Here is a 52,332-nt window from a genome sequence, read left to right on the forward strand (position 1 = left end):
TCGCCGCCGTGCTGTCCGACCGCGCCGTGCTGACCTCCGACAACCCGCGCTTCGAAGACCCCAACGATATTCTCGCCCAGATGCAGACCGGCGTACCGGCCGCCGCGCTGGGTAAAGTCCTCACCATCAGGGTTCCAGGCAACGGATTGGAGCATATTGTGGGCTTAGGGACTTAGGGGCGGAAGAACGTAGGAACAAGGGAACGGGACAAAAGATGTGACGTGCGCTTTTTCGCTTCTCGCTTCCAAACACTCACTTCTCCACATCAATCACAGCCATGGTAATGCGGCTGATGCAGACCAGGGCGCCGGTTTGCTCGTGGGTGATGCGGATTTCCCAGACTTGCGTGCGGCGGCCGACATGCAGCGCCGTGGCCCGGCCGATGACGTGGCCGTCGCGCACGCCTTTTATGTGGTTGGCGTTGATTTCGAGGCCCACGCAGGCTTGCTTGGTGGGGTCGGGTAGGCGGGTGTGGGCGGCAATACTGCCCAGCGTTTCGGCCAGCGCCACCGAGGCCCCGCCGTGCAGCAGGCCCATGGGCTGGTGGGTGCGGCCATCCACGGGCATGCGGCCTTCGAGGTAATCGGCCGTGAAGGCCGTCAGCTCGATACCCAGCGCGTCGGCCAGGGTGGGGCGGGTGCTTACCCAGTTCTTTAGTTGGTCAAGAGTCATGAGCGGAGCAAGGGAAAGACGCTAATTGAGCGGAGCTGGGCGGCTGCCGGCCGGCAACAAAAAACGCCCGAAAACTTGCAGCTTGCGGCCTGAAGCTTGTAGCTTTAGAAGTGTTTCAAGCGTAAACCGCAAAACTAGGGGGAAAGTGAGCGTCAAAAAAATATACCTGATTCGCCACGGCCAAACCGACTTCAATGTGCGCGGCATCGTGCAGGGCAGCGGCATCGATTCGTCGCTCAACGAGGCCGGGCGGCGGCAGGCGGCGCGCTTTTTCGCCGCCTACAGTCAGGTGCCCTTCGACAAGGTGTACACCTCGCTGCTGCGCCGCACCCGCGAGTCGGTGGCCGGTTTCCTGGATTTGGGCCTGCCGCACGAACCCCACGGTGGCCTGAACGAAATCGGCTGGGGTACCCGCGAGGGCACCCGCATTACGCCCGAGGAAGACGAGGAGTACCACAGCATGCTCCAGGACTGGCGGGCCGGCCGCACCGGCTCGGCCCTCGAAGGCGGCGAAAGCCCCGAGCAGGTAGCCGCCCGCCAGCGGCCGTTTATCGAGCTGCTCACAAGCCGGCCCCGCGAGCAGACGGTGCTGGTGTGCATGCACGGCCGGGCCATGCGGGTGCTGCTGTGCCAGCTGCTGCATTACCCGCTTAGCCAGATGGAAAACTTCGAGCACCACAATCTGGGCCTCTACGAGCTGGAATACACCGGCTCGCTGTTCACGGTGCGCAACTTCCTCGACATACGCCACCTGACCACAGATTAGCGCGTAGTTTTTCGGGTTGCACGGCCTTCGTGAACAGATGTGGCGATGCCTATTTGCATCTCATCGTTGAACAGCATCAGCCGCGCCAACCTCATCGGTTAAACCCAGTAACACAGGGCCGCGCCGGTTCTGGTCTGTTCGAAAGCCGGGACCTTAACTGCCGGGCCGAACCCCCGCTTCGTAAGGCTGCTCGCCACCTTATGCCGCCCGGCGAAAATTCGCCCCGGCTTCGGCTGGCTGCGGCAGACGGGTTTCGTTTGCTCCCCCGAATTTTCGGGCTAATTTTGACCCTATTCAATCCAACGACGACGACGCAGATGGCCGAACTCATAAAAATGCCCAAGATGAGCGACACGATGACCGAAGGGGTTATTGCGGCGTGGCTCAAAAAAGTAGGCGATAAAGTAAAATCCGGCGACGTGCTGGCCGAGGTGGAAACCGACAAGGCTACCATGGAGCTCGAAAACTACGAGGACGGCACGCTGCTTTACGTCGGACCCAAGGAAGGAGAGGCCGTGGTGGTAAATGGCCTGCTGGCCATTGTAGGGAAGGAGGGCGAGGATATTGCATCCCTGCTGAAAGAGGCGCAGGCCGAAACCGCCCAGCTCGCCACCGGCGAAACGGAAGCTGCGCCGGCCGCCGAAGCGCCGGCCCCGGCCGCTGCGCCGGAGGCCCCCAAAGCTGCCGCGCCGGCTCCGGCTGCGCCTGCGGCTCCCAAGGCTGAGGCTCCCAAGCCCGTTGCGGCTGCGACTGCGGCCGGCAACGGCAAGAAGGCAACCGTCATCCGGATGCCCAAGATGAGCGACACCATGACCGAGGGCACCATTGCCGCTTGGCTGAAAAAAGTGGGTGACAAGGTAAAATCGGGTGATATTCTGGCGGAAGTGGAAACCGACAAGGCAACCATGGAGCTGGACAACTACGAAGACGGAACCCTGCTCTACATCGGCCCCAAGGAAGGCGAGGCCGTGCCCGTAGATGGCGTACTGGCCATTATTGGCGAAGAAGGTGCCGACGTGCAGGCCCTGCTCGGCGGCCAGTCGGGTGGTGCTGCCGAACCGGCCGCCGCTCCGGCTGCCGCCGCGGAAGCCGTTGCTCCCGCCTCGGCTTCTAGCTCGGCTCCTGCGCCCGCTGCCGAAGCCGCGCCAACTGCCACTGGTGGCCGCATCTTCGCCTCGCCGCTGGCTAAAAGCATTGCCAAGGATAAAGGCATCGACCTGCATACCATTAAGGGCTCAGGCGAAAACGGCCGCATCGTGTCGCGCGACCTGGAGGATGTAGCTGCTTCGGCCGCGCCGGCCCCAGCCGCTGCTCCAGCTGCCACTACTTCGGCGCCGGCCGCGGCTACTCCACAATCGGAGTACATCAAGGCAGCCCTGCCCGAGCAGGCGGCTCCGGCCGCCGCGCCGGCTGCACCGGCCGCGCCGGCCGCCCAGCCCGCCGACGGCACCTACACCGATACGCCGGTGTCGCAGATGCGCAAGGTGATTGCCCGCCGCCTCTCCGAAAGTCTGTTCACGGCCCCGCATTTCTATCTGACGATGGAAATCCTGATGGACCGGGCCATGGAGGTACGGACCCAGCTCAACGAGCTTTCGCCCGTTAAGCTCAGCTTCAACGACCTCGTAATTAAGGCTGCGGCTGTGGCCCTGCGCCAGCATCCGGCCGTGAACTCCTCGTGGCTCGGCGACCGAATCCGCCAGAACCACGTCATCAATATCGGGGTAGCCGTGGCCGTGGATGAGGGCCTGCTGGTGCCGGTGGTGCGCAACGCCGACGGTAAGGGCATGTCGCAGATTGCTACCGAGGTGAAAGAGCTGGCCGGCAAGGCCAAAAGCAAGAAGCTGCAGCCCGCCGAGTGGGAGGGCAGCACCTTCACCATCTCCAACCTGGGCATGTTCGGCATCGACGAATTCACGGCCATCATCAACCCGCCGGATGCCTGCATCCTGGCCGTGGGCGGCATCAAGCAGACGGCCGTGGTGAAGAACGGCGAGCTGGCCGTGGGCAATATCATGAAGGTAACGCTGAGTTGCGACCACCGCGTGGTGGACGGCGCTACCGGCGCGGCCTTCCTGCAAACGCTCAAAAGCCTGCTCGAAGACCCATTGCGCATGCTGATTTAAGTCGGCCAAACATTTAGATTAAGGAAAGCCAGTCCCGCCAGGGACTGGCTTTTTTGCTGGCCTCCGCTGAGCCGCTTCGGGGCGGAATGGCCTATGATTGACTTGTGCCGGACTGCTGCTCCGGCCGCTTCCTGTGGCCAGGGGCGGGGTTTAAGCTATAGATATGGAGCCTGTTTGTCGCTGCCAGGTACACAGTGGAAATTTGCTATAGAAATATATAAATTTCATAGCAAAATCACTATACTTACTGCCAGTGGGCGTTGTTTCCGCGGCACCCGATTGTACATCGCTCAATCCAGCATACCTATGAAAAAGACTCTACTGACAATTGCGCTGGGCGTAGCCAGCGCCGCCGCTTATGGGCAGGGCCAGTCCATTTCCGGCCAGGTGCTGGATGGCGCCGGCAAACCCGTTATCGGGGCTACGGTGGTAGAAAGGGGCACCAACAACGGCACTGCCACCGACAACGACGGTCGCTTCGTGCTGAAGGCCCGCACGGCCTCGCCTCGCCTGCAAATCAGCTCCATCGGCTACGGCGCGCAGGAGGTGGCCGGCAGCGGGGAGGTGAGCGTGCGTCTCGCCGACGCCACCAACAACCTCGGCGACGTGCAGGTGGTGGGCTCGCGCAGCCAGAACCGCTCCATCACCGACTCGCCCTCGCCCGTCGATATCATCGACCTGCGCGAGGTAACCACCAAAACCGGCCAGCTCGATGTGAACCAGCTGCTGCAGTTTGTGGCGCCCTCGTTCAACTCGAACCGCCAAACCGGCTCCGACGGCGCCGACCACGTGGACCCGGCCTCGCTGCGCGGCCTCGGGCCCGACCAGACGCTGGTGCTCGTGAACGGCAAGCGCCAGCATCAGTCGGCGCTGGTGAACCTGTTCGGCTCGCGCGGGCGCGGCAACACGGGCACCGACCTGAACGTGATTCCGGCCGCCAGCATCGAGCGGATTGAGATTCTGCGCGACGGCGCGGCGGCCCAGTACGGCTCCGATGCCATTGCGGGCGTTATCAATATTGTGCTCAAAAGCTCGGTGAAGGAGCTGACGGTTAACGTGAACTACGGCGCCTACGACGCCAAATACCGCCGCGACGACCAGAAGTACGACGGCGGCAACTTCAACGCCAACCTGAACTACGGCCTCGGGCTGGGCGAAAAGGGCAGCTTCATCAACGCCACCGTCGACTACAACGCGCGGCAGCACACCCAGCGTGCCGCCGTGCCGGCTCCCGATGGCCTGGCCCGCCGCGAGTACGGCGACCCCAAGGTGTCGAACCTCTCGGGCTACCTCAACTCCAAGTTCGCCCTCACCGACCAGACCCATATTTACGTGTTTGGTGGGGCCAACAAGCGCCGGGGCGACGCCTACGCCTGGACCCGCTTCCCCGACGATGACCGGAACGTGCCCGCCATTTACCCCAACGGCTTCGACCCCATCATCACCAGCGACATTATTGATGTTTCGGCCGTGGCGGGCGTGCGCACCAAGCTCGGCGGCTGGGACCTGGACCTGAGCAATAACTTCGGCTCCAACCGCTTCGACTACGGCGTGGAAAACTCGCTCAACGCCTCGCTGGGAGCCAGTTCGCCCACTACCTTCGATGCCGGCGGCTTCCAGCTGCAGCAGAACGTGGTGAATCTGGGCCTGACGCGTAACTACGGCACCGTGCTGAGCGGCCTGAACCTGGCCGCCGGCGCTGAGTTCCGGCGCGAGTGGTACTCGCTGTTTGCGGGTGAGGAGGCATCGTACCGCAACTACGACCCGGCCGGCACGCCCGATGATGAGCGCGAGGCCAGCGGCTCGCAGGGCTTTCCGGGGTTCCAGCCCACTGATGCCATTAAGGCCGACCGCGACAACGTGGGGGTGTACGCTGATGCCGAGCTGAACGTGACGCTGCGCTGGCTGCTGGCCGGCGCCCTGCGCTACGAGCACTACACCGACTTCGGCAGCACGCTCAACTACAAGGCCTCAACCCGCTATAAACTGACCGAGTTTCTGACCCTGCGCGGCACGTACAGCACTGGCTTCCGGGCCCCGTCGCTGGCCCAAATCAACTTCAACTCCACCTTCACCAACTTCATCCAGGGCCAGGCGGTGGAAGTGCTGCTGGCACGCAACAACAGCGCCCTAACCCAGAAGCTGGGTATCCCGGCCCTCAAGCAGGAAACCTCCAACAGCGCCAACGTGGGCCTCACCAGCCGCATCGGCTCGGCGCTGAGCCTGACGCTGGACGGCTACTACATCAAGGTGAAGGACCGCGTGGTGCTCACCAGCCAGTTCGGCAACGACGACCCAGTTATCGGGCCCGACCTAGTGGCGCTGAACGTGGGGCAGGCCCAGTTCTTCGCCAACGCCGCCGACACCCGCTCGCTGGGCCTCGATGTGGTGCTCAACCACACCGCCCAGCTGGGCACTGCCGGGCGCCTCAACTCCACGCTGGCCGCCAACTTCAACCAGCTTAAAATCGACCGGGTGCAGACCTCGGGCCGCTTGGCGGGCCGCGAGGACGATTTCTTCGGGCCCCGCGAGCAGGCCTTCGTGAAGGCATCGGCCCCGCCGTCGAAAATCAACCTCACCTTCGACTACCAGGTGGCCCGGTTTGGGACGCTGGTGCGGTTCGTGCGCTTTGCCGGTGTGGATTTGATTGACTGGGACGGCAACCCGATGAACTACGACGCGCGCATCACCACCGACCTGACGCTGAGCTACGCCCTGACCAACAATCTGCAGCTGATTGCGGGCAGCACCAACCTGTTCAACCGCTACCCCACGCTGTTCAATCCGCAGCTCACCGAAACCGGCGGCGCCTGGGACCCGGTGCAGATGGGCGCGAACGGGCGGTTTTACTTTGCTAAATTGCAGGCCCGATTCTAATACGAGTGCCACTCGTCGGCTGCGAATTGTTAGCTGATGGCTGTTTAATAGGGTAGGAATTGGGAGTCAGCTGTTGGTACTGACGTGCTGGCAGCTGGCTCCTTTTTTCTGCCAGCCACTCATCTGATAACGGGTAACTGCAAAACTCTCAACTGATATGAAAATCCGCTCCACTACTGTCCTGGGCATCCGCCACAACGGCCAGGTGGCCCTCGGCGCCGACGGCCAGGCCACCATGGACAAGCACGTGGCCAAAAGCAACGTGCGCAAAGTCCGCAAGCTGCACGACGGCAAAGTGGTAACCGGCTTTGCCGGCTCCACGGCCGATGCGTTCATGCTGCTTGATAAGTTCGAGGAGAAGCTTTCGGGCTACAACGGCCAGCTGCGCCGCGCCGCCATCGAGCTGGCCAAAGAGTGGCGCAAAGACCAGTACCTGCGCAAGCTCGAAGCCATGATGGTGGTGTGCGACAAGGACGAACTGCTCATCATTGCCGGCACCGGCGACGTGCTGGAGCCCGACAACGACGTGGCCGCCATCGGCTCGGGCTCGATGTACGCCCAGGCCGCCGCGCTGGCCCTGAAAAAGCACGCCCCCCACCTCACGGCCCGCCAGATGGTGGAGGACGCCCTGCACATTGCCGCCGACATCTGCATCTATACCAACCACAACCTCATGATTGAGGAGCCGGTATAGGTGTTGGAAACACAAGCTTAGGCTAAAGACAAAAAGAACGTCATGCTGAGCGAAGGCGCAGCCGCAGTCGAAGCATCTCTACTGCTTCGTTGCAGTCGACAGGATTACTACTACGGTAGAGATGCTTCGACTGCGCCTCCGGCTACGCTCAGCATGACCGTTATATAAGAACAATACAAATCACCCCAACCCATGCAAATCACCAACTTCCTCAAGCACCACTACCGCCACTTCAATGCCGCTGCGCTTATTGATGCGGCTGAAGGCTACAACAAGCACCTGGCCGACGGCGGCAAGATGATGATTACCCTGGCCGGCGCCATGAGCACCGCCGAAATGGGCATTCAGCTGGCCGAACTCATTCGGCAAGATAAAGTGCAGGTTATCAGCTGCACCGGCGCCAATCTCGAAGAAGACATCTTCAACCTCGTGGCCCACGATTTCTACGAGCGGGTGCCCAACTACCGCGACCTGACGCCCGCCGACGAGCAGGCCCTGCTGGAGCGCCATATGAACCGCGTAACCGACACCTGCATCCCCGAAGAGGAGGCCATGCGCCGCCTGGAGCACTCGGTGCTCAAGTTCTGGGAGAAGGCCGACAAGGCCGGCGAGCAGTACTTCCCCCACGAATTCTTCTACCAGATTCTGCTGAGCGGCGAGCTGGAGCAGTACTACCAGATTGACCCCAAGGACTCCTGGATGCTGGCTGCCGCCGAGAAAAACCTGCCCATCATCTGCCCCGGTTGGGAAGACAGCACGCTGGGTAACATTTTCGCCGGCCACGTTATTTCGGGCGACATCAAGAACGTGCACACCGTGCGCACCGGCATCGAGTACATGATTTATCTGGCCGGCTGGTACACCGAGCAAGCCACCGAAGCCAGCCCGGTCGGCTTCTTCCAGATTGGCGGCGGCATTGCCGGCGACTTCCCCATCTGTGTGGTGCCCATGCTGCACCAGGACCTGGGCCGCACCACGGTACCGCTGTGGGGCTACTTCTGCCAGATTTCGGACTCGACGACCAGCTACGGCAGCTACTCGGGCGCCGTGCCGAACGAGAAAATCACCTGGGGCAAGCTGGGCCAGGACACGCCCAAGTTCATCATCGAGTCGGACGCTACTATTGTAGCTCCGTTGATTTTTGCTATTGTACTGGGGCAGTAAATCATAATCGAATTGCAGCAGAAACGCCCGTCGCTACTCAGTAGCGACGGGCGTTTGGGTTTTGTGAGATGAGCGGCTTGTTACATTGGTTTGGCCGCCTTCGCCGCCTTCGCCGCCTGGGCCTGCTGTTCCATTTGCGCCTTCATGGACGCTTTAAACATCGACCAATTCAGGGCGTAGGTTGTCAGGGTAATAACCAGCACGCAGGTCAGGTAGCCTAGAAAGAAGGTCATGAAGCCGCGCCAGAGGCGGCCGGGCAGCTTTATGGCCGTGTGCTTGAGCAGGGTGCTGTAGGCCCAGGATACGTAGGCGAAAGTAAAGCCTGCATAAATAAAGGTCACCGTCTTGATCTGGGGCGTACCGTTGTAGTAGTACAGAATGGGCAGCAGGAAAATGGCGAAGAAGTTTGAAATAGCCGTAATAAACGCCGCGATAATCAGGCATTCGGCATAGTTGTACCCTCCTTTCTTCAGAAACAACCGGGCAAACAGCGCCCACACCGGCACCATGGCCACGTAGCACCAACTCATGTACTTGGCAAAAAAGGTCGTCGACTTTACCTGCATCTGCCACACGGCCTCGGGCACGGACGGGTCTCGGGCCCCCATCAAATCAATGTGCAGCAGCGCCGAAAGCAGTGCGTAGAAGCCGGTAATCATGAACAGCAGTGAGAGCGGCCGGAAATGGTCGACGCGCTTGCCGGCCAGGTAGGCCCGGATGGTGGCCCCCGGCCGGACTATCATTGTTTTCAGCGTGTACAGAATGCCCTTATCCACGTGCCAGATGGAATGTAGAATGTCGTGGGGCATATCGGCCATCGTGAGCCGGTGGGTGTGGTGCGCGTCCTGTCCGCAACGCCCGCAGTAGCGGTCGGGCACGGGGTGGCCGCAGTTCAGGCAGTGGGCTGGTCCATGTGCTGCTTCTGCTGAAGCTTTCGGTGGGACTTGTGCCGCGGGAGGCAACACAAGCGCAGGGGTATCAGTTGCGGTAGAAGTTAGCTGCATAAGTAGGGATTGTTGTGCCTGACCCTAAAGCTACCTGATTTTGCCACTCACGCAAACAGGCCCGCCGCTGACGTTCAGTGACGGGCCTGTCTACTGTAGATAAACCAGATAATCATCTACAAAGCTTTGGATTAGCTTTCGATCAAAATCAAGTTGGCTTATGTGTTTTTCATCAATACTATTGAGAATATTCCAGTTATCCCGAATTACATTCCAGTCCTTTGCCACCTTTTGTACTTCTTCTCTGGTAAACTCAAAAATCTGTTCTTCAAGAACACGTAAAGTGTGGTTTTGGACCTCCCAGTTTCCAGTGGCTCCAAACAAAACGCTGAATAGATCACCTAGATGATGATGGCATTTTAGCTTCTCAAGCGCATAGACCAGAGTGCCTCTGTTTTTAGAGTTTTCTGGTTTAGTAATAGCATGAAGCAAGGGAATTACTGCCGCACTGTACCGATTTAATCTGAATGTAAGCGCAGCCGCATTTCTGGCCCTGGGTTTTTCCTGGTCAAGCAGTTGAATGAGAAATTGGCGGTGTTTCTTTCGCTTAGTCTTATTAAATCGTCCACCGAAATGGAACAGTTTACCGCAAGCATCTTGTGCCACATTCCAATCTTCAGAAAAAACGGCGGCTTTGAGATACTCTACTCGCTGCTTCTTATTCATGGGGGGTATTGGTCATCACGATTCAAAGAATCTACGCCATTTCCGCTACCCGCACCTCCTTTGGCATCCCTACAGCTTCAAAGGCCTGACCCAAATCCAGCATCAAATCCTGGGGGTCTTCTACGCCGATGCTCAGGCGAATCATTTGGGGAGTGATGCCCATTTCCTTCTGGTCTTCGAGGGTAATGTCGGAGTGGGTCATGGTGCCGGGGTGCTCGGCCAGGCTTTCGGTGCCGCCCAGGCTTACGGCCAGCTTGATAAGCTTCAGGGCATTGAGGAAGCGGAAGGCTTCGGCCTCGCCGCCCTTGATGTCGAACGAAATCATGGAGCCCGGCGAGAGGCAGTGACGCTGGTAGATGTCTTGCTGAACGGGGTTGCCTTCGAGGTGGGTGAGGTAATGGGTGCGCTCGACCAGCGGGTGTTCGCGCAGCCAGTCGGCAATAACCTGGGCCGACTGGGCGGCGCGCTCCATGCGCAGCTTCAGCGTTTCGAGGCTGCGCATCAGCATCCAGCCGGTGTTGGGGTCGCACATGGTGCCCATAAACGTGCGCATGCCCTTTATTTCCTTCATCAGGGCGTGGCTGCTGAGCGCGGCCCCGGCAATCAGGTCGGAGTGGCCGCCCAGGAACTTTGTGGCCGAGTACAGCACCACGTCGGCGCCGTGCTTGAGCGGGTGTTGGAACACGGGGCCCAGGAAGGTATTGTCGACCACGAAGCGCACGGGCTTGTCGGGCGTGGCGTACTGGCGGGCCAGAGCGGCGCAGGCGTCGAGGTCGATGAGGTGGTTGGTGGGGTTGGCGGGCGTTTCCACGTAAATCATGGCCAGGCGGCCGGGGGCAATAGCGGCGGCCTGGGCCTGCATTTCATCGGGCGTGGCGGAAGGGCGGAAGCCCACGGCCTCGATGCCGAACTTGCGCAGCACGTTTTTCAGGAAGAAGTCGGAACCGCCGTACACGGGCTCGGAGTGCAGCACTACGTCGCCGGGCTGCAGCAGGGCCAGCAGCGTGGTGCTGATGGCGGCCATGCCCGAGGCAAAAGTCGCAGCTTCCTCGGCTTCGTCCCAGAGCGTCAGGCGGTTTTCGAGGATTTCGAGGCTGGGGTTATTGAGGCGGGAGTAAATGAGGCCCATTTCCTCATCGGGCTCCTGCTGACGCAGCCCGTAGGCCAGCTCGAAGAAGGCCTTGCCCTCCTCGGCGTTCTTGAACACGAACGTGGACGTCTGGAAAATGGGCGGCTTGATGGCGCCCTCGCTCCAGGCCGGCGTGTAGCCGTAGCTCATCATCAGGCTCTCGGGGCGCAGGCGCTGGCCGCTGATACAGGAGTGGTCGGTGGGGTTCGTCATGGGGGTGGGAAATGAAGGGTGGATGGGAAAGTTGGGTACTGCGAAGTTACCCTTTCTGCCAACCTTCCCCGGAAACCCATCATTTCCGGGCCCAACCGCGTACCTTGGCCTACTACCGACCTTCCACTGCCGCGCTATGTCCCTCGACACCTACACCTTCCTCCAGCACACCACCGAAGCCGAAAAAACGACCGTTTACACCCGCGGTGAGGACGAGGACGGCGACGAGGTGCTGATTCCGTGTCCGGCCCTACTCATCGCCCAAACCGAGCACCAGAAGCTCTTCATCACCATCGAACCCCGCCGCCGCTACCTCACCCACACCCTAATCCCGGGCGAGGAAGAGCCAGAAACCGATTTCTTGCGCGATTACGAAGAAGTCGAAGCCCTACTCGAAGACGCCGGCCTCGACGGCATCCACGACGGCGAGCAGGGCATTCTCTACCACAACCTGCTCTTCCTGCTGATGAACCCGTAATTCACAAAGGACGGTGTAGGGTGCGGGGCTTGTCCCCGCCCGCCGTTGAACGACATGTACGCTACTGTTTAACGGCGGGCGGGGGCAAGCCCCGCACCCTACACCGTTCTACCGTCCCTTAAAGTCCGCGCGCAGGCCTTCATAAATCCAGTTAGCCAGGGCCTGGCGGTTGTCGGGGAGCAGGAAGCGGGGCTGGTCGCGGGCGTTGTGGATGTTGCCCAGCTCCATAAAAACGGCCGGGGCGTGGCTGTTGCGCACTTCATAGAGGGAGCTGCGGGGCCCCACATTGCCGGAGTAAGGGCGGTTGGGCTGCGAGCGGCCGTAGCGGTTGGTGAACACCCCGTGGATGTTGCGGGCCGTGCGCAGACCAGCCTGGCTGTTGGCGTGGTGGTAGAAAAACACGTCTATTTTCTGGCCCTGACTGCGGCTGTCTACGTGCAGCGACAAAAGCCGCTGGTATGCGCCCTTGTGGCGGGCGTGCAGCTGGTTGGCCTGCACAATGCGCTGGCGCAGGCGGGCCAGCTGATTGAGCGGAATGCGCTGGCGCGGGTAGGTTACCTCGTCGCGGTCAACTTCAAGAAACTGCTCGTCGCGGATACCGTCGTTGGGGTCCTGCACCAGCACGTACACGGTGGCGCCGTGCTCCATCAGCCGCCGGGCCAGGCGCAGCGTTACGTCGTAGGCATATTCGTCTTCGGCCAGCAGCTGCTTTCCGTACTTGCCCACCGCCCCCGGATCGGGGCCGCCGTGGCCGGGCGAGAGGTAGTACACGGCCCCGCGCATCGTGCGGTCGAGCACCTGCACCCGGCTGTGCCTGGGGCCGAAAAGGGGCTCGTGCAACACGGAAGCGGAGCTGCCGGCGGGTGCTTGGGCCGGAGCGGCCACCTTTGCAGGAGCCGCTTTGCCCCGGGCCGGCAGGCGGTAGGTGCGGCCCGCTACCAGGCCGTTGTTGGTCGTCAGGCGGCCCTGGTTCAGGGTCAGGAACTGCTGGAAGTGCCGGGTATCGGGCAGCCCGTTGCGGCGGAGCAGGGAATGGGCCCCTTCGCCGGACCGGGCGACGGCCGTAGGGCCGCGCTGGCTGAAAACGGGGGCCGCAAAAAGACAGAACAGGCAGAAAAAAACAACGAAACGCAAAAGCAGTAGCCTAACAGACGAAACCAAAGTTGGCCCGGCCGCAAAAACCGGGCAGTAAACGGGGAGCGGGTAAAATGGGCGCTCCGCGCCGGACCACCCGCGGGCAGTCCGGCGCGGAGCGCCTCAGAAGCAAAAACGGGACAGAACCGGCTCTAGCGGAACATCGGCCGGGCCGGATTCCAGATGCCCCACGGAATCATCAGCACCACGATAATCAGCGCCACCGTAAACCATATAAAGGCCTTTTTGTGCTTCAGCACCGGGTCAGTAGCTTTCTTCGAGATAATGCGGCCCACCTGCGCGATAATCACCGCCAGGATCATGCCTACCATATGCTCGACGGCAAAGAAGCGGCCCGCCGCGTCCTTCATGACGGCGGCGGCGGCGCCGTTTTCGAGGGCTTTGGCTCCCACCGGGCTGATGAAGTACAGAATCAGGCCCAGCAGCAGCTGCAGGTGCATCGAGCCCACAAACGAGGCGCCCATCCCATTATCGGCGCCGGTGAAGGGGCGGCGGCTCTGCCAGCCCGAAAAAGCCCGGAAAATGGCAATCAGGCCGAAGATGAGTACGAGCCAGCGCGTCCAGGAGTGGATCAGTAGCAGAGTAGGGTACATAGAACAGGGAATTGGTGAAAGGCAAAGGTCGGGGCTGGCGGGCAGTTTTGCACGCCAGAGACCAAGGCGCGGGCCGGCGTGCGAAAACCGCCGGCCGGGTAGCTAGCTGCAGCCCGGCAGCGGTTGGTTTTCGGGGCCGAACAACGACGGAGCCGGCTCATGCTTGTGGCCCTCGAAGCTGAAGATTTTCTCGGCCGTAAACTTTTCGCCCTCCTGGCGCAGAATGGCCAGGTTGGTGATGTTGAGCTTTAAATTGAAGGTTTGCCGGTTGAGGTACTGCATTACCGGGCCCAGCAGCTCGGGTGTAGTATCGTGCAGGGCCAGCGAAATGTGGGGCAGCCAGCAGTCAGGCCCGCTAAACTTATCGGTGCGCAAACACAGCGGGGCCGTGGCCTGCCGGACGCGGTGGTGCAGTTGGTTGAGCGCGTCGGAGCGCAGTACCGGAATATAAATAGTGGGGTTGGGCCCCGGGAAAATGCCCAAGCCGGTGGTATGAGCCACAAACGTCTTGGTGCTACGGGCTACGTCGCGCAGCACCTGTCGCAGGGCCGCGCCCTTGCGCACGCCCGCCAGCTGGTAGGTGATGTGCGGGTCGGGCGTGGCCTGCACATCATCAAGGCCGAACTCGGTTTCCAGGCTGCGGATAATGGAGTTGATGCGGTCGGCGTTCTGCGGGTTGAGCAGTGAGGTTATGGCAAGCATCGGCGGAGCAGGTAAGAACACGGCCAGTCGGGGGCAAAGCGGGCACCCAATACTACGGAGAACTGCCGACAGTCGGCCGGCCGCCGGGGTGGGAGTGGCCCCGCTGGCCTGGGCAGACAACAAGCGCGGCGGCTCGGGGTTAAGGAAATTTCGGCCGGCATAACCTTTCCTGACTCGACTCTCGTACGTTGGGCCGTGCCTGCCATTTCTGCCCCTGTTTCCGTTGCCGCCAAGGCCCCCGCCCCGCGCCGCCCCTGGGGCCGATGGCTACTGGCTGGGCTGCTTGGGCTGGTGCTGGCCGCCTGGCTGGGCGGCACCTTTCTGCTCGACCCCTGGCTGCGCCGCACCCTCGAAGACAAGGTGAGTACTGCCAGCCACGGCCGCTATCGGCTGCGGGTAGGCCAGCTGCATACCAGCCTCTGGCGGCGCGGGGTTGAGCTGCGGGCGATGCACCTCACCACCAATCCCACTGCCGGTCCCGCCGACTCGCTGCCGGCCGCTGAGCTGGCGTTGGGTCGGCTACGGTTGCGTGGGCTGGGCCTGTGGGCGCTGCTGCGGGGCCAGGAGGTGCCAGTGGCTAGTGTGCGGCTCGATTCGCTGGCCGTGGTGCTGGGCCCGCTACCAGCCGGGGCCGGCCCGGGCGAACCACTCTATGCCCGGCTGCCCGGCGCGGGCCTGCGGCTGGGCTACCTCACGGTGCGCCACCTGCACGGCCGCTACGGCCCCGCTACCCGTCCCCAAATCCGCGTAGCCCATGCCGACCTGACGGCCCGCGACCTGCGCCTGAGTGCTGCCGGAGCGGCCGATTCGGTCCGGGTAGGGGGGGCGGCGGCCCTGGCGGGCCGGGCCCAGGGACTGGCTGTCCGGGTGCCCGGCCATGAGATGCGCCTGCGCCGCCTGCGCTTTTCTACTAAAGCCCGCCAGCTGGTGCTCAATTCGCTGGCGGTGAACCCGGAGCAACCTATTAGCCCGCAACGCAGCGCGGCCTTGCGCCTGCGCCTGGCGCTACCCCAGCTCACGCTCACCGGCCTCGATGCGGCGGCCCTAAGCCGTAGCCGCTTCCGGGCCGATTCGCTGGGGCTGCGCCGGCCGGGGCTGGCCTGCACGCTACCCACCACCCCTCCGCCGCCCTTGCACGAACTGCTGGCCCCTTACCTGCGCGAGTGTCGGCTGAATACGCTCTGGGTAAGCGGTGGCCAACTACGGGTAGCCGGACTGCCCCAGGCACCAACCGTAACTCAGGTACAGTTGGCTGGCCACGACCTGCGGGTGCTGCCCCGCACCCGCGTACCCCGCATCTACTATGCCACCCACTGGCAGTTGCGCACCGGCCCGGCCACGCTTAGCCTCGACGCCCCCTACTACCACCTGAGTTGGGACCAGCTGCAAGCTGACACGCGCCGGCAGCAGCTTACGCTGCGCCGGGTGCTGGTGCTGCCCACCCTGTCGGTGGTGGAGTTGGCCCGGCGCAAAGGGCATCAGGCGGCTCACCTCACAGTGAAAGTGCCCGAGCTGCGTCTGGCGGGGCTCGATTTCGGTGCGGCGGCCAACCGGCACGAGGTCCGGGCAGCTAGCCTGACCGTTAGCCAGCCCCAGGTGAGCAGCCAGAGCGACGGCCGCTTCGCCCATAATCCCAACATATCGTTCGTTACGCCCGAGGCCTTCCGGGAAGTACCGTTCCGGTTTGCCGTGGGGCGGCTGCGGGTGGTGGGGGCCACCATTACGAGCCAGTACCGCGCCCCCCGCGAGGCTCGCCCGGGCATTATTCAGATCAAGGACTTCGCGGGAGCCTTGCGCAACGTCAGCAACGACCCGGCCCGGATGAGTGCCCGCCGCCCGCTTACGGGCACGGCTACCGCCCTTTTGCAGGGGCAGTGCCGCATGCGGGTGCAGCTGCGGGCCAATATGCTCGACCCAGCCGGCCGCCACACCGTCAGCGGCACGTTCGGGCCGGCTCCGCTGGATCTGCTCAATTCCATGACCATCCCCACCCGCGGCATCCGTTTCCGGCGCGGCCAGATTCAACACATCAGCTTCCAAATGCAGCTCGACCAGCAGGCCGCCCGCGGTACCATGCAGGCCCGCTACGCCGACCTTAACCTTCAGCGCCTCAACCGCCAAAACAAGCCCGGCCTGCTGCACCGCCTGGAAACCACGGTCATCAATGAGGTTTTTATTCGCGACGATAACCCCCGCAAACCGGGTCAGCCGCTGCAACCCGGCAACATGCATTCGGGGCGGGAGCGGCACTACTCGGTGTTTACGCTCTGGCGCCAGGGCCTCATAAGCGGGCTGCTCAACAGCGCCGGCGTGCCCGCGCCCCTGGCCAAAAAGCTGAGCGAGGCAGAGTGAGCTTTCAGCTTACTTTCTCAAGGTATTGCCCGCTCACCTCATTAGCACCTCTGAAATGCGGGTGCCGGTATCTGGTTTGACCTTGCCTGGGCCTTTCTGAGCAGGAGGCGCCGCAAGATGAATGGTGTAGTACAGGGGGCTTTTTCTGCTATAAAGCCCCGGTTAATCCGGCTGCCCGCCTTATCTTGACGACATAAAGCTGCTCCCCTATGAACCGTCGAATCTTCCTGCGCCAAGGCTCCCTCACCGGCCTGAGCCTGTCCGTTCTTTCGCTCGCCGCCTGCTCGGCGCCCACCGCCGATGCTCCGTCTGCCCCGGGTACCGCCGCCACTCCCGAAACCACCTCCACTGCCCCCGAAGCCGCTGATTTTGAACTGCTCGAACTCACGCTGGCCGAGCTGCAGGACAAAATGACCCGGGGCGAGATGACCTCGCGCGGCATCACCGAGCTGTACCTCAACCGCATCCAGGCCCTTAACCGGCAAGGTCCTAAACTGAACGCGGTGCTGCTCACTAATCCTGAGGCCCTCGATCTGGCCGCTGCCCTCGATCAGGAGCGGAAGGAGGGTAAAATCCGCGGGCCGCTGCACGGCATCCCTATCCTGCTCAAAGACAACATCGACACCGCCGACCAGCAGCCCACCACCGCCGGCTCGCTGGCCCTGGCCGGCCACAAGGCCCAACAGGATGCCTTTATTGTGCAGAAGCTGCGCGCCGCCGGGGCCGTGGTGCTGGGCAAAACCAACCTCAGCGAGTGGGCCAACTTCCGCTCGACGCGCAGCACCAGCGGCTGGAGCAGCGTGGGCGGCCAGACCAAAAATCCCTACATTCTCGACCGCACGCCCAGCGGCTCGTCGGCCGGCTCGGGGGCAGCCGCTTCAGCCAACTTCTGCGCCGCCGCTATCGGCACCGAAACCGATGGTTCTATTGTGTCGCCGGCCTCGTGCAGTGGGCTGGTGGGCGTGAAACCCACAGTGGGCCTCTGGAGCCGGGCCGGCATCATCCCCATCTCGGCCAGCCAGGACACGGCCGGCCCCATGACCCGCACCGTGCACGACGCGGCCCTGCTGCTCGGCCCGCTGGCCGGCCCCGACCCCCGCGACCCGGCCACCAAAGCCGGCACCGGCAAAGCCTCGACCGACTACACCACCTTTCTCAAACCCGATGCGCTAAAGGGCCAGCGCCTGGGCGTGGAAAAAGGCCACCTGACGGGCTCCTCCGATGCCGTGCCGCTATTGCTGGCCGCCCTGGAAGTGCTGAAAGCGCAGGGCGCTACCATTGTGGAGGTGGAAGTCGAGAAGCTTACCGACCCGCTCGGGCAGGCCGAGTACGACGTGCTACTCTACGAGTTCAAGGACGGCGTAAATCAGTACCTGGCCACCGCCGGCGCGCCGGTGAAAACCCTGGCCGACGTCATCAAATTCAACACCGAAAATAAGGGTAAAGCCATGCCTTTCTTCCAGCAGGAAATCCTGGAAGCCTCCGAAAAGCTCGGCGACCTGAAAACGCCCGCCTACCAGGCGGCCCTGAAAAAGTCGCAGGGCGGGGCCCGCGCCGCTCTTGATGGCGCACTGCAGAAGAACCGCTTGGCGGCCATCGTAGCCATTACCAACGCCCCCGCCCGCTGCATCGACCTGATAAATGGTGACTCGGGTGGCGGGCCGGGCTTCTCGTCGCCGGCTGCCATGGCGGGCTACCCGCACATTACGGTGCCCATGGGCCAGGCGCATGGCCTGCCGGCGGGTTTGTCTTTCGTGGGTGCGGCCTGGCAGGAAGGCCCGTTGCTGGGCTTGGCCTACGCCTATGAGCAGGCCTCGAAAAAGCGGGCTGCGCCAGAGTTTAAAGGGCCGTTTGTGGGGTAGGGGGAAACTTTGAAGATGCCCGGAGTGAAAAAAGCGTGAGAGAACTGGGGCCTTATGCTGCAAGGAGCAAGCTGAATCCCTCGCGTGAATAACTTTTAAGGCAGGTGAATCTCAATCTGTTGCGAAAGAGCATCAACAAGTGCTGATGCATCATCTGTCTTCTTGGTAAGATAAGCCGCCAGCTCTTCACCCCGCAGATAGGCAGCCAGCGAAGCAGGACCTAGTTTCACTACCAATCTGTATAGCCGTTGCGAAGACTTGCCGCCTTTGGCGAATCCCTCATCAATCCAAGCCCGCAAGATTAATTCCTTGGTTTGCCTTACGTGTTGTGGTAGATAGTCCGATTCCCATTCCGGCCCTAAAATTCCGTCGCACCATAAGGGCAAGGCAACATCTGCCAGTCTTTCGGTAAGGTTTTGCTCTAGCGTTATGAGAAATAAAGAACTTATCACGGCTGTAAAGAAAGGAAGACAATAATTGACTAAGGTACCACGCGTCCAAACCCGTACCTTTGCGGCTTAATAGCCCCCGCACAGATAGTAGATGATTTCCATTTCCGACCTCGATTTCCATTTCGGCTCCCGCGCCCTTTACGACAAGGCTAGCCTGCATATCAAGCCCAAGGACAAAATTGGCCTGATTGGGCTCAACGGCAAGGGTAAATCCACGCTGTTGCGCATTCTGGTGGGCGAGTACAAGCCCGATGGCGGCTCCATCTCGATGAGCAAGGACGTCAGCTTGGGCTTTTTGAACCAGGATTTGCTCAGCTACGACTCGCACGAGTCCATTCTGATGGTGGCCATGCAGGCCTTCGGCGAGGCGCTGAATGTTCAGAAGAAGATTGATGAAATCCTGCTGGAGTTCGAAAACAACTATTCCGACGAGCTGGTGGAGAAGCTGGCTGACGCGCAGGAGCGGTTCGAGCTGCTGGGCGGCTACACTATGCAGGCCCGCACCGAGGAGATTCTGGAAGGCCTGGGCTTTACTACCGAGGAGCTGCAGCGCCCGCTGAAGCTGTTTTCGGGCGGCTGGCGGATGCGCGTGATGCTGGCCAAAATCCTGCTGCAGCAACCTTCGCTGCTGCTGCTCGACGAACCCACCAACCACCTCGACCTCCCAAGTATCAAGTGGATTGAGAACTACCTGGCCGGCTACGAAGGCGCGGTGATTATCGTGAGCCACGACCGCGAATTCCTCGACCGCACCACCAACACTACCGTGGAGGTGGCGGGCGGCAAGCTGGTGCCCTATGCCGGTAACTACAGTTACTACCTCGAAGAAAAGGAGGAACGCAACGCCATCCAGAAGGGTGCTTTCGAGAACCAGCAGGCCCAGATAAAGCAGGCCGAGCGGTTTATTGAGCGTTTCAAGGCCAAGGCCAGCAAGGCCAAGCAGGCCCAGAGCCGCGTGAAAGCCCTCGACAAGCTGGAGCGCGTGGAGGACGTGGCCTCGGCTGATGCCCGGGTGAACATGAAGTTCAACTTCACGGTGCATCCCGGCCGCCACATTCTGCGCATGGAGCATGTGGGCAAGAAGTACGGCGAGAAAATCATCTTCCGCGACACCACCGTGCACATCGAGCGGGGCGACAAAATCGCGCTTATCGGGGCCAACGGCAAGGGGAAATCGACGCTGATGCGGTTGGTGGCGGGCCAGGAGGCGCCCACCAACGGCAACCACCAGCTGGGCCACAACGTCATCATGTCGTTCTACGCCCAGCACCAGCTCGAAAGCCTGCGCATCGAAAACGAGATTCTGCAGGAGATGATTGAGGCCGGCTCGAAGCGCAACGAAATGGAGCTGCGCTCGGTGCTGGGCTCGTTTTTGTTCTCGGGCGAAGAAGTCTACAAGAAAATCAAGGTGCTGAGCGGCGGCGAGAAAAGCCGGGTGGCGCTGGCCAAAACCCTGATTTCGGAGGCCAACTTCCTGCTGCTCGACGAACCGACCAACCACCTCGACATGCAGTCGGTCAACATCCTGATTCAGGCGCTGGAGCAGTATCAGGGTACCTACATCGTCATCAGCCACGACCGGTTCTTTGTGGAGAACGTGGCCAATAAAATCTGGTTTATCGAGGACTATCAGCTCAAGGAGTACCCCGGCACCTACGCCGAGTACGAGCAGTGGCAGGAAGACCGCGAGAAGGACGCCAAGAAGGCCGGCCTGCCCTCACCTTCGGCTAACAAGCCCCTGCCCAAAGAGGAAAAGCCAGTCGACCACATGCCCGCCAAAACTCCTTCGCCCGACCAGAAGAAAGCCCTGAAAGAGCTGGCCGAAGTAGAAAAGAAAATCGACGAGCGCGAAAAGGAAATGGCCGTTTACGAGGCCCAGCTCGCTGACCCTAAGATTTACGATAACGTTTCCCAACTCAAGGATGCCACGCTCAAATTCGAGCAGGTGAAGAAGGAGCTGGCCCAGCTCAACGACCGGTGGGAAATGCTGGCGGAGATGTAAGCTTTCCAGCCTCATGCCAAAAGCCCCATTCGAAGCAACGTGCTTCGGATGGGGCTTTTTCGTTGGGTTGTGTTCCGTTATCCAGCCGCTCCTTTGGTCTGGCTGGTTACGTTGCTGCCACCTGGAGCGAATCCTCGGGTGCTGTGCGGGTTGTAGAGACGCGGCCTTTCGCGTCGCATCGTTGCACGGTTGCTATTCAACGATGCGACGCGAAGGGCCGCGTCTCTACAACTCGTACGCCGACTCGGAAACCGTGCTATTTGGTGGTAGTCTGCACGCTGAAAGTGTCCGCTGTCAGGCCACCGCCACATTGTTTATGGTTTTCGCTACTGCCTCATCAGGGTCATTCTTTGATAGGCATTACCACCGGCTCACGCTCAATAAACAGGGTTTGTGGTTCAGTAATGGTCTTTTCGTGCCCTTTTTTGCCCAGACTAAAACCTGCGCGGATAGCCAAGCTTTTCAGGATGAGGATCAAATAATAGATATATCTATAAAAAGCTTTATCAAATATTGAAAAATGTTGTTTAACTATGGAACCACAAACGTCAAACAAATCTCACTCCTAACCCCCAACACCCATGGCAGCTCCTCTATTCCTAGCCGAAATGCTCGACATCCGGGTTGACGACCCCATTGCTTTCACCTTCTTTACTGGTTACATGGCCATGCTGGCGGCCTCCGTTTTCTTCTTTGCCGAGCGGAGCGCGGTGGAAGGCAAATGGAAACTTTCCCTGCTGGTGTCAGGCCTGATTACGGGCATCGCCGCCGTGCACTACTACTACATGCGCGACTACTACCTGGCCACGCAGCAAACCCCCACGGCCCTGCGCTACATCGACTGGACGCTGACCGTACCGCTGATGTGCGTCGAGTTCTACCTGCTCACCAAAGCGGCCGGTGCTAAAATCGGCCTGTTGTGGCGGCTGATTGCCGCCTCGGTGCTGATGCTGGTGGCCGGCTACATCGGCGAGGCTTTCACCGACGGTTCGACCTTCCACTCGGTATTGTGGGGAAGCATTTCCACGGTCGGCTACGTGTACATTCTTTACACGGCCTGGTATGGCGAAGTCGCTCAACTGGCAAAATCTACGGGCGACGAAATTGTTATCAAGGGCATTCGGGCCCTGGGCTGGTTCGTGCTGGTAGGCTGGGCCATTTACCCCATCGGCTACATGTGCATGAAGGGCGGCTGGCTGAACACGGGCCTGGGCTGGGAGGCGTCGAGCGTCGACCTGTTCTATAACATTGCCGATGTTATCAATAAAATCGGTTTTGGCCTGGTAATCTACGGTATTGCCGTGTCGGGTAAGAGCGCTGCTGCCGTGAACGAAACCATGCCTACTGCTCCCACCAAAGGCACCACGTTGCCCGCCTGATTTTGGCGCGGGGTTGATTGCAGGCCCATTTCGTAGGGTCTGGATGTCCCGACTGGTTCACCCATTCCCGCCCTCCACCAGCATGATGCAGGGGGGCGGGAATGTCTTTTTTAGACCCGGCCCGTAGCATTCCAGCCACGTACCTGGAAATACTTTCCTTACCAACATGACTCCATCAACCTCTGCTACGGCCACGTCGGGCCCCGACCGGCGCTACTCCTACGCGGTGGTGCTGGGGGCGGTAGCCGTGGGCTTACTGGCTCCCGGAGCCGCCGCCTGGCTGCTGGCTCCGGTGCTACTGGGCGGTATGGTGGTGCTGGGTGTGGCCCACGGCGCCTGCGACCAGTTTGTAGTGCCGGCCACGCACCCGGCGCTGGTACGAAGCCGGGGCCGGTACTGGGCGGGGTTTCTGGTGGCCTATCTGGGTTTGGCGGCGGCTGTGGGCCTGTTGTGGTGGTGGCAACCGGCGGCGGCGGTTGCCCTGTTTTTTGGGCTTACGGCCTGGCACTGGGGCTCGGGCGATGCCCCGGCCCAGGCCCGCCACCGTAGCCAGTGGCTGGCCCATAGCCTGCTGCGCGGCACGTTGCTATTTGCAGTGCCCCTATGGCATTGGCCTACTGAAACCATGGATATCGTGCGGGGGCTGCTGGCGCTGGTTGGCGCCGCCAACCTGCCCGCCACGCCCGGCCTCTTGGGCGTTGGCTTGCTGCCCGTGGTGCTAGTAGGGCTGGTGCTGCTGTGGCTGAGCTATTACGGGCAGCAGCAGGGGCAGTTGGCCCGCACCGACATGCTGGAAACCGGGCTGCTGGTGGTGTTGCTAATGGTGTTGCCGCCGGTGCTGGCCGCGGGCGTGTACTTCGTTTTCTGGCATAGCCTCCAGCATGTGCTGCGCATGAACCAGCTGATGGACCGCAGCCCAACCGCCCCCCGGCTCAGCCTGTGGGCCGAACTTCGCTTCTTTTTGCGCCGCTCGGCTCCGTTGCTGCTCATCAGCCTGGGCGGGCTGGCATTGGTGTTTGGCCTGGCCTGGACGCGGACGGCCAGCGGCCCGGTACTCGTGAGCTTGGCGTTGCTGGCCGCTTCCGTCGTCACGCTGCCGCACGCCCTGCTCGTCACGCTGGGCATGGATGCGGCGCAGTGGCGGCCCCGGTATTAGCCCGCGGCCGGGCGCATAGAGCAGGTGAGCACGCTTTGGCAACAGCACAGCCTTTGGATGTAGCGTTTGCGAAACTGCCCTAACGACCGGTGGCAAATGCTGGCCGAAGTATAGCTGCCAACCGCCTCTTAAAATCGAAAGCCTCTCCTAAAGCGTGGTGCTTCGGGAGAGGCTTTTCTATGATGGAGCTTTACGCGCTAACGTTCGAGTATTGCTGCAGTTGGGGAATTGACCAACTGTCCGCCCGGAACTGAAGCTAAATTTATAAACAAAAGTTGAAGTTTAGAACTAATGCCCAACAGAATTCCGTCCGCCGAAACCAAAGCTTGGATATGCACTGCTGCTGATTGTTCTTCCGTCAAGCCCCAATTGCAGCAATACTTTTGTTGGCAGTAGTTGTTATTTCTCTTCGCATTCGTAAACAATACCACCACCACAAGAAAAATAAATTCTACTATTCGCAAGAGTCACGCCTGATATGTTACCTTCTCCTTTTATTTTCTTTTCAAAGATTGGTATTCCTGATTTTTTGTCAACTGCATAAAGTTTACAATCGTCATTTAAAAGGAAAATATTTTTTCCGCTTATTGCTGGGATTGTTTGGATTTTACCACTAGTTTGTAATTTCCAATTTAATTTAAATTCTAAGGTTGAAAGGGTGTAAGAATAGAAATAACCCTTTTCATCACCAAAGTAGATATTTTCTTGGTCATTAATTATTTCTCTTATTGAACTTTGTTCACCTGTTTCTATTTTGTTTATAATTTGTCCTAATTCTAAGTCGTAAATATTTATCAAGCCGTGTCCAGAAGCAATTACAAACTGTCCAAATATTTTGGGATTGAATAAAAAAGTGCTTGGTTCATTTTGTGTCCAAAGAGTTAGCCCATTTTCTAAATTCACACAAAATATATCATTACCAATACAATTATAAATAAAGTCATTGTGAATTATTGGAATATAAGAATGTCCTTTGTTTGATTGTTTCCATAAGACATTCCCGTCAGCCGTGTCAATGCACCACGTTGATGTTGCTCTTGCCTGAATACCCGAAAAAACAATTTTACGTTTATACTCATTTGAAATGGGACCAATGTTACTTTCTTCTGTTTTAAATTTCCATACTTCTTGCCCGTTGTCAAGATTGAAACTTACAACGGAACCATTCATAAAACTCGCAATCAAAGTATTGTTATCACTTACTAAAATATTATTAATTACGTGACTAAGTTGATATTCCCAAAGCAACTCAAATTTGTCTAAGCTTAAACATTGTATCCTACTTTCTGTAAATCCTTTTTTGTCATAGACAAAAATTACATAAAGCCTATCATTCCATAATAGTGGTTGTCTAGGCTTGTTGTTTCGCTCACCTTTTAGTTTATATTCTTTTATTGTCTTGATGTCCATAGTGAAGTGTCTGTCTTACAATTACTGCCAACATCCGGGTTGCCGAAACTCGACACCTCTGTAAGTTTCGCAACCCGCGCTATGTACGCAGGTGACCTTCGGCAAGCATGCCTAAACTGGTACGCTTGCCGAAACTCTGGCTTTAAACATCCCAACTTATCAGACGAAGAATACTGTGGGGTGAGTTGGGTGAGTACTCTGGAGTAACACCAGTACTACCACACCCCAGCCGAGTCCTCAAGTATACAGCGTTTCCACCGGAAACTACGCGCTTCCGCTGGCACTCCGAAGTTCGCGGGCCCAGTTGGGTGCGGTAAGAAAGGGAGAGTCGAATTAGGCCCGAATCTTATCCAGATAAGAATCATTCTTATCTGGGAAGTGTTGCTTACCTTTGGCCCCGGCAACAAGCTCCGGCATCGGCCGCAGCTTCCCAAGGCGCTACGGCGACTGGCTGATACCGGCCACAACGCTGAACTGACCACCGGCTTCCCACTTATCAACCTCATCACTATGGCTCACGAGCAAGAGGGGCGCGCCCCCGAAAATAACACCACCGAGTACTTCATGAACGATACGTCCGTGGCCAAGTGCCCGTTCTCGGGCGGCTCGACCACGCAGGCGGCCGGCGGCGGCACCCGCAACCGCGACTGGTGGCCCAATCAGCTTCGGCTGAACGTGTTGCGCCAGCACTCGGGCCTGTCCAACCCGATGGGGCCAGACTTCAACTACGCCGAGGAGTTTAAGAAGCTCGATTTGGCGGCCGTGAAGCAGGATTTGTTCGAGCTGATGACCACCTCCCAGGACTGGTGGCCCGCCGACTATGGCCACTACGGCCCGTTCTTTATCCGCATGGCCTGGCACAGCGCCGGCACCTACCGCATTGCCGACGGCCGCGGTGGCGCCGGCTCGGGTATGCAGCGCTTCGCCCCGCTCAACAGCTGGCCCGACAACGCCAACCTCGACAAGGCCCGTCTGCTGCTCTGGCCCATCAAGCAGAAGTACGGCAACCAGCTTTCCTGGGCCGACCTCATGATTCTGGCCGGCAACTGCGCCCTCGAATCGATGGGCCTGCCAACCTTTGGCTTCGGCGGGGGCCGGGCCGATGTGTGGGAGCCGCTGGACGAAATTTACTGGGGCTCGGAGCGCGAGTGGCTGGGCGGCGACAAGCGCTACAGCGGCGACCGGCAGCTGGAAAACCCGCTGGCCGCCGTGCAGATGGGCCTTATTTACGTGAACCCCGAAGGCCCCAACGGCAACCCCGACCCGCTGGGCTCGGCCCGCGACATCCGCGAAACCTTCGGCCGCATGGCCATGAACGACGAAGAAACCGTGGCCCTGATTGCCGGCGGCCACACGTTCGGTAAAACCCACGGTGCTGCCGACCCTGCCAAGTACATTGAGCACGAGCCCGCCGCGGCCGGCATTGCCGAGCAGGGCAAGGGCTGGCTCAACTCGTTTGGCAAAGGCCACTCCGAGGACACTATCACCAGCGGCCTCGAAGGGGCCTGGACCACCACGCCCGCCAAGTGGAGCAACGACTACTTCAAGCACCTGTTCGAGTTTGAGTGGGAGCTGACCAAGAGCCCCGCCGGAGCGCAACAGTGGCAGCCCAAAAACAACGGCGGCGCCGGCACCGTGCCCGATGCGCACGACCCCAGCAAGTCGCACGCGCCGTTCATGACCACCGCCGATATTGCCCTGCGCGAAGACCCGATTTACGAGAAGATTTCGCGCCACTTCCACGAGAACCCCGAGGAGTTTGCCGACGCTTTCAGCCGCGCCTGGTTCAAGCTCACCCACCGCGACATGGGCCCCATTGAGCGGTATTTGGGCTCCGAAGTACCCACCGAGGAGCTGCTGTGGCAGGACCCGGTGCCCGCTCTCGACCACGAACTGATTGACGAAGCCGACGTAGCCAAGCTCAAGGGCATGCTGCTGGCCTCGGCGGTGTCGGTGTCGCAGCTGGTGCGCACGGCCTGGGCCTCGGCCTCCACGTTCCGCGGCTCCGACAAGCGCGGCGGAGCCAACGGCGCCCGCCTGCGGCTGGCCCCGCAGAAGTACTGGGAAGTAAACAACGCCGCCGAGCTGAGCACGGTGCTCGACACCTTCGAGGCAATCCAGAAGGAGTTCAATGAGGCCCAAACCGGTGGCAAGCGCGTGTCGCTGGCCGACCTCATCGTGTTAGGCGGCGCAGCCGGTATCGAGGAAGCGGCCCGCCAGGCCAGCCACCAGGGCGTGCAAGTGCCTTTCCGGCCCGGCCGCACCGACGCCACCCCGGCGCAGACCGACGTGCATTCGTTCGCGGCGCTGGAGCCCCAGGCCGATGGCTTCCGTAACTATGTAAAGCCTAACCATGAGGCAGCGCCCGAAGCCATGCTCATCGACCGGGCCCAGCTGCTGACGCTGACTGCCCCCGAAATGACGGTGCTCATCGGTGGCCTACGGGTGCTCGATACCAACTTCGACTCCTCCCGTAACGGCGTGTTCACCGACCGCCCCGGCCAGCTCACCAACGACTACTTCGTGAACCTGCTCGACATGGGCACCACTTGGAAAGCCACGTCCAAGGAAGACCAGCTCTTCGAAGGCCGCGACCGGAAAACCGGAGTAGTGAAGTGGACCGGCACCCGCGTCGACCTTATTTTTGGCTCGAACTCGGAGCTGCGCGCCGTGGCCGAAGTGTATGGCACCCACCAGGCCGAGCCGAAGTTCGTGCGCGACTTCGTAGCCGTCTGGAACAAGGTGATGGAAGCCGATCGGTTCGACTTGCACTGCTAGAACGGTTGTTTGCAGAGTATAAAAAGGGTGGCCCGGCAACGGGCCACCCTTTTATACTTTGGCTGTAGCGCGAAGGCTATCGGCCGGATTAGCGCAGCCGATAACCCAGCCGCAAGTGGGCACTAAGCAGTTCGCCAGGTAGCAACTGGTAAGTGCGGCTTTCGACGCCGGCTTGCACATAGAGACGGTCGATGGTAGCATCCAGCCCCAAGCCCCAATACAAGGTCGGTTTGAACAGGCGGACGGTTTCGTACTGTGGAGCAGTCAGGACAGTTACCGTACCGTCGCGGTTGAGGTACTGACCTGGATATCTCTCTATGGTTGTAACACTACCGGCTGTCAGGCCGGGGCCCACGGCGAAGCACAGGGCCGGCCGCTCGGGGTGGCGAGAGGTACGCACGGCCAAAGCAATGTCGAGCAGACCCACCGCATACTTTTCACCGGGTTTTTTGTCAGGTTCCAGCGCCTGGCTATCGGCCCGGAAAAAACCCGCCTGAGGCTGCAGGCTCAGCACCGAATGGGGCGATAAGGGCCGGTTGAAACCCACTGCGGCGAGTGTGCCAGGCCAGCCATGATTGGTGTAGAAGCCCCGCCCCAGCGTGGCAAACACCGTTGTGACTGGGGGGGCTGCTGCTGCTGGCTCGCTCGTTTGAGCTAATGCCGCAACCGGCACCAGCAGGCTGAGCGAGAGTAACAGCAACGAATGGGTAATAGGTTGTTTCATAGCCAGTGGCAGGAGTTACAGTTGGAAAGCTACCGTAATTCCTGGCACTGTGCAACTATCTGGCTAGCTACCACTAGGCTCCCGATTCGGGCAGTGCCGCCGGCTGGGGCCAGGGCACGTGCTCGCCGTAATGCGCAATGTTCTCAATCATGCCCTTGAAAATGATCGAGTGGAAGGGCACCATGGCGTACCAGTAGAGCCGGCCGGCCAGGCCGTGGGGGCGGAAGGCGGCTAGCTGTTCGAGCATGTGCGCGCCTTCGTTGTCGGGGTCGGGCAGGATGCGAAACTGCAGCCAGGCTTCGCCGGGGAGCTTCATTTCGGCGTAGAGCAGCAGGCGGCCGTTGGTGCGGTCGGCCACCAGTACGCGCCAGAAGTCGAGCGGGTCGCCGGCGCGCAGGTCGGTGGGGGAGCGGCGGCCCCGGCGCAGGCCCACGCCGCCGGCCAGCTTGTCGAGCAGGCCCCGGGTACGCCAGAGCCAATCCACCTTGTACCAGCCCCGCTCGCCGCCGATGCTCCACACGTTCTGGACCACCTGCTGGGGCGGGCGCGTGAAGCGCACCGTCTGCCGGTCGCGGAACAAGCCGAACTGGGGCATCTGGATGTGGTCCATGAACTGCTTCTCCATCACGCCGCTGCTCAGCGCGTCGCTCCAGCTGCTCACTACCTCGTTCTGCTCGATGCGCTGAAAGGCCAGCCGCACGGCCGTATCGTAGCTCATGCACTCGTGGGGCACTACCTCGTCGATGCTGCGGGCCGGGTCGGCCACGGTGTCGTTGCGCAGGCTTTCCACGAGGCTCTGGGCCAGCGAAAACGTGGTGCTCGTTACCAGATACAGCCACCACGACGAAAGCCGGGGCGTGAGCACGGGCACCGTGACGATGTAGCGTTTCAGGCCCCGCGCCTGGGCCAGCCCGAGTAGCATCTGGCGGTACGTAAGCACGTCGGGCCCGCCAATATCGAACGAGCGGCCGAAGCAGGCGGGGTTGTCGAGCACCTGCATCAGGTAGAACATCACGTCGCGGATGCCGATGGGCTGGCAGCGCGAGTTGAGCCAGCGCGGCGTCACCATCACGGGCAGCTTCTCCACCAGGTCGCGGATTATCTCGAAGGAAGCCGAGCCCGAGCCGATGATAATACTGGCCCGCATCACCGTCAGTTGCACCTTTTCGACTTTGCTGAGCACCTTTTCCACCGCTTTGCGCGAGCGGAGGTGCACGCTCAGGGCCCGGTCGTTGGCGATGCCCGACAGGTAGATGACCTGTCGGCAGCTGGTGCGGTGGAGGTAACGCCCGAAGCGCCGGGCCGACTGCTGTTCGAGCCGGAAAAAGTCCTTGTCGTGCCCGCTCATCGAGTGCACCAGGTAGTAGGCCACGTCGATGTCGAGCGGCATATTGGCCAGCGAATCGGGCCGCAGCAGGTCGCCCTCGGCCACCGTGATGCTGGCGCGCAGACGCTCCGGAAACTCGAAGCGGCGGGCGTCGCGCACCAGGCAGGTAACGTGGTGGCCCGCTTCCACGAGCAGCGGCAACAGGCGCTGGCCGATGTAGCCGGTGGCCCCGGTGAGTAGGATGTGCATGGGTTTGGAGCTGTTAGCCTTTAGCTGATAGCTGTTAGCTTTCGGGCTGACAGCCGCACCATCTGCCGGCTGGCAGACGCTTCCTTCCATTCAACTCCCAACCAAGGCTACAGGTTATCTTCGAAGAAGCCAGAACTCAATGCTTCGGGCGGCGTTTGCGCCTGCTGGCAACCCGGTCGCGCTCGGCTTTGCGTTCGGCGCGCAGCAGCAGGCGCTCTTCGTAGCGGCTCAGCAGCTGACGGCGCACAAAGTGGGCGAGGTCGGCCAACGAAACCAGGCGGGTGGTGCGCAGGAAGCTGAGAATGTCGCGGCGGCGTAAGGTGCTGACGCCCGGCAGGCCCTGAGCCAGCAGAAACTGCTTGATTTCGGACACCCGCAGCAGCCCGGCCACGGCAGGCCGCTCAACGGTGGCGTTGTACTCTGCCCGCCGGTACACCTGCAAACCGACCGGCGAAGCGACCAGTACGCCTACCCATTCGGGCAGCAGCGGCAGCAGCTTGGTCAGGTGCTTTTCGGTAACGACAAACGTGACGAAATCGTAGGCCCGGCCGTAGCAGGGCAGCTGCCGGGGCACGCGCTGCAGCGTATCGGCGTCGCCCTTCAGCTCGTAGCCGTGCATAAATTGCTCGGTGATGTGCACGACGTCGGCGCGGGTGGTGCCGGTGGGCAGCTCGTCAATAAAAACGCCGCCCAGCAGCAGCGGGTACAGTAAGGGGCGGATATCCGCGTCGTTCATTCTACTAGCCGCAAGGAATAAGCCGCAAGCTACAAGCTGACGTTCAACATCAGCTTGTAGCTTGCGGCTTATTCCTTGCGACTCAAAACTAAATCACGCGTACCCGGTCGCGGTGGGTATCGTCGCACAGAATTTCGAGGCCTTTGTAGGCCAAGGGGCGGCCGGTGTTGTGGGTCAGGCCGTCGTTTTCGTAGAGGTGGGCCACGTCGAGCACCAGCTGGGTATATTTTCGCTCGCCCAGCTCAATAGCGACGGGGCGGCCGTGGCTGGAATCGAAGGTGGCCAGGGCCTGGTCAATTTCTTCCAGAATCTTACTCATAGCTCAGAAGGACGGGTACGCGGAGGAAATATAGAAAGATGCGCGCAGTTATGCCGCGGCAGTAGCACGAAGCCGCCACCAAAAACGGCCCCAGCTACTCCGGTAGGAGTACTGGGGCGTTAAACGGTTGCAAGCAAAGCCGCTTACTTGCGTAGTATCTTCAGCAGGGCTTCGGCGGCCGGCTCCGAGGAGGCGGGGTTCTGGCCCGTGATGAGGTTACCGGCCTGGGTTACGTACGGCGCCCAGTCGGCACCTTTCGAATAGTTGCCGCCGTTTTCCTTCAGCATATCTTCCACGAGGAAAGGCACCACGTTGGTCAGCTGAACGGCTTCCTCTTCGGAGTTCGTGAAGCCGGCCACCGATTTGCCTTTTACCAGCGGCTCGCCATTGGCGGCTTTGGTATGGCGCAGCACGCCGGGCGCGTGGCACACGGCCGCTACGGGCTTGCCGGCGGCGTACATGGTCTCAATCAGCTCGATGGACTTCTTGTCCTCGGCCAAATCCCAGAGCGGGCCGTGGCCGCCGGGGTAGAATACGGCGTCGTAATCAGTGCCCGAAACTGAGTCGAGCTTCACGGTCGAAGCCAGCACTTTCTGGGCTTCGTCGTCGGCTTTGAAGCGCTTGGTGGCGTCGGTCTGGGCGTCGGCGGCGTCGCTTTTGGGGTCGAGGGGCGGCTGGCCGCCTTTGGGCGAGGCCACAGTCAGCGTCGCGCCGGCATCTTTGAACACGTAGTAAGGGGCAGCGAATTCTTCGAGCCAGAAACCGGTTTTTTCGCCGGTATTGCCAAGTTGGTCGTGCGAAGTGAGCACCATTAGAATTTTCATGGGAATCGTATTTTAGGGTAAGGAAAAAAGAACGGTAAGCGAAATGCTACAGCGTAGCGGCTAGGCCGTAGCGCGAAACCTTCCGCTCGGTTAGCACAGGCACAATCTGGGCCACTACTAGCTGCTGGAAGTGGTCGGAGTCGATGTGGGCCTGCAGGGCTGCGGCGTTGGCGTACTGCTCATACATGAACAGGTGGGTGGCATCGGCGGGGTCGACGTGCACGGTATACACGAGGTTGCCCGGCTCCAGGCGGCGCACGGCGGCGGCGGCCTGCTGCATCAGGCGTAGCACCTCGGCCTCGTGGCCGGGCTGTACGCGCCACTCAGCGGCCACGCAAATGATGGTTGAGGAGGAAGTAGCCATGATAAATAGGAGGGGATTGAGGCCTAAAGGGCCATCGTGAGAATCTTTTCGACGTCGGAAATCTGCAGGTCCTGCCGCTCGCCCAGGTCTTTCACGCCGCGCTCCGTGAAGCGCTGCACAATCTGCCGGATGGTGTCGGGGCCCACGTCGTAGTCGGCGAGGTGGGTTTTGATGTCCAGGCGCTCGAAGAAGTCCACGGTGGCCTGCACGGTGGCTTCGGCGCGCTCCTCGTCGGTACCGGCCGTGATATTCCAGACGCGCTGGCCGTACTGCACCAGCTTATCGAGCTTGCCAGCCTGGCGGTAGCGCAGCATGGAGGGCAGCACGATGGCCAGGGTGCGGGCGTGGTCGATGCCGTGGAGGGCGGTTAGCTCGTGGGCCACGTAGTGCGTGCTCCAGTCGGTGACCACGCCGGCCGCCAGCGTACCGTTGAGGGCGTTGGTGGCGCTCCACATGAAGTTGGCCATGGCATCGTAATCGGTAGGGTTTTCGAGCACCTTGGGGCCTTCCTCAATCAGGGTCAGCAGCACGGCCTCGGCCAGCCGGTCCTGGAGCGGGGTGTTGATGGGGTAGGTCAGGTACTGCTCCAGCACGTGGGTGAAGGCGTCGGCAATACCGTTGGCAATCTGGCGCGGGGGCAGTGTGAAGCACGTTTCGGGGTCGAGCACCGAGAATTTGGGGAACGTGAGCGGCGAGCTGAACGCCAGCTTCTCCTGGGTCGAAACGCGGGTAATGACCGCACCCGAGTTCATTTCGGAACCCGTAGCGGGCAGCGTGAGCACGGCCCCGAACGGCACGGCGCTGGCCACCCTGGCTTTCTTGGTCAGAATGTCCCAGGGCTCGTTCCCTTCAAACGGAATAGCGGCGGCAATAAACTTGGTGCCGTCGAGCACCGAGCCACCGCCCACGGCCAGCAGAAAATCAACCTGCTCGGCCCGGCCCAACTCCACGGCCCGCAGTAGCGTTTCGTAATGCGGGTTGGCCTCGATACCACCGAATTCGACGGTATCAAAATCGGCCAGCGCGGCCTTCACCTGGTCGTACACGCCGTTCTGCCGGATGCTGCCGCCGCCGTAGGTAATGAGCACTTTCGCGCCGGCCGGAATCTGGGTCGTGAGGGCCGCAATCTGACCTTTGCCGAACAAAATGCGGACGGGATTATAAAACTGGAAATTCTTCATGGGTTGGGGAAAATGATGCGCCGTTGCGCGGGCCGGCGGCGTATGCCCGTGGCAGCTCCGCAGAGCCGCGAAAAGTTGGAAAGCAGTAAGCGAGGGGCCGTTAGGCCACCTTCACCACGGCTTTGCCGGTGTTGTCGCCCTGAAAAAGGCCCAGGAACGCGGCCGGAATCTGGTCGAAGCCGTCGGTTACGGTTTCTTCGAACTGCAGCTTGCCCTGGCCGTACCACTCGCCGAGCTGCTTTACGCCCTCGGGCCAGCGGCTCAGGTAGTCGCTCACGATGAAGCCCTGGAGCTTGGTGCTGGTTTTGAGTAGCTTGCTTTCGGGGCGCGGACCCATGGGTACTTCGGTGGCGTTGTACATCGAAATCTGGCCGCAGATGGCAATGCGGGCGTGCTTGTTGAGCAGGTCATACACCGCGTCGGTGATGGGGCCGCCCACGTTGTCAAAGTAGCAATCCACACCGTTGGGCGCGGCGGCGGCCAAGGCCGCGGGCACGTCGGCGGTTTTGTAGTTGATGGCCTCATCGAAGCCGAGCTCCTTCAGATACGCCACTTTCTCATCGGTGCCGGCCGTGCCAATCACGCGCGCCCCCTTGATTTTGGCCAGCTGGCCCACCACCATGCCTACTGCGCCGGCGGCACCCGAAACCACCACGGTTTCGCCTTCCTTGGGTTCACAGATGTCGAGCAGCCCGAAGTAGGCGGTGAGGCCCGTCATGCCCAGCAGGCCCAGGTAGTAGCTGATGGGGGCCTGGTCGGCGGGTACTTGTTGCAGGCTTTTGGCCGGGGCCACGCTGTGCTCCTGCCAGGGCAGGCTGCCCACCACAATGCTGCCCACCAGCAGCTGGTCGGCCTGGCTTTCCACCACCTCGGCCACCACGCCGCCCACAATCGGCTCGCCCACCTCAAACGGCGCCACGTACGATTTGGCGCTGCTCATCCGGCCCCGCATGTAGGGGTCGACGCTCACGTAACGGGTTTTGAGCAGCACCTCGCCACTTTTGAGGGCGGGTAGCTCGCGGGTTTCAAACGTGAACTGGGCTTCGGTGGGCTCGCCTTGGGGGCGGCTGGCGAGTAAGATGGTGTTGGTTTTCATAAGTGATGAGAAGGAACAGAAAGGGGGAAGAAGTAGCGAGGTGATAAAAGCAAAAGGCTGAACCGGCCCTGGGCACGAAGCCCGACAGACGCGGTTCAACCCTGCTGAAAAAGCGAATGTTAGGCCGCCTGCGTGGTCGTGGTCAGGTTGACTTCGATGTTGCCGCGGGTGGCGCGGGAGTAGGGGCAGATGCCGTGGGCGGCTTCTACGAGCTGTTCGGCCTGGGCCTGGGAGAAGCCGGGCAGGTTCACGTGCAGGTCGGCCGAAATGCCGTAACCGCCGTCTTCGGCCTGGCCAAAGCCAATGAGGGCTTCCACGGTCACATCCTGAAGCTTCACGTCGGCCTGGCGGGCAGCTACGCCCAACGCACCCTCGAAGCAGGCCGCGTAGCCCGCTGCGAACAGCTGCTCAGGGTTGGTGGCGCCGGCTTTGCCGGGGCCGCCCATTTCTTTGGGCGTGCTAAGCGTGAGGGTCAGGGCGTCGTTGCTGGTGCTAATGGCACCGTCGCGGCCGCCTTTGGCTTTAGCCTGGGCCGTAAATACTTTGTTGGTGAGTTTCATACAGAACAATGAAAAGAAGAAGAAAAAGGGCTATTGCAGCCGGGTAAGCAGGTTATTGAGCTGACTGCGCAGGGCCAGAAATTCTTCCGCCGGCATCCCCAGGCGGGTCAGCATCTGCTCCGGAATCCGGCAGGCCGGCTCGTGCAGGGCCTTACCCGTGGGCAGCAGTTCGATGATAACGGAACGCTCGTCGTGGGAGGCGCGGCGACGACTAAGCCACTGCCGCTGCTCCATACGCTTGAGCAGCGGGGTAAGGGTGCCCGAATCGAGCATCAGGTGTTCGCCTATTTCTTTTACTGTTAGCTCTTTGTGTTCCCAGAGCAGCAGCAGCACCAGATACTGCGGGTAGGTGAGGCCCAACTCCTGCAGCAACGGCTGGTAGGCCTTCGTCAGCATGCGGGAGGCAGCGTATAGCGGAAAGCACAGCTGATTTTCGAGCAACAGCATCGGAGTGGTTGTATTGGGCAAAAGTGGAGCTGCTGAGTCAGTCATGATCAGGTAAACGGGAAATTGGTTGTGTATGTTTTAATAGTGTACAATCTATCTGTAAAAAGAGTTGGCCAGAAACCACTCCCGGTTTCTGGCCAACTGAACAATACAGCAGGTAATCGGAGTTTCTGGTAGCCTCAGGCCTTTTCGTAGGCCTGAAAACCTCCAATCAGGTTGCGCACATGGGTAAACCCCTGTTGTTGCAGAAAGGCCTTGGCCGCCGCCGAACGGCTGCCACCCTTGCAATGCACCACTACTTCCTGGTCATGCAGATCTTCCAGTTCCTGTAGTCTGCCGGGTAAGTCGCCCAGCGGGATATTGCGGCTGCCAGGAATGTGGCTTTCCTCGTTCTCCCAGGTTTCACGCACATCGATGACAACGGGGGGGGTATTCTGGGTCAGGCGTTCTTTCAGTTCAACGGCTGTAATATCGGTCATAGCAGAGTAGGCAGATCAGTGAAAAGCCCCGGTTGGAAAGGAGGGCGGTGAGAGTTCAGGCGCAACAATAACAAAAAAGCCAGAGAATGAGCACTTACTTCGTTTTAAAACTCATTGTGCCCCTACCGCCAGCCGTTGCGTCAGCACCTGGCCATCGGGCAGCAGCAGGCGCACGAAGTACAGGCCGGCGGGCAGCGGCAGCCGTAGCTCGGGCCGGCCGGCCTCGGTGGCGGGCTGCTCCCATACCACCCGGCCCAGGGCATCGAGCACGGTGGCGTGGCGGTAGGGACCGGGCACCTGCACCCGACCGTTGGGGGTAGGGTTGGGCGCAAGGCGGTAGCGGGCGGCTAGCTCGGTGGCCGGCGTGGCGGTTACTACGCTGCTTCCCATCAGCGGCCGCAGCATCAGGGCGCCGGCGGGGCTGTAATTGGTGGCGGGGTTGAACGTTTGCCAGGCGCCCTGCGAACCAAAGTACAGGTAATCGGGCGGGGAGGCATTGTTCAAATCGTAGCCAAATTCTATAAACTGCGTGGTAGGAGCCTGGCCGTAGCCGGCAAAAAAGCGGCCGCTCACTTTCACCGGCGCATCAAACACCACCTCTACGTAGGGCTGGCCGGCCGGTAGCGTGAGGGGCACCACAAAGGTTTTGGTGGCTTTGGGCTCGGCCATCGGCTGGCCGCTACCGTCAACAGCATCCCAGATGGCGGCCGTAAGCGTGCGGCCGCCGGCCGTGGCCAGCACGGGGTACAGGCGCAGGGCCCGCACTTGGTCGGGCTGGTTGAGGTCGAAGCGCAGGGCGTAGTAGCTGGGTGGGCCGGTCGAGGCCGGGGCCAGGCTCAGCGAGGCTTCGGCCGTGCCGTCGTCGTAGGCAAAGTAGTCGCTCAAGTCGGTGCGGCGGCTGGCGGTGTCGTTGGCGAGCGTGCGCGGGTCGGTTTCGTTGGTGATAAGCACCACCCGCTGCCGCAGCTGCTTTGCGGCGGGTGTGAGGGGCACGGCGGCTGTGCTGGGGTTGCCCGCTATCGGGAACTGCCGGACTCCGGCATCGAGCGAGGCGTTGCCCCGTAAAAATATGGATGTGGTGTTATCGGGCAGCACATCGAGTAGGCCCAGCCAGGTAATGGGCGTAGGGGCGGGGCCGGCGTCGAGGTTGTTGGCTGTGGTAGCGGTGCGCGAAGCCAGCTCCTGGGTTGGGTTGGCGTTGAATTGGTTTACCGGCATGGCCGTGTAGCGGCGCAGGGCGCTGGGCAGAGCCCGGCTGGTGGCAATGTCGCGGAAGGTCGAGTCGGTGGCCGAGCGGTTGCGGTCGAGGCGCACGTAGTCCACGCTCCAGGCGTCGCGGGCGTTGTAGAGGTAGCCGCTGGTACGAATCCGGAACTGGAAGTTGCCATGCAGGTAGCCGTCCTTATCAAGCGGCAGGGCCTTGAAACGGAAGTTGGTCGTATCGCCCGGGCTATTCAACTGCCATACCTGGTCCCAGAGGCCGTTACGGTTCCTGAACTCGACGTAGAGCGCGATGGGCCGGGTGCCGCCGGATTCGGGCCGGCCGCGCCGGGTGCCGGCCTGCCAGAAAAAGCTCAGGTATACCTTGTCGGTGGGCAGTAATCCGCTCAGGTCGATGGGCTGCGAAGTCAACGAGTCGGCGTCGCCCACCCGCCCAATGGCGCCGCGGGGCCGCCCGAGCCCGTCGAGGCCGTCGAGCGTGGCCACGTTGCGCGAAATAGGCCGGCGCGGATAACGGTTGTTCACCAGCGCCCCGCCCGTGGGCTCCCAGCGTTGCGCATCGGGCCGACCTTCGGGCTGGCGCGCAAAATCATCGAAAAACGGCAGCGGCAGCACCACCGCCCGCCGGGCCGCATCGGCGTCGTTCACCAGCGCGTGGGCTGGCTCGGAGCCCAGCGGCCGGACTTGCTGCGCCTGGCCAAAAAGGGGTGTCAGCAGCAGCAGAATCAGTACGAAACGGTAGCAATACGTCATAGCAAAGAAGGAAAAGCAGGTTTCCGAGGCGAAACACCCAATCGTCAGGTTCAGGAGTACCCGCATAAACGAAGTAAGGCCCGCTGGCGTGCAACGAACCTTACCAAAGTTTTGAGCAGAACGGCGTAGGGGCGGGGCTTGCCCCCGCCCGCCATGGGAACAGACGCTTTAGCGCCTAAAGTGCCCGCTCAACAGCAACCGTTCAGGGGCAACCGTTCAACGGCGGGCGGGGGCAAGCCCCGCCACTACGTCGTTCTGCTGACCGCTAATCCACTCCCTTCAGCGGGCCTGAGCCGGCTACCCACAGGTCGACGAGCTGGCCCATGCGGATGGTGCTGCCGGCGCCGGGCACCGGGCGTTGCTTGATAACCATGCCGTCGGCCTCGCCGTTGGGGGCTGGTTCGTAGAAGATTTCGCCCACCTGCAGGCCCTGGCCCACGAGCAGGGTCGTGGCCTCATCGGCGGGCATGTTCACGAGGTTGGGCACTGGAAACTCCTGGTTACCCAGCCCGTCGCCCACTTCCAGATCTACGCGGGTACCCTTGGTAATGGGGTCGCCGGCCGCTATTTCCTTGCCGTTCACCGACTGCCGCAGCACGGCGTCCTTCAGAATGTTAGGCACAAATTTGAGCTGGCCGACCACCAGATCGTAGCTCTTAAGAATCATCTGGGCGTTTTTCACCGAGCCGTCGGTGAGCTTGGGCATCTTGATGACGGGCGGATTCTTCATCGACACCGTTACGTAGAGCTTGCGGCCTTCCTTCACCTGCTCGCCCGCCTTGGGCTCCTGCTGCAGCACCGTGCCGGGCTTGATGCCGGAGTTGTACGTGCTGTCATCAACCAGATAATCGAGGTTCCGCTCGTCGAGGTAATCCTCCAGGTCGGCCTGGTTCATGCCCGTTACCTTGGGCACCACAATAGTTTCGCCGTGGTTGGTGGTGATGGGCAGATACACCTGAAAAAAACCGAACACCAGCGCCCCCACGAGCACCAGAATCAGGAGCAGGTGCTTGAGCAAATCGGCCGGCGTATCGGAACGGAGAAAAGACATTTAGTAGGGAGAAGCTGGGAGTTGGAAGCTAGGAGCCAGAAGGGCAAAGTTATAATATTGGCGCGGTGTGGTGCTAACGACACAAAACGTTGTCATGCTGAGCGAAGCGGAGCGTAGTCGAAGCCTCTCTACCGCCATGCTAATTCCCCGTGTATGGGTTTACTTGTTGCAGTAGAGATGCTTCGACTGCGCCTCCGGCTGCGCTCAGCATGACAATGTTTTGCTATTTCTTCAACCAGCCGCGGTCTGCTGCGCCGTGCGCTGCTTGCCGAACTCCAGAATCTGGTCGATGAACTGGTAGGGCGTGTAGCCGGCCAGCGCCGTTTGGTGGAAGATGCAGGTGGCGGGCGTCATGCCGGGCAGCGAGTTCACCTCGATGATGAGCACCTCCACGGCCCCGTTGGCGCGCACCCGCACGAAGGCGTCGATGCGGGCGTAACCCTGGATATGCAGGATTTCGGCCACCCGGCGCAGTTCCCGCTTCACTTCCTCCGAAATACGCTGCCGCTCGGCGGCCTCGGGGGCGTAGCGGGCCGGGGTGATGTTCTGGCCTTCGCCGGCCAGAAACTTCTCCTCCAGGCTCAGCACTTCACCCGTGGCCAGGGCCTCGGAAGCCTCGAACACCTCGATTTCCAGCTCGCCGTTCGGGCCCCAGTGCGTAAGCAGACCGCCGGTTACTTCCAGGAAATGCGCGGCTCCGTCGCGGTCAATTAGTGTCTCGACCAAGAAGGCCTCCTTGCGCGGGAATTCCTCCTTGAAGCCCAGGCTGAGCGTGGTGGCCTCGGCGGGCATCAACTCCTCCTGGTCGCGGAAAATGAGGCGGGTGAAGGCCTCCAGCTCCGCGCGGGTCTTGATTTTCTTCACCGCCGAGGAGCAGCCGTCGTCGGCGGGCTTGGCGATGAAAGGGTAGGGGAACTGGGTTTCGAGGCCGCGGAAGAAGTTTTCCGGGTCGGCAGCCCACTCCAGACGGGTGGCCATGCGGTGTTCGGCCACCCGCAGGCCAGCTTCGCGCAGGCGGCGGTTGGTGTCGAACTTATTGATGGTAACCTGGCTGCTGGCCACGCCCGAGCCGTTGTAGGGCAGTCCGAACTGCTCCAGTTGCTGCTGCAGCGCGCCGTCTTCGCCGGGGCGGCCGTGCAGGGCAATGAATACCTCGTCGACCATGCCGGCCAGCTCCTCGAACGTTACCCGGCGGGGCTGGGTGGCGGCCGGTCCGGCGTAGGTGCTCGTGATGCCCTCGGCCTCGCGGCGGATGCGCTCCAGAATCGGGTGGGTTTCGTGGCCGGCCTCGTGGTGCTCAATCTTCTCGCGGATATCGTCGGCGTTGTCCTTGAGCATCACATTGATGGGCAGCACGTAGAGCCGGAACTCCGCGCTGCTCCCAGTCAGGAATACCGGCACGGCTCATACTTCACCGACGAGCTGAGCTTCTCGTAGATGTTGCGCCCGCTCTCCACCGAAATGTGCCGTTCCGAGGAGTAACCGCCCATAATGACAGCTACCCGAATGCGTTTCTGCTCGCCTGCCGCCCGCGCCGCCACGGCCGCATCGAGCCGGGCCAGCCGGGCCGCCAGCTTCACCGGCCGCAGCCCGCCGCGCCGCCGCGCTGCCAGCGAAGTGCGAATTAGGTAAGTAAGGAACTGGCTGGGGTTGAGCCCGATTTCGGCCGCCTGGTGGAAGAAGAACGAAGCCGGCAACATGCCCGACGTGGTGTTAGGGTCGTTGAGGAAAAGGGTGCCGTCGGCCTGAATGAAACCGTCGAGGCGGGCGTATACCTGGAAGCCGAAGGTGCGGAACATGGTTTCGCAGGCGTCGCGGATGGCCTGGATGTCGGCCTCGGGCAGGTCGATGGGCGTGATTTTGCGGGCCAGGCCGGGCAGGTACTTCGAGCGGTAGTCGAACATCTCCTCGCCCTTCACAATCTCGGTGGGCGGCAACGCCAGCGGCTGGCCTTTGGGGTCTTCCAGCACGATGCACGAGAACTCGCGTCCCTGCACGAAGCTCTCCACCAGCACCTGCGTTTCGCCCTCCACGCTCGTCAGCATCACACTTTCGGCTGTCGCCAGCCGCTCGTTCAGCGCATGCAGTAGCTCTTCAGGTCGATATATAATGCTTGAGCTATCAGTTGAATCCAATGTAACCGGCAGACCAATGCCGTCTCGGATATCGACGAGGCGCTGGAGCCAGCTGATTTTTTGGGCGTCGCTCAGGCTCTGCCACTCGGTTTGCGTAACGGTTTTGCGGAACAGGCTGCGCTCAATGGCGGTGGCAAACTGGTCCACGTTGGCTTCGCGCAGAATGCTGATGCCAATGCTGCTGCCCTGGCGCGGGGCTTTGAACACCAGCGGTAAACCCAGCTTGCGCACCAGATAATCGAGCGTGGCCTGTGGGTCGGCAGCGTCCCAGTCTTCGGCCGTAATCAGCCGGAAATCGGGGGTGGGTTGGCCCAGGGCTTTGAGCAATTTCTTCTGGGCAACCTTATCAATGCCAAAAGCCGAGGGCAGAATGCCGGAGCCCGAGTACGGGATGCCGTACCATTCCAACAGGCCCTGGATGGCCCCATCTTCGCCGCCCGGCCCGTGCAGGGCCAGGAAGACGAAGTCAATGAGCTGGCTTAGCTCGCGTGGTTCCACGCGGCGGCCGACCTCATTTATAATGCGGTCCTGCTCCTCCGGACTCAGCTCGCCCAGGCTCTCGAAGTAGAGCTGCACCGGCACAGTGCTGGGCGGAAGCGCAGAAACGGGCGGGTAAAAGTCGCGGATGGTGCCCTTGTAAATGAACTCCCAGTTGAGTAGGATGAAGTTGCCGCTGCTGTCGACAAACACCGGCACAGCCTCAAACAGGGCCTTATCGAGGTTGTCGTATACCGTGCGGCCGCCCGCAAAACTGATTTCCCGCTCCCGCGACGGGCCGCCAAAGAAGATGCCTATTTTCATACAAGGGCAAAGGTACGGGTTTGAAAGATTGGGTGCGGGCGTCCCGGGGGCTGGTAGAACGGGACGATACAACGGCGTAGGGGCGGGGCTTGTCCCCGCCCGCCATCCGAACAGTCGTTGCCCCTCATTATGAATAGGTTGCAAACAGCAAAACTGCCCTCGCGGCGGGCGGGGGCAAGCCCCGCCCCTACGCCGTTTCTTTACCCCTTCCGCAACCCCTATCTTCGCCCCAAGCCAAACCTATTCCCATTCCATGAAAACCCTCGATCAGTACAACTTCGCCGGCAAGCGGGCCGTGGTGCGCGTTGATTTCAACGTGCCGCTCGACAAGGACTTCACCATCACCGACGACACCCGCATCCGGGCCGCCACGCCGACCATCAAAAAGATTCTGGCCGACGGCGGCTCCGTGGTGCTGCTCTCGCACCTGGGCCGGCCCAAAGGCGGCCCCGAGGATAAGTTTTCGCTGCGCCACATCGTAAGCCGCCTGAGTCAGGAGTACGGCCAGGAAGTGCAGTTTGCCGATGATGCGCTGAAGGCTGAAGAGAAGGCGAAGGCCCTGCAGCCCGGCCAGGTTCTGCTGGTCGAAAATGTGCGTTTTAATAAGGAAGAAGAAAAGGGCGACGCTGATTTTGCCGCTAAGCTGGCCAAACTGGGCGATGTGTACGTGAACGATGCCTTCGGTACGGCCCACCGTCGCCACGCCTCCACGGCCGTTATGGCCGAGAGCTTCGCGCCCGCCGACCGCATAGGCGGCTACCTGATGCAGAGCGAGCTGGATAACGCCAAAAAGGTGCTCGAAAAGTCTGAGCGGCCCTTCACGGCCATCATGGGCGGGGCCAAAATATCCGATAAAATCCTCATCATCGAGAAGCTGCTCGACAAGGTAGATAACCTACTCATCGGCGGCGGCATGGCCTATACCTTCGCCAAGGCCCAGGGTGGCAGCATCGGTAACTCGCTGCTCGAAGAAGATAAAATGCCCCTGGCCCTGGAGCTCATCGAGAAGGCCAAAGCCAAAGGCGTGAACCTGCTGCTGCCCACCGACAGCCTCATTGCCGACAAGTTCGCCAACGACGCCGAAACCAAAGTGGCGGCCAACGACCAGATTCCGGACGGCTGGCTCGGCCTCGACCTCGGCCCCGACTCCATCAAATCCTTCACCGAGGTAATCAGTAAGTCGAAAACCATCCTCTGGAATGGCCCGATGGGCGTGTTCGAGATGCCCACTTTCGCCAAAGGCACCACGGCCGTAGCTCAAACCATTGCCGATGCCACCCGCGAGTCGGGCGCCTTCAGCCTCATTGGCGGCGGCGACTCGGCCGCGGCTGTCAACCAACTCGGTTTCGCCGACCAAGTGAGCTACATCAGCACCGGCGGCGGCGCGCTGCTGGAGTACATGGAAGGCAAGGAACTGCCCGGCGTAGCGGCGCTGGAAGCAGAGTAAACGTCGCCAGAAGTGAGTACCAAGAAGTGAGAGGTGAGACTTTCGTGCTGACGGCCCATTGGGGAAGCCAGCACGAAAGTCTCACCTCTCACTTTTGCTTAACCTAAGTTGCGGAGGGCGGTGTAGGGGCGGGGCTTGCCCCCGCCCGCCGTTGGAACTGACTGTTGAACGGCTGTTTGAGGCCCCATAAAGCCCGTGCCGACGGCGGGCGGGGACAAGCCCCGCCCCTACGTCGTGCCGACAGACTCCCTAATTCAAATACGGCGTTTCCAGATCCATGCCCATGAGTTTGAGGGGTTCGAGGGAGGGGCGGCCGGTGAGGCGGGTGCTGAGGACGCGCAGCTCGGGCTCACTCAGCACATCGAGGTTGTGGAGCCAGTGCAGGCGGTGCAATTGCAGCTCGATGGGTCCGAGCGGATTGACCTGGGCGTACTCCTCGCGCAGGTAGGCGTGGGCGCGCAGGCGCAGCGCCTCGGTGAAGGTTTCGAGGGCGGCGCGCTGGCTGGGCCGGTCGTGCAGCGTGAGGCGGATGCGGTTGGTGGCCAGCGTGGCGCGGCGGCCGAAGTAGCGGCGCGCCAGCCACAGCCCGCCCAGGCCCAACACGAAGCCCAGGCCGGCGGCCCACATTTCGGGCGGTACGGGCTCTCCGGCCTTGTCGGTAAACAGCCGGCTTACGCCCTGCACCGCAAACCAGATTAGCAGCCATAGCCAAGAGGGCGGCAGTCGCACCGGGGGCGGCGCCTGGTACTCCAGCTCCACGGGCAGCAGCTCCTCGTACGGAATCTCGGTTTCCAGCCATGCCGTGCCGTCGCGGCGGCGCTGGCTCACGTACAGGCCATGCTGGCGCAGCAGCAGCAGCGAAGAACCCCGGAAAAGATTTGATTGGGAGAATTGGGGGATAGTCATTTAAAGAGAAGCCGATAAAACCTGTCATTCCAGGCAACGCGAGGAATCTGGATTAAAGCGTTGAAGCGGAATGCCGTGAGTACGGCTTACTGGATAATAATGGGTGAAGGGGCGAAGCAAAGCACAAAAATAAGCAGCATCAGCCAGCCCAGCACCTTGCGGCCCGGCGAGAGGGGCCGTTCGTCGGGGGCGGGCGGGTGGAAAATACCGGTGGTGCGGGCCAGCAGCAGCCCGAACAGCAGCCAGCCGGGGTTGCCCTGCAGGCCGGGGAAGGCCGAGGCCAACGCCACTTGGCCCAACGCCACCGCGCCCACCAGAAACAGCGCCCGGCGGGCCGTGGGGGCTGCCCGCCGCAGCACCAGCCACAGATACAGCAAGTAGGGCAGGCTCCAGGTCAGCCAGTCTTCGGTGCTGGTTCGCAGGGTGAACAGGCCCAGTCCGGCGTAGAAAATAAAGGCCAGGAACAGCAGCACCGACACCCGCGCCGCCCGCCGCGGCCCCAGCAACCCGTACACAATGTGGCCGCCATCGAGCTGGCCGATGGGCAGCAGGTTGAGGGCCGTGAAAAACAGCGAGAACACGCCCGCCACCAGTACCGGGTAGTGCAGCAGCTCGTACGGGTGCGGTAGCCGGGCTGGGTCGGCCAGCAGCGCCGCCATGGCCTGAAACAGCAGCGGCTGCCCCAGCGTGACGATGCTGCCGGCCGGTAGGTTCTGGTAGGCGTAGCGGGCATAATCGGCCCCGTACTGCCGCAGCTCCGGATGAATCTGGAACAGATACTCCAGCGGCGGCAGGTGCGTGAGGCCGTACCAGAGCACGCCCACGGCCACCACAAAGCCCGCCAGCGGCCCGGCCAAGCCCACATCGAAAAACTCGCGCCGCGAATGAATCTGCTCTTTTATGCGGATAACCGCCCCGAAGGTGCCAAAGCCCAGCGGCAGCGGAATAAAGTAGGGCAGCGTGGCCCCAATGCGGTTGTAGCGGGCCGTGAAGTAGTGCCCAAACTCGTGCACCGTGAGCACCGCTAGAAACGGCCCTGCATACCACAGCCCCGGCTTCAGCTCCGCCCAGATTTGCGCCACCGGCTGAGCCAGCAGCTCAAACGGTAGCATCGTCTGCAGAAAGGTGTTGTCGATGAGCGTTACGCCGGCCAGCGTGGTGGTGAGCAGCGTAACCAGGAACAGCAGCAGGTGCAGGCCGTAACGCACTGGCCGGGGCCAGGGGGCCCGTTCGTAACGCTGGAACACCAGCTGAGCATCGGCTTCAGCCTCGGCGGCTGTGAAGGCGGGCGGCCCGGCCGCGTCGGGAAACGGCAGGGGCAGCAGGGGTTCAGGCGGCGGGGTATGTTCGGGCCGAGTGGGGTCAGGCGGAAAAGGCACGGATGGCGGCGGGCAGGGCGTCCTGCAAGGTAAGGGGCGGAGTCAGGAAAAGCGTGTGCAGCCCCAGTCGGCGGGCGGTTGCTATGTGCTGGGAACTGTCTTCGATAAACAACGTATCCGCCGCCTGCCAGTTCATTTCGCGCAGCGCGTGCCGGAATATTTCCTCGCCCGGCTTGCGCAGGCCCACTTCCTGTGAGTAAAATACCCGGTCGAGGCAGTCGGCAATGCCATGCTGCAGGCCATACTGCTCCTTTAGCCGCCGGTTGATTTCGGTGATGTGCAGGTGATTAGTATTGGATAACAAAGCCGTCTGATACCCTTGGGCCCGCAACTCTGCCAGCAGTGCCAGCCGCTCGGCTGGTACGTCGAGCAGCATGGCGTGCCAGGCTTCATCCAACTGTGCATCGGTGGCCTGCAAACCATAATGCTCGCGCAGCCCGTTCCGGAATTCAGCTGCCGAAATCTGGCCGGTTTCCAATTGGTCGAACAGCCCGGCTTGGGCCGCCTGCGTGAACTCGATGCCGCTGCCCAAGGCCCGCATGGCCTCCAGGGTGCGGTTGTAATCAATATTAATGATGACGCCGCCGAAATCGAACAGCAGGTGGGGAAGTTTCTGAGCCATAGGTTTGGAGCGGAGTAGGGGAGGCCGCAGGGCCGGGCGACAAGGCTGGCTGCCCACCGCATAACACGACCCACCGCCAGTTTTGACTGATAAAAAATTGCAAATCCAACCGCAAAAGTCGAAGTTTGCAGGGCTGAAACCAACCGCCCCGGCAGTTGATTAGGCAACGGGCCTATAGCTCAATCGGTTAGAGCAATTGACTCATAATCAATAGGTCACTGGTTCGATTCCAGTTGGGCCCACAACTAAATCCCATAAAACTCTCTGATTGAGAGTTTTATGGGATTTTTTGTTTCGTAGTATATCCTTTGGGTATCGGTCCTTAAGGATTATGCACTATAAATGGCTTAATTCTATTAAAAACCACATATGTGCTCAATTCCGAGCCTTCTATTCCTCTTTGATGTGAGAACAGTAGAACTATAAGCCTTTTGATAAGCAAACCAGCAGTAGAATAGTGCTGGGGATTAAAGTGAAGTACAACTGTAACAAAAGTGCCTGCTTTCCGGAATTAGCGGCATGAAACAATTCCTGTATACCACACTCTCTCCAGAGGACCTTCAAGCACTAGTCTGTAAAGCAGTTGCAGAGGCTTTAAGGACCCAACCCGCTCCGGTTACGACGGCTGACATGTTTACCGTAAAAGATGCCGCAAAGCGTCTTAGACGCTCAGAAAAATTTGTGCGGGATGAAATACGACTTGGTAGACTCCATGCCGACAATTCAAACCGCAATACACCACGGCGAGCCTCAATCAGATTACGGGAGTCAGATATTCAAGCTTACTTAAAGCGTCTTAGAGGATAATATCTTGATTATTAAAGATTTCTATTTGTATAGTGCTTTTTAATTACGTGTCATATGAGTTTAATTATAAACGAAGACTGCAAGCTATTATGTGTATCGTGAATAAAAGGGTTTAAAGGCCCTGAAGGCAATTCACTACCGCTAGTTTTCCCGCTTTACAATGCATTTTTAACAGCTAATAAATGGCTGGGGTCACAGCTGTGCCCTTAACTATATGGTGTGGTAATTCCCCATAAATCTAAGAACTCTTAATCAACCGAACCTTAAACCCTATCAAGTATGAATAATCAAACACATTCTTCCTCAAGCCTGGAATTTAATATTGGGATAGATACTCTAAAAATTCTAATCCCGAAAGCTTGCTTCATGAGTGAACCAACTACGTTTAGAGGGCAGTATTTTGCGCCTGTAGAACATCCAGAAGGTCTTATATCTATTCTTTCTGACAGGACCAGCACTGGGTATAACATAGAAATTGATTCCAGAATACTGGGAGTATCTAATCACTTGATTTCTAAAATGAATATTGCATATGTAATACAACTGCTAAACAGAACAGGTTATGTTGACCTAATACCAGATGCTTACAACTATGCTTTTGTGCAATCAGGCGATTTTACCATTGATATTATAACTGAAGAATCACCAGAGGTCTATTTGAAGCTTATAAGGGCTATGTATACTGGAGTAAAATATAGAAAAGAGGAGCATTCCAGAAACCAAAATATTACATTCTACTATTGCCGTGGCAAAAGCACACCCAAAAACGTGCACTTTAAAATATATGATAAGACCGCAAAGGATAAAAGGAATATTGTGCTCAAGAATACTTTGCGCTTTGAGCTAAGATTGAACAGCTACAAAAAAATACGAACTCATTTGATGCTTAGTGAGAATAATGCCGTTTCTCAAGACTATGGACTAAGGAAGCCAATACCGTTGATGAGTGTTTTGAATTCTAAGGAAAACCCAGTATTCAATATTTATAAAGATATCACCCAAAGCATCTACCAGTATGCTAATACTATAACAGCAACAAGCGGGGTATATAGCCCTGCAACTGTTACAGTAAGCAAGCCAGTTGTTTTCAGAGCTACTCTTACGTCTCGTAAAGAGCTGGAAAGATATTCGCTATTGAAGGAAGCTGAATATGACTTGGATAATTTATATAGTATTATCAAGCCCGTACTCAAATCAAAGCCTGGAAAACCAGCCACTGTGAAACCATATGGCTCAATACTCGCCAGCTACCAGCTATTCAGGGCAGGATTACAGCCACAGTATTCGATGCTTATGGAATTGTATGAAAAGCTACAGAATGGAATCTTAAAGACTTAGGAGTTGGGAGCGAGCTTTCCATACATTTAGGATACCATTGTGCCAACTCCCTCTGTATGGATTTCTTTACCTCTGAAGACCTAGAGCTGCTGCTACAGCACGCCGACCGAAATTTCAAACTTAATAACAAGGCTCATCAGCGGATTGAACAAGAGCTTTTAAGCGGCCCTATTGCCAAAACGAAGTTTTGGGCAAAGCTTCTTGGCGGAACTGGGTTCAAGGTTTCCATGAAATATAGAGCATGGCGGCAGGCAGGTACCGTTACAGACACAGACGGTAATCGTACTATGCGGCGGTTATTCAAGCCCTTTACTTGGGCCAGCTTGTTTCTTCCCGGGCAGCAACAATTCGGTGTGTTTTTTACCTTGGGAATTGATGCTGCTTCGCAAACCTTGATGTGGAAGCTTGATTGTCTGCGGCAAGGTGTAGCAGCCCTTGATACTAAGCTGATAGTGCGCTTTGATGATTTTATGCGGACCCGGGGGGGCATAGCTCTACCGGTAATGGTCCCTGTAGCAGAACTCCCTAACTGGAACTGGCCCCGTCTAGCGGCAGCTACGAAGTCTTACCTCGCTACCAACAAGACCATTTATCTGGATGCCATAGATTACGTTTGGCAAGGCCGGAACCCTTTAGAGGATAAATTAGCCCGTATTTGCTGGAATACGAGCGGGTGGCAAGTCCCTTCTGGGCCTGAGGGCAAGAGCCAAGATGCCAATTCACATGAACGCAGTGATGGACCAGGGTTTGGTGCTGAAGAATGGCTTTTCAACTTTAGCCGCTTAGCAGGAAATTACCATTACGCCTTTCTGCAACCGCTTAACAATGATGCTCACGAAGGGAAGGTGTATAACATCAAGCTTTACTCTCGCAACTCGGATACCCAGGAGTATTTTTATGTAGGCCGTATTCGCAATGCGGAAGTTCTGACTGACGCAATGAATCAGAAAATTCATACGAAGTACGAGGCTAAAGGCTGGTATGCAGAAATGGCCGACGAGCTTTGCCGTGCTACTGCAAACCCAGCAGCGGAATTGTTCAGCCCAATGTTTCTACATGGTCCTTTCAACTTCCGTTTTCGCCCTGAAGATGTTGAACGCCCCGATACTGACTCTGGAGTAGAATTGATAGAGGAATTCTCGACCTGGACCAATAACCATCGGTATGTCCTTTTAGCCGATACATCCCCAGAGGCAACGTACAACCCTTCTTGGAATCCTCAGCCTAAAATTATTCCCAAAGTCATTCTAAAAGGCGGTAAACAAGGTAAACAGCCTAAATCTCGTACTATTCAAGGCGGGAGTATTGAATTGAAGGCTCTGCATCAGCAGGTGCAGCGGAACCTATGCAAAGTGCTGAAGGAGCAATACCCTGGGGAACTTGTCGTAAAGGAAGCTGCAATTCAAGGCACTAACACCCGTATTGATGTAGTACGGGAGACCCCTACAGGGTTGGTGTTTTACGAAGTCAAAGTTTTACACTCAATCCGGGCTTGTATTCGCGAAGCGTTAGGCCAGCTGCTGGAGTATGCCTGTTGGTCTGACCCACAACTTTCACAAGAGTGGGTGATTGTATCGCATCATACCGTTACCCAAGAAGCAGAAGAATATCTGGATAGGTTACAGGCTACTTTTGACCTTCCAATTAGCTATATGCAGGTTGGACTGACAACAACGAAAACTCCGGCCGCTACTCTATAAAGGTTCGGGCTTCGAACTAGGTATTCTGCTGGCTCCCGGCTAATTTCGGCCCCCACTGCTTTGTGGGGGCCTCTGTCTTTTGCATTATTATGGACTTTAAACAATACGCCGCGCATATTTGGGCCGTGGCCGACCTCCTACGTGGGGACTATAAGCAGGCTGATTACGGGAAGGTGATATTACCCCTGACGGTGTTGCGCCGCCTGGATAGCGTCTTGGCCCCCACGAAGGCCGCCGTGCTGCTGGAGCATCCACGGACTCAGAGCCTACCCCCGGAAATGGCCGATATGGTGTTAAACCAAAAGTCTGGCCTAAGCTTCCACAACCATAGCCCTTTCGACTTCGAGCGTTTGGTTGGTGACCCCAACAACGTAGCCGCTAACCTACGGCACTACATCAACGGGTTCTCCCAAAACGCCCGCGAAATCCTGGAGCACTTTGAGTTTGACCACCAGATAACGAAGCTGGATTCAGCGGACTTGCTGTTCATGGTGTTGAAGAAGTTCCAGGAAATCGACCTTCACCCTAACACGGTGACACCGTTGGGCATGGGATATATCTTCGAGGAGCTTATCCGGAAGTTTGCGGAAAGCTCCAACGAAACCGCTGGTGAGCACTTCACCCCCAGAGAGGTAATCCGGTTGATGGTAAACCTGCTGTTCCTCCAGGACCGGGAAATCCTGACCAAGAAGGGTATTGTGAAGACAATTTACGACCCGGCTTGTGGTACGGGTGGCATGTTGTCGGTGGCAGAAGAGTACCTGCACGAGCTGAACGACGAAGCGCGGCTGGAATCCTTTGGCCAGGAGTTGAACCCGGAGTCGTACGCCATCTGCAAGGCTGATATGCTCATCAAGGGGCACCGGGCGGATAACATCAAACTTGGGAATAGCTTCACCCAGGACCAGTTGCCGGACGCTAAGTTCGACTACGTGCTGAGTAACCCACCGTTCGGGGTGGAATGGAAGAAGGCTCAGAAGTTCATCACCCAGGAGCATGAGAAGCTGGGCTACGCCGGTCGTTTTGGGCCCGGCTTACCGCGTATATCGGATGGGTCGCTGCTGTTCTTGCAGCACATGACCAGCAAGATGAAGAACACCGCCGAGGGCACCCGCTTGGCTATTGTGTTCAACGGGTCGCCGTTGTTTTCAGGGGCGGCGGGTAGTGGCGAGAGTGAAATCCGGCGCTGGCTGCTGGAGCGTGACATGTTGGAAGGCATCGTGGCGTTGCCCGACCAACTGTTCTACAACACCGGCATCACTACATACATCTGGATAGTGACGAACCGTAAGGCGGCGGAACGCAAGGGCAAAGTGCAACTGCTCAATACCGTGAGCTTCTTTCAGAAAATGCCGCGTAGCCTAGGTAACAAGCGCAACATCATTGCCGAAGACCAATTGGCCGATATTACTCTACTCTATGGCGACTTTGAGGAAGGGGAGTTTTGCAAAATCTTCCCCAATGAAGCCTTCGGTTACCGCCGCCTGACGGTGGAACGCCCCCTGCGCGACGCCCACGGTAAACCGGTGACGGATAAGAAAGGTAAACCCAAGGCCGATAGCAGCCTGCGCGACTTCGAGAACGTACCGTTGCTGGATGACCCTGACGACTACTTTCGGCAGGAAGTGCTGCCGCACGTGCCAGATGCGTTCCTTGACAACACCAAGACCAAAGAGGGCTACGAAATCAACTTCACCCGCTATTTCTACCAGTACCAAAACCTCCGCTCCCTCCAAGATATTCGCAATGATATCATGCGTTTGGAAACCCGGACTGAAGGTTTACTGAATCAAGTTATTGGAGCCTAATGGAGCGTTACACAGACTATAAGGACAGTGGCATTCAATGGGTCCCGGCACTTCCAACGCATTGGGAGCGAATGAAGTTAAAAGCACTTGTAGCTGTTAGAATCACGGATGGCCCACATGAGACACCTGAGTTCCTCGAAGAAGGAGTTCCATTTCTCTCTGCCGAGGCAATTAAAATAAATAGATTAGACTTCACCGCTCGGCGTGGCTATATTTCATTAGAACAGCACGAAGTGTATGCCCAAAAAAGTAGTGTAAAGTTAAATGATATACTTTTCTGTAAATCAGGTTCTACTACTGGTGACCTCCCCCCAATAAACTAGACCACGCTAAAGTAGAGAAATCAGGCCCTTGTCGTATCTTAAACCAAGAGACATGTGCCATGAAAAAGACAAAGTTTACCGAAGCCCAAATCGTGTTTGCGCTAC

At 59.5% G+C, this 52,332-nt stretch carries 45 protein-coding genes and 1 tRNA gene; 18 read left to right on the forward strand and 28 right to left on the reverse strand.

Annotated features, from left to right (window positions below; translation table 11 throughout):
* Positions 1–252 precede the first annotated feature (252 nt).
* On the reverse strand, positions 253–672 hold the full coding sequence (locus D0N36_RS15300) for a hotdog fold thioesterase (protein ID WP_116942716.1): 420 nt from the start codon (positions 670–672) through the stop codon (positions 253–255).
* 145 nt (positions 673–817) lie between these two features.
* Between D0N36_RS15300 and D0N36_RS15305 the strand changes: the two genes are divergently transcribed.
* The 5 genes from D0N36_RS15305 to D0N36_RS15325 all read left to right on the forward strand — a co-directional run bounded on the left by D0N36_RS15305 (position 818) and on the right by D0N36_RS15325 (position 8,299).
* Positions 818–1,438 carry a histidine phosphatase family protein gene (locus D0N36_RS15305; protein ID WP_116942717.1) on the forward strand — a complete coding sequence of 207 codons (621 nt, stop codon included), beginning with the start codon at positions 818–820 and terminating at the stop codon, positions 1,436–1,438.
* Positions 1,439–1,755: 317 nt separating this feature from the next.
* On the forward strand, positions 1,756–3,564 hold the full coding sequence (locus tag D0N36_RS15310; RefSeq protein ID WP_116942718.1) for a pyruvate dehydrogenase complex dihydrolipoamide acetyltransferase: 1,809 nt from the start codon (positions 1,756–1,758) through the stop codon (positions 3,562–3,564).
* Between the two features lie 306 nt (positions 3,565–3,870).
* The gene (locus D0N36_RS15315) at positions 3,871–6,441 is read left to right on the forward strand and encodes a TonB-dependent receptor (protein ID WP_116942719.1); all 2,571 of its coding nucleotides are present in this window, start codon (positions 3,871–3,873) and stop codon (positions 6,439–6,441) included.
* A 157-nt stretch (positions 6,442–6,598) separates the two neighbouring features.
* The gene (gene hslV, locus D0N36_RS15320) at positions 6,599–7,135 is read left to right on the forward strand and encodes an ATP-dependent protease subunit HslV (protein WP_116942720.1); all 537 of its coding nucleotides are present in this window, start codon (positions 6,599–6,601) and stop codon (positions 7,133–7,135) included.
* Between the two features lie 192 nt (positions 7,136–7,327).
* Positions 7,328–8,299 carry a deoxyhypusine synthase family protein gene (locus D0N36_RS15325; RefSeq protein ID WP_116942721.1) on the forward strand — a complete coding sequence of 324 codons (972 nt, stop codon included), beginning with the start codon at positions 7,328–7,330 and terminating at the stop codon, positions 8,297–8,299.
* Between the two features lie 80 nt (positions 8,300–8,379).
* Here D0N36_RS15325 and D0N36_RS15330 read toward each other — a convergent pair whose 3' ends face one another.
* From D0N36_RS15330 to D0N36_RS15340, 3 genes are all read right to left on the reverse strand, one after another.
* On the reverse strand, positions 8,380–9,177 hold the full coding sequence (locus D0N36_RS15330; protein ID WP_190242708.1) for a DUF3667 domain-containing protein: 798 nt from the start codon (positions 9,175–9,177) through the stop codon (positions 8,380–8,382).
* 216 nt (positions 9,178–9,393) lie between these two features.
* Entirely contained in the window at positions 9,394–9,969 is a 576-nt protein-coding gene (locus tag D0N36_RS15335) for a HEAT repeat domain-containing protein (RefSeq protein ID WP_116942723.1), read from the reverse strand.
* 31 nt (positions 9,970–10,000) lie between these two features.
* Complete coding sequence (locus D0N36_RS15340) at positions 10,001–11,311, reverse strand: cystathionine gamma-synthase family protein (protein ID WP_116942724.1); 1,311 nt, start codon at positions 11,309–11,311, stop codon at positions 10,001–10,003.
* Positions 11,312–11,447: 136 nt separating this feature from the next.
* On the opposite strand from D0N36_RS15340, the gene D0N36_RS15345 reads away from it, so the two are divergent.
* A complete protein-coding gene (locus D0N36_RS15345; protein WP_116942725.1) occupies positions 11,448–11,789 on the forward strand; it encodes a hypothetical protein in 342 nt (113 codons plus the stop codon).
* A 108-nt stretch (positions 11,790–11,897) separates the two neighbouring features.
* Here D0N36_RS15345 and D0N36_RS15350 read toward each other — a convergent pair whose 3' ends face one another.
* The 3 genes from D0N36_RS15350 to D0N36_RS15360 form a co-directional block, all read right to left on the reverse strand.
* The gene (locus D0N36_RS15350; protein ID WP_199798358.1) at positions 11,898–12,923 is read right to left on the reverse strand and encodes an N-acetylmuramoyl-L-alanine amidase family protein; all 1,026 of its coding nucleotides are present in this window, start codon (positions 12,921–12,923) and stop codon (positions 11,898–11,900) included.
* Positions 12,924–13,075: 152 nt separating this feature from the next.
* Positions 13,076–13,537, reverse strand: coding sequence for a hypothetical protein (locus tag D0N36_RS15355; RefSeq protein ID WP_116942727.1), 462 nt, complete (start codon positions 13,535–13,537; stop codon positions 13,076–13,078).
* A gap of 102 nt (positions 13,538–13,639) precedes the next feature.
* Positions 13,640–14,239, reverse strand: a complete 600-nt coding sequence (locus D0N36_RS15360) for a 2'-5' RNA ligase family protein (RefSeq protein WP_116942728.1) — start codon at positions 14,237–14,239, stop codon at positions 13,640–13,642.
* Between the two features lie 195 nt (positions 14,240–14,434).
* Between D0N36_RS15360 and D0N36_RS15365 the strand changes: the two genes are divergently transcribed.
* Positions 14,435–16,591 carry a hypothetical protein gene (locus D0N36_RS15365; RefSeq protein WP_116942729.1) on the forward strand — a complete coding sequence of 719 codons (2,157 nt, stop codon included), beginning with the start codon at positions 14,435–14,437 and terminating at the stop codon, positions 16,589–16,591.
* Between the two features lie 209 nt (positions 16,592–16,800).
* Positions 16,801–18,453 (forward strand): amidase, encoded by a 1,653-nt coding sequence (locus tag D0N36_RS15370; protein ID WP_116942730.1) that lies wholly within the window; start codon positions 16,801–16,803, stop codon positions 18,451–18,453.
* A gap of 95 nt (positions 18,454–18,548) precedes the next feature.
* Here D0N36_RS15370 and D0N36_RS15375 read toward each other — a convergent pair whose 3' ends face one another.
* Entirely contained in the window at positions 18,549–18,905 is a 357-nt protein-coding gene (locus tag D0N36_RS15375) for a hypothetical protein (protein WP_116942731.1), read from the reverse strand.
* A 91-nt stretch (positions 18,906–18,996) separates the two neighbouring features.
* Between D0N36_RS15375 and D0N36_RS15380 the strand changes: the two genes are divergently transcribed.
* The gene (locus tag D0N36_RS15380) at positions 18,997–20,907 is read left to right on the forward strand and encodes an ABC-F family ATP-binding cassette domain-containing protein (RefSeq protein ID WP_116942732.1); all 1,911 of its coding nucleotides are present in this window, start codon (positions 18,997–18,999) and stop codon (positions 20,905–20,907) included.
* Positions 20,908–21,250: 343 nt separating this feature from the next.
* On the opposite strand, the gene D0N36_RS20005 is transcribed toward D0N36_RS15380, so the two are convergent.
* Positions 21,251–21,385 (reverse strand): hypothetical protein, encoded by a 135-nt coding sequence (locus tag D0N36_RS20005; protein ID WP_262895330.1) that lies wholly within the window; start codon positions 21,383–21,385, stop codon positions 21,251–21,253.
* A gap of 103 nt (positions 21,386–21,488) precedes the next feature.
* On the opposite strand from D0N36_RS20005, the gene D0N36_RS15385 reads away from it, so the two are divergent.
* Together D0N36_RS15385 and D0N36_RS15390 are read left to right on the forward strand one after the other, a co-directional pair.
* The gene (locus D0N36_RS15385) at positions 21,489–22,286 is read left to right on the forward strand and encodes a bacteriorhodopsin (RefSeq protein ID WP_116942733.1); all 798 of its coding nucleotides are present in this window, start codon (positions 21,489–21,491) and stop codon (positions 22,284–22,286) included.
* A 166-nt stretch (positions 22,287–22,452) separates the two neighbouring features.
* Entirely contained in the window at positions 22,453–23,442 is a 990-nt protein-coding gene (locus tag D0N36_RS15390; RefSeq protein ID WP_116942734.1) for a Brp/Blh family beta-carotene 15,15'-dioxygenase, read from the forward strand.
* Between the two features lie 399 nt (positions 23,443–23,841).
* On the opposite strand, the gene D0N36_RS15395 is transcribed toward D0N36_RS15390, so the two are convergent.
* A complete protein-coding gene (locus tag D0N36_RS15395; RefSeq protein WP_116942735.1) occupies positions 23,842–24,852 on the reverse strand; it encodes an outer membrane protein assembly factor BamB family protein in 1,011 nt (336 codons plus the stop codon).
* 564 nt (positions 24,853–25,416) lie between these two features.
* Between D0N36_RS15395 and katG the strand changes: the two genes are divergently transcribed.
* Positions 25,417–27,630 (forward strand): catalase/peroxidase HPI, encoded by a 2,214-nt coding sequence (katG, locus tag D0N36_RS15400; protein ID WP_116942756.1) that lies wholly within the window; start codon positions 25,417–25,419, stop codon positions 27,628–27,630.
* 88 nt (positions 27,631–27,718) lie between these two features.
* On the opposite strand, the gene D0N36_RS15405 is transcribed toward katG, so the two are convergent.
* The 15 genes from D0N36_RS15405 to D0N36_RS20155 form a co-directional block, all read right to left on the reverse strand.
* Positions 27,719–28,354, reverse strand: a complete 636-nt coding sequence (locus D0N36_RS15405) for a hypothetical protein (protein WP_147320935.1) — start codon at positions 28,352–28,354, stop codon at positions 27,719–27,721.
* Between the two features lie 73 nt (positions 28,355–28,427).
* Positions 28,428–29,930 carry an SDR family oxidoreductase gene (locus tag D0N36_RS15410; RefSeq protein WP_116942737.1) on the reverse strand — a complete coding sequence of 501 codons (1,503 nt, stop codon included), beginning with the start codon at positions 29,928–29,930 and terminating at the stop codon, positions 28,428–28,430.
* Between the two features lie 136 nt (positions 29,931–30,066).
* Positions 30,067–30,666: a sce7726 family protein gene (locus tag D0N36_RS15415; protein WP_116942738.1), complete on the reverse strand. Its 600-nt coding sequence runs from the start codon at positions 30,664–30,666 to the stop codon at positions 30,067–30,069.
* 88 nt (positions 30,667–30,754) lie between these two features.
* A complete protein-coding gene (locus tag D0N36_RS15420; RefSeq protein WP_116942739.1) occupies positions 30,755–30,985 on the reverse strand; it encodes a hypothetical protein in 231 nt (76 codons plus the stop codon).
* A 143-nt stretch (positions 30,986–31,128) separates the two neighbouring features.
* Complete coding sequence (locus D0N36_RS15425; protein WP_116942740.1) at positions 31,129–31,809, reverse strand: type 1 glutamine amidotransferase domain-containing protein; 681 nt, start codon at positions 31,807–31,809, stop codon at positions 31,129–31,131.
* Between the two features lie 46 nt (positions 31,810–31,855).
* Positions 31,856–32,173 (reverse strand): putative quinol monooxygenase, encoded by a 318-nt coding sequence (locus D0N36_RS15430; RefSeq protein WP_116942741.1) that lies wholly within the window; start codon positions 32,171–32,173, stop codon positions 31,856–31,858.
* A 23-nt stretch (positions 32,174–32,196) separates the two neighbouring features.
* A complete protein-coding gene (locus D0N36_RS15435) occupies positions 32,197–33,354 on the reverse strand; it encodes an iron-containing alcohol dehydrogenase (RefSeq protein WP_116942742.1) in 1,158 nt (385 codons plus the stop codon).
* 100 nt (positions 33,355–33,454) lie between these two features.
* Positions 33,455–34,450 (reverse strand): NADP-dependent oxidoreductase, encoded by a 996-nt coding sequence (locus D0N36_RS15440; protein WP_116942743.1) that lies wholly within the window; start codon positions 34,448–34,450, stop codon positions 33,455–33,457.
* Positions 34,451–34,569: 119 nt separating this feature from the next.
* A complete protein-coding gene (locus tag D0N36_RS15445; protein ID WP_116942744.1) occupies positions 34,570–35,010 on the reverse strand; it encodes an organic hydroperoxide resistance protein in 441 nt (146 codons plus the stop codon).
* A 30-nt stretch (positions 35,011–35,040) separates the two neighbouring features.
* On the reverse strand, positions 35,041–35,502 hold the full coding sequence (locus tag D0N36_RS15450) for a MarR family winged helix-turn-helix transcriptional regulator (RefSeq protein ID WP_199798359.1): 462 nt from the start codon (positions 35,500–35,502) through the stop codon (positions 35,041–35,043).
* A 134-nt stretch (positions 35,503–35,636) separates the two neighbouring features.
* Entirely contained in the window at positions 35,637–35,936 is a 300-nt protein-coding gene (locus tag D0N36_RS15455) for a rhodanese-like domain-containing protein (RefSeq protein ID WP_116942746.1), read from the reverse strand.
* Positions 35,937–36,047: 111 nt separating this feature from the next.
* Positions 36,048–37,976, reverse strand: a complete 1,929-nt coding sequence (locus D0N36_RS15460) for a hypothetical protein (RefSeq protein WP_116942747.1) — start codon at positions 37,974–37,976, stop codon at positions 36,048–36,050.
* A 199-nt stretch (positions 37,977–38,175) separates the two neighbouring features.
* Positions 38,176–38,961 (reverse strand): PASTA domain-containing protein, encoded by a 786-nt coding sequence (locus D0N36_RS15465; protein WP_116942748.1) that lies wholly within the window; start codon positions 38,959–38,961, stop codon positions 38,176–38,178.
* A gap of 231 nt (positions 38,962–39,192) precedes the next feature.
* Positions 39,193–40,362, reverse strand: coding sequence for a hypothetical protein (locus D0N36_RS20150; RefSeq protein WP_317191490.1), 1,170 nt, complete (start codon positions 40,360–40,362; stop codon positions 39,193–39,195).
* A complete protein-coding gene (locus D0N36_RS20155; protein ID WP_317191491.1) occupies positions 40,347–41,897 on the reverse strand; it encodes a hypothetical protein in 1,551 nt (516 codons plus the stop codon). Before D0N36_RS20155 ends, D0N36_RS20150 begins: the two co-directional genes overlap by 16 nt.
* Positions 41,898–42,150: 253 nt before the next feature.
* Here D0N36_RS20155 and D0N36_RS15475 point away from each other — a divergent pair, with 253 nt between their 5' ends.
* Positions 42,151–43,344, forward strand: coding sequence for a phosphoglycerate kinase (locus tag D0N36_RS15475; protein ID WP_116942749.1), 1,194 nt, complete (start codon positions 42,151–42,153; stop codon positions 43,342–43,344).
* 249 nt (positions 43,345–43,593) lie between these two features.
* Here D0N36_RS15475 and D0N36_RS15480 read toward each other — a convergent pair whose 3' ends face one another.
* The 3 genes from D0N36_RS15480 to D0N36_RS15490 all read right to left on the reverse strand — a co-directional run bounded on the left by D0N36_RS15480 (position 43,594) and on the right by D0N36_RS15490 (position 46,251).
* Positions 43,594–44,250, reverse strand: a complete 657-nt coding sequence (locus D0N36_RS15480) for a hypothetical protein (RefSeq protein WP_116942750.1) — start codon at positions 44,248–44,250, stop codon at positions 43,594–43,596.
* 86 nt (positions 44,251–44,336) lie between these two features.
* On the reverse strand, positions 44,337–45,629 hold the full coding sequence (locus tag D0N36_RS15485; RefSeq protein WP_242478944.1) for a site-2 protease family protein: 1,293 nt from the start codon (positions 45,627–45,629) through the stop codon (positions 44,337–44,339).
* Positions 45,613–46,251: an HAD family hydrolase gene (locus D0N36_RS15490; RefSeq protein WP_116942751.1), complete on the reverse strand. Its 639-nt coding sequence runs from the start codon at positions 46,249–46,251 to the stop codon at positions 45,613–45,615. Before D0N36_RS15490 ends, D0N36_RS15485 begins: the two co-directional genes overlap by 17 nt.
* A 168-nt stretch (positions 46,252–46,419) precedes the next feature.
* Here D0N36_RS15490 and D0N36_RS15495 point away from each other — a divergent pair.
* The 5 genes from D0N36_RS15495 to D0N36_RS15515 all read left to right on the forward strand — a co-directional run bounded on the left by D0N36_RS15495 (position 46,420) and on the right by D0N36_RS15515 (position 51,904).
* Positions 46,420–46,493: transfer RNA gene (locus tag D0N36_RS15495), tRNA-Ile, on the forward strand.
* 388 nt (positions 46,494–46,881) lie between these two features.
* On the forward strand, positions 46,882–47,058 hold the full coding sequence (locus D0N36_RS20310; protein ID WP_410504165.1) for a helix-turn-helix domain-containing protein: 177 nt from the start codon (positions 46,882–46,884) through the stop codon (positions 47,056–47,058).
* Positions 47,059–47,337: 279 nt separating this feature from the next.
* Complete coding sequence (locus D0N36_RS15505; protein ID WP_147320937.1) at positions 47,338–48,396, forward strand: hypothetical protein; 1,059 nt, start codon at positions 47,338–47,340, stop codon at positions 48,394–48,396.
* Between the two features lie 56 nt (positions 48,397–48,452).
* Positions 48,453–50,096: a hypothetical protein gene (locus tag D0N36_RS15510; protein WP_116942754.1), complete on the forward strand. Its 1,644-nt coding sequence runs from the start codon at positions 48,453–48,455 to the stop codon at positions 50,094–50,096.
* A gap of 89 nt (positions 50,097–50,185) precedes the next feature.
* Positions 50,186–51,904: a type I restriction-modification system subunit M gene (locus tag D0N36_RS15515; protein ID WP_116942755.1), complete on the forward strand. Its 1,719-nt coding sequence runs from the start codon at positions 50,186–50,188 to the stop codon at positions 51,902–51,904.
* The last annotated feature ends 428 nt before the right edge of the window (positions 51,905–52,332 follow it).

The organism is Hymenobacter lapidiphilus (assembly GCF_003417065.2).
GTDB lineage: Bacteria > Bacteroidota > Bacteroidia > Cytophagales > Hymenobacteraceae > Hymenobacter.

What these genes read in the sequence shown, in the direction of transcription:
- D0N36_RS15340 (WP_116942724.1), bottom strand. Translation starts at nt 11,311, where the DNA reads ATGACGAACCCCACCGACCACTCCTGTATCAGCGGCCAGCGCCTGCGC.
- D0N36_RS15455 (WP_116942746.1), bottom strand. Translation starts at nt 35,936, where the DNA reads ATGACCGATATTACAGCCGTTGAACTGAAAGAACGCCTGACCCAGAAT.
- D0N36_RS15325 (WP_116942721.1), top strand. Translation starts at nt 7,328, where the DNA reads ATGCAAATCACCAACTTCCTCAAGCACCACTACCGCCACTTCAATGCC.
- D0N36_RS15505 (WP_147320937.1), top strand. Translation starts at nt 47,338, where the DNA reads ATGAATAATCAAACACATTCTTCCTCAAGCCTGGAATTTAATATTGGG.
- D0N36_RS15420 (WP_116942739.1), bottom strand. Translation starts at nt 30,985, where the DNA reads ATGAGTAAGATTCTGGAAGAAATTGACCAGGCCCTGGCCACCTTCGAT.
- D0N36_RS20155 (WP_317191491.1), bottom strand. Translation starts at nt 41,897, where the DNA reads ATGAAAATAGGCATCTTCTTTGGCGGCCCGTCGCGGGAGCGGGAAATC.
- D0N36_RS15315 (WP_116942719.1), top strand. Translation starts at nt 3,871, where the DNA reads ATGAAAAAGACTCTACTGACAATTGCGCTGGGCGTAGCCAGCGCCGCC.
- D0N36_RS15410 (WP_116942737.1), bottom strand. Translation starts at nt 29,930, where the DNA reads ATGCACATCCTACTCACCGGGGCCACCGGCTACATCGGCCAGCGCCTG.
- D0N36_RS15490 (WP_116942751.1), bottom strand. Translation starts at nt 46,251, where the DNA reads ATGGCTCAGAAACTTCCCCACCTGCTGTTCGATTTCGGCGGCGTCATC.
- D0N36_RS15460 (WP_116942747.1), bottom strand. Translation starts at nt 37,976, where the DNA reads ATGCGGGTACTCCTGAACCTGACGATTGGGTGTTTCGCCTCGGAAACC.
- D0N36_RS15435 (WP_116942742.1), bottom strand. Translation starts at nt 33,354, where the DNA reads ATGAAGAATTTCCAGTTTTATAATCCCGTCCGCATTTTGTTCGGCAAA.
- D0N36_RS15390 (WP_116942734.1), top strand. Translation starts at nt 22,453, where the DNA reads ATGACTCCATCAACCTCTGCTACGGCCACGTCGGGCCCCGACCGGCGC.
- D0N36_RS15355 (WP_116942727.1), bottom strand. Translation starts at nt 13,537, where the DNA reads ATGTACCCTACTCTGCTACTGATCCACTCCTGGACGCGCTGGCTCGTA.
- D0N36_RS15450 (WP_199798359.1), bottom strand. Translation starts at nt 35,502, where the DNA reads ATGACTGACTCAGCAGCTCCACTTTTGCCCAATACAACCACTCCGATG.
- D0N36_RS15425 (WP_116942740.1), bottom strand. Translation starts at nt 31,809, where the DNA reads ATGAAAATTCTAATGGTGCTCACTTCGCACGACCAACTTGGCAATACC.
- D0N36_RS15300 (WP_116942716.1), bottom strand. Translation starts at nt 672, where the DNA reads ATGACTCTTGACCAACTAAAGAACTGGGTAAGCACCCGCCCCACCCTG.
- D0N36_RS15335 (WP_116942723.1), bottom strand. Translation starts at nt 9,969, where the DNA reads ATGAATAAGAAGCAGCGAGTAGAGTATCTCAAAGCCGCCGTTTTTTCT.
- D0N36_RS20310 (WP_410504165.1), top strand. Translation starts at nt 46,882, where the DNA reads ATGTTTACCGTAAAAGATGCCGCAAAGCGTCTTAGACGCTCAGAAAAA.
- katG (WP_116942756.1), top strand. Translation starts at nt 25,417, where the DNA reads ATGAACGATACGTCCGTGGCCAAGTGCCCGTTCTCGGGCGGCTCGACC.
- D0N36_RS15405 (WP_147320935.1), bottom strand. Translation starts at nt 28,354, where the DNA reads ATGAAACAACCTATTACCCATTCGTTGCTGTTACTCTCGCTCAGCCTG.
- D0N36_RS15310 (WP_116942718.1), top strand. Translation starts at nt 1,756, where the DNA reads ATGGCCGAACTCATAAAAATGCCCAAGATGAGCGACACGATGACCGAA.
- D0N36_RS15465 (WP_116942748.1), bottom strand. Translation starts at nt 38,961, where the DNA reads ATGTCTTTTCTCCGTTCCGATACGCCGGCCGATTTGCTCAAGCACCTG.
- D0N36_RS15445 (WP_116942744.1), bottom strand. Translation starts at nt 35,010, where the DNA reads ATGAAACTCACCAACAAAGTATTTACGGCCCAGGCTAAAGCCAAAGGC.
- D0N36_RS15430 (WP_116942741.1), bottom strand. Translation starts at nt 32,173, where the DNA reads ATGGCTACTTCCTCCTCAACCATCATTTGCGTGGCCGCTGAGTGGCGC.
- D0N36_RS15360 (WP_116942728.1), bottom strand. Translation starts at nt 14,239, where the DNA reads ATGCTTGCCATAACCTCACTGCTCAACCCGCAGAACGCCGACCGCATC.
- D0N36_RS15475 (WP_116942749.1), top strand. Translation starts at nt 42,151, where the DNA reads ATGAAAACCCTCGATCAGTACAACTTCGCCGGCAAGCGGGCCGTGGTG.
- D0N36_RS15380 (WP_116942732.1), top strand. Translation starts at nt 18,997, where the DNA reads ATGATTTCCATTTCCGACCTCGATTTCCATTTCGGCTCCCGCGCCCTT.
- D0N36_RS15415 (WP_116942738.1), bottom strand. Translation starts at nt 30,666, where the DNA reads ATGAACGACGCGGATATCCGCCCCTTACTGTACCCGCTGCTGCTGGGC.
- hslV (WP_116942720.1), top strand. Translation starts at nt 6,599, where the DNA reads ATGAAAATCCGCTCCACTACTGTCCTGGGCATCCGCCACAACGGCCAG.
- D0N36_RS15345 (WP_116942725.1), top strand. Translation starts at nt 11,448, where the DNA reads ATGTCCCTCGACACCTACACCTTCCTCCAGCACACCACCGAAGCCGAA.
- D0N36_RS15440 (WP_116942743.1), bottom strand. Translation starts at nt 34,450, where the DNA reads ATGAAAACCAACACCATCTTACTCGCCAGCCGCCCCCAAGGCGAGCCC.
- D0N36_RS15515 (WP_116942755.1), top strand. Translation starts at nt 50,186, where the DNA reads ATGGACTTTAAACAATACGCCGCGCATATTTGGGCCGTGGCCGACCTC.
- D0N36_RS15480 (WP_116942750.1), bottom strand. Translation starts at nt 44,250, where the DNA reads ATGACTATCCCCCAATTCTCCCAATCAAATCTTTTCCGGGGTTCTTCG.
- D0N36_RS15510 (WP_116942754.1), top strand. Translation starts at nt 48,453, where the DNA reads ATGGATTTCTTTACCTCTGAAGACCTAGAGCTGCTGCTACAGCACGCC.
- D0N36_RS15385 (WP_116942733.1), top strand. Translation starts at nt 21,489, where the DNA reads ATGGCAGCTCCTCTATTCCTAGCCGAAATGCTCGACATCCGGGTTGAC.
- D0N36_RS15395 (WP_116942735.1), bottom strand. Translation starts at nt 24,852, where the DNA reads ATGGACATCAAGACAATAAAAGAATATAAACTAAAAGGTGAGCGAAAC.
- D0N36_RS15370 (WP_116942730.1), top strand. Translation starts at nt 16,801, where the DNA reads ATGAACCGTCGAATCTTCCTGCGCCAAGGCTCCCTCACCGGCCTGAGC.